Raw genomic sequence first — 57,671 nt, 5'->3', positions numbered from 1 at the left:
GGGAAGGATATCGCCGCGGGAACGTATCGAACCATGAAAGAAGTCACAGGCGCGTGCTCCTGGCAGATCACGCGCCCGGGCAGCACTGATAGCTCCGAAGGAGCTGTCACTAGCGGATTTCCCATCGTGAAACTGGTCCGGGGCCAGAGGCTGATAACGGAAGGCTGCGGAGCCTGGGCGAAACTGTAGGCTCCGCCCCAGCTCGTGGTTTTTGCAGCCTCTATCGCAGCTGCTGTCCAAGGTACACCGATAATGCGGCACAGGAATCTGCCGACAGTCGTATGCCGTGAAGCGGTCGCCGAGCGCATGGGTCAGCCCCGCGCCGCCCAGTCCGCGTTCGTTGAACGCCACACTGCCGCGGCCACGAACGTGAGCCCGACGATCTCGAGCGCGCCACCGGCCACAGCGAACCACTCGTTGCCGACGATGATGTTGATGACGTGGCCGATGGTCCAGCAGATGATGAGCGCGCCTGCCCACCACGGCACCCCGACGGCGCGGCCGGCCCGGATCACCGCGAGGCCGAGCAGTAGCGTGCCGACAAGATTGCCGATCGCGAACAGCAGGTAGAACGGCTGTCCCCACGTCCCCGCGGGCGATGCATCCAGGGCGGCGGCCGCATCCACGCCGCTCGTGGCCAGGGCGATCCTGTCGAGGTTGGCGAAGCTGATGCCGAAGTAGCTGATGTAGCCGGTGACCATGAGCGCCACCGCCCATAAGGCCAGTCGCGGACTGGCCGGACGCAGCAGTCGCAGCGCAGCGGGAAGTCCGAGCACTGCCAGTAGTGATCCGACAAGTGCGAACATGATGGCTGCTAGCAAGGCGCCGGGAGCCGCAGCGGCCAGCTCGAGGCCGCCGGCGGAGCTGCCGGTGTCGCTGAGGCCGGTCGAGGTTGATACGCCGGCGTAGAGCGCATTGCAGACTAGCTGACAGACGAAGGCGACCGGTAGGGCGATCGCGGCGCTGCGGCGGCGGAACCCGGCGGTGGGATCCAGAACTATATCCGGGTCGGAAGCCGAAGCATTCATGGCCCGACTTTACGGCACTGTACCAGCAGCAGGAAGGGGCGGTACTAGAGGAGCCATGACCGCGGAGTTGATCGGTGCTGCTACTGGTGACCAGGCAACGAAGCCACCGACAACGGCACGAGCGTCCCGTCAGCTGGACTCAGGCAAGCGTCCAAGGGAAGCGGTCACTCATGCGGGCGGCAAGCGCTTTTTCCCAGCCATCTCTTCGGGCCCGGGTAGCGCCTTGGTGGTGCGCCACGTGTCCAAGGCAATGACCACGGCCAGAATGATGAGTGACAAAGAGACGGAAGCGACGACATCCGTCAGCCAGTGGTAGCCGAGGTAAAGCCTGCTGATGGCTTGGGTAACAATTCCTGCGACGGCGGCGCTGAAGCCGGCAATGACCGCACCTATCCTGCGGCGGCGCGAAAACACAAGGAATGCCCCCACAAGAAGGAAGTCGGAGGCGCCGAGTACGTGGCCCGACGGAAAAGAGTAGGTGCTGTCAGCGCCGAGCACCATGAGATCCATGGGCGGTCGTGGCCGCTCGACCAAACGAGTAATGACTTGGGCGAGGAGCACGCCGGTTAGCATTGCCCCGGCAAGCAAGAGAGGCCGCCAGAGCTTTCGCGCCCGGATTATCCAGATCCCGGTCACGGCCGCCACGATGATGGGCATCACTATGGGGCCAAAAATGGTGGCGAGGACAGCCATGACCGTTGTCGCCGCCGGTGAGCGTTGGCTCACGAACCACGAGCTGACCGTGGCATCCACCGTGGCCAGATCTATTTTTTGCTTTACTTCGGCGAGGATGAGGAAGAAGGATCCGGCGCCGACCAGCGCGAGGACAACCGCGATGACGTAGAGGACCTTCTGACTCCGCGGTGCAACGTATCGTTCCGGGATGGTGAGCTTATCGTGAAGCACTCCGGAGGTATCTCCAGGTTCTCCGGGGGCGTTCGACGGCGGTCTGTCCGGTGAGGGCATAACAAAGGATATCCGTTGCAGCGGCCGACGGACGGACTCGCTGGGATCCGGTCACAGCCTTAGAGGTAATCCCCAACGTGGTCCCGTGCGATTTCCAACAGGGTTGTGTGGAAGGCGACCTCGGCCGGGGCGTAGACCTTGTCCTGGCGTTGGGCGAGGAGCACCCGGCGCAGTGGGGCGGCAGCGCCGAGGCTCAGCACCCGGACGTCCGGGTGCTGTAGTGCAACGGCGGTTTTGGGCACCATGGCGACACCCATCCCCACGCTGACCATGGCCTGCGCTTCCTGATAGTCGTTTGCCAGGAATCCGATGGTCGGCTCGAAGCCGGCTTCATTGGCCGAGCGCCGGAGCACTTCCACCACAGGATGGGCATCCGCACGAACGATCCAGGATTCCTTTTTCAGATCCTCCATCTTTACTTCGTCGAGGTCGGCGAGATGGTGTCCTTTGGCCACGAGGATGACTGTGCTTTCCTGGAAGACTTCGGTTGTCCGGATGGCGTCGTCATGGAAGCGATTCCAAGGGTAGTCCCAGAGCAAACAAAGGCCGGTCTCCCCGGATTCGAGGTCTGACACCAGTTCCTCAAAGCGTGCGCTTCGGACTGAGAGGCTGATGGCCGGGTAGCGCTTCTTGAAGGCCCGGATCACCAGCGGCAAGAACGATCCTGCCAGGGTGGGAAACGTGCCCACCGTCAGGGAACCTCGGCGGAGGCCGGCGATCTGGTCGAGGTCGTTACGGGCCGCGCGCATTTGCCCCACCATCTTGCGGGCGTGCCCGGCGAGCACCTGGCCCGCTTCTGTTGGCACCACGCCACGCGAACGGCGGGTAAGAAGCGGTTGGCCTACTTCCTGTTCGAGCTTCCGCAATTGTTGGGAAACCGCGGACGGCGTGTACAGCATCAGATCGGCCGCAGCAGTGATGGATCCTTGCTCCACCACCTCAACCAGCAGAGCCAACCGCCGAATGTCGAATAATTCCTGGCCGTGATCATTAAGCATCAGTTAACTCTCCTCTGATTTTGGTTCATTCTATGCAATGCAGCGTGATTTGCCCCAGCTGTTGCCCAGCAAAACAGCCAAAACGCAGAAGAAAGACAGCCTTCCAACGTTCGATTCACAGTGAATGAAGCATCTCTACATGCCCCATCAAATATCCAACATTGTCTTCATTTGTGATCCGGATCATTCTTCTAATAGGCCCCTGAAACCCAGAGCGGCATGAGGAGATGGACGGATTGCCATGAAGATTGAAGCGGAGTGGATGCGTGGAGGAACCAGCAAGTGCTGGGTCTTCGAAGGTGAACACCTGGACGAAACCCATAAGGACCTGGACTCTTTGCTGCCCCGGCTTTTCGGAAGCCCGGACCACCGCCAGATTGACGGCGTGGGAGGGTCAACCTCCACCACCAGCAAAGCCATGATTCTGCGCCGTCCCGCCGACCCGGCTGTCGACGTCGAGTTCACCTTCGCCCAGGTCGGTATCGAGGAAGCGGCCGTGGACTGGGGGAGTAACTGCGGAAACTGCTCCGCGGTTGTTGGACTCTACGCGATCGAGAAGGGCTGGGTCACGCCCAGCGGCGACAACACCCGGATCGTCACGCGCAACACCAACACCGGCCAGATCATCATCCAGCGCGTTGCCACCCCGGCGGGCGCTTTGCCGATCGTCCCGGATGCGGAGATGCCCGGCGTCGTATTTCCCGGCTACCGGGTTGGCCTGGGCTTCAAGGATCCAGCCGGAAAGACGACCGGGAAGTTGCTGCCCACCGGTGAACCAACGGACACGATAAGTGCCGGTGGCACGCGCTGGACAGTTTCAATGGTCGACGCCGGAGCTCCCGTTGTGATCGTCAAGGCTGAGGAGTTGGGCCTGGACACCGCCCGCTTCGAAAGTTGGCAGGCCGGAGTGAAGCTGCAGCTGGACACCTTGGACCAGATCCGGCGGCAGGCCGCCGTCCGCATGGGCCTGGCCTCAACAGTTAAGGACGCTGCCCGCGCTATCCCCAAGCTTGCAATCGTCGGAGCCCCCGGCACAGGGGACAACGGCGCGGGGGACACCGGCATAGGGGATGCCGGCGATGTCAACGTCATGATGCTCTCCATGGGCAAGCCCCACCCCGCCCTGGCAATTACCGGAAGCATCGCCTTGACGCTTGCAGCAAGCACCCCAGGAACTGTCCTCAACAGCATCACGGGCAGCGAACCGCGTTCCATCCTGCGGCTTCGGACTCCTGCGGGCGTGATCGAGACCTGGAGCGAAGAGCGCGACGGGTCCCTGTTGGTCGGGGTGGACCGTACGGCACGCACCATCGCCACCACCACCCTGCATCTCCCGGAACTCCTCGGCAGCGCCGTCGAGCCTTCCTTCGTATCAGCCGCCCATTGACATTGGCTGCCCAGACAGCCCACTCAACGAGGAGTAAAGATCATGACTAAGACCGATTACCAAGCCGCCCCCACATCAGTGGATGATGTCCAGGACGCTGGTTCCAAACGTCCCAACCGCAGCCGCCGTATCCTGCTGGTAACAGCAGCCGTGATTGCTGTCCTGGGTCTGGCCGCTCTGATGTTCGGGGGCGCCATTTTCAACCCGGCGGCCACCTCGGGAACGGAGCCGACCTTGACCGCTACGCAGATCATTCCCTTGGTGATCCTCGTGGTCATGTTCGTTGTCGCTACCAAGTGGCCCCTGAACATCGGTGTGATGGGGCTGGTTGCCTCGTTCGGCGTCGGGTATTTCATGCTGGGCATGACCGATAAGGAGATCCTGGCTGACTTCCCGGCCAGCATCGTCCTGACGATCATCGGCGTGACGTACTTCTTCAGCATGGCAAACCGCAATGGAACCATCGACATCATCGTGCAGAACTGTGTGCGCCTTGTCAGGGGCAAGACGATGTTGCTGCCGTGGGTTTTCTTCCTCATCGCCGCCGCGCTGACCTCGCTTGGCACGTTCTCGCCTGCCGCCGTCGCACTTCTTGCACCTGCTGCAATGGGGTTCGCCTACGAATCGCGTATCCACCCTGTCCTCATGGGTGCCTTTGTCATCAACGGCGCACATGCAGGCGGGTTCTCGCCGCTCTCGGTTGCCGGCGTCCTGGTCCACAACATCGCCCACGATAACGGCTTCCCTATTTCCCAGGGCGGACTCTTTGCGGCGAGCTTCGCCATCAACCTGCTTCTCTCGGCGCTCTCCCTGGCTTTGTTCGCGGTCCTGGGCAAACTGAAGGATGGCACAGGGGTCCAGAACCTGGACCTGGAAACTCCCCGCACCACGCGGCCTCATGGCCAGCAGATCCTGACGCTCGTGCTGATCGCTGTCATGCTCGTCTGCACTTTGGGCTTCCGGATGCCGATTGGCTTTGTTGCTCTTTCCGCCGGCCTGCTGCTGGCGCTGGTCAACATCAAGGAACACCGGACGTTCATCGGCGGCGTTTCCTGGTCCACTGTCCTGCTGGTGGCCGGCATGATCACCTACGTCTCCTTGCTGCAGCATGTGGGCGTTATCGACACCCTTGCAGAGATGGCTCTGGCTCTTGGGGCACCGCTGCTGATCGCCTTGGTTCTCTGCTACGTGATCGGCGTCGGCTCGGCATTTGCCTCGTCCACCGCGCTGCTGACCGCGTTCATCCCGCTCGCCGGGCCGCTGCTGGCCTCAAGCACCTTGAGTGCGTCAGGAACGGTCGCTGCTCTTGCAATCGCAGCAACTGTGGTGGATGTTTCGCCCTTCTCCACCGACGGCGCACTGATCGTTGCCAACGCCCAGGAATCTGACCGTCAGCGTGTCTACAAGCAGCTGATGATCTACGCCGGTGGAGTGGTCCTGGTGGCGCCCGCCATGGCTTGGGCCCTCCTGGTTCCGACGGGCATCCTCTAAACCGCAACTTTTCACATGACTGCCGGCAATTCCAAGCTGGCACGCGGAGGGACCCATCCTGCATACCAACGCAACAGGTAACCCGAAAGACGGGCGCAGGGCTGGATCATCTCAACGCACCAGAGGCGGGGCCACCTATCAGGTGGCTCCGCCTCTGTCGTGCCGGCAAAGCGTACGACGGCGGTGCTGCCGCCGCCGCGTATGGGAGGGTCCGCTCTTTCGTGTAGCACAACGGTGCTCAATGCACGACGTTGAGTACACGATTGCATGAATACAGCGATCACTGTACTTTAGCGATATGGAAACCCTCACCCACGCTCCGGTGCTGGCCCGCTTCGGCTATGCAATCTCGGGCGCCACCAGGGCACGCGTACTCCTGGCCCTTGCTGATGCGCCTGCATTCCCGTCGGAACTTGCAGATTCCCTGGGTGTTTCCCGCCAGAGCATGTCCAACCACCTGACCTGCTTGCGTGGTTGCGGCCTGGTGGTCGGGGTTCCCGACGGGCGCAGGACCCGCTATGAACTGGCCGACCCACGCCTGGGCCACGCCATCAAGGACCTGATCGGTGTGGTCTTGGCTGTGGACCCCAACTGCTGTGCTCCCGATGGGACATGTGTGGCATGAGTACCGCCGTGCGGGAAGCAGCAGAACGCAGAACCGTCCTGACGCGTCGGATCAGACTCCTCGCTGCCGCCACCATCACCTACAACGTGATCGAGGCGGCAGTGGCACTATGGGCCGGCGGTGCAGTGGATTCCTCGGCTTTGATTGGTTTTGGGCTGGATTCGGTGATCGAGGTGGCCTCCGCAGTGGCATTGTCCTGGCAGTTCTCCGCCAAGGACCCGGAACGCCGCGAGCACTTAACCCTGCGGATTATCGCGATTTCCTTCTTCGCCCTCGCGGCCTTCGTCACGTTCGACGCCATCCGGTCCCTCACCGGTGGGGGAGAGGCCCAGCACTCGACGCCGGGCATCGTGATAGCAGCCCTCAGCCTGGCGATCATGCCCGTTTTGTCATGGGCCCAGCGCCGAGCCGGTCGTGAACTCGGTTCCAAGACGGCAGTAGCTGACTCCAAGCAGACATTGTTGTGCACTTATCTCTCTGCTGTGCTGCTCATTGGCCTGGTCCTGAACAGCAGGCTGGGTTGGTGGTGGGCTGATGCCGGCGCAGCGTTGGTGATTGCCGCCGTCGCCGTCCGCGAAGGAATCAACGCATGGCGTGGCGACGTGTGTTGTGCCGTGCCCGCCGCTGCCGTTAGTAATGAATCCGCCGAAGGCTCCAGCTGCTGCGCGGAATGCCGGACCCCGACGGATTCAGCCAAGATGGTCGTGGAATAACCAGCCCGGGCGTACGCTGGCCGCATGGAGTCCGAGGTCAGGACCGTCGCTTTGCGCACAGGGATCAACGTGCCCTGTTTTGTGCAGGGTCACCTCGCTGAAGGGAACGACGACGGCGGCGCGCCCTTGGTCCTGTTGCATGCGTGGGGTGAATCCTGGCGGAGTTTTGAGCGACTGATTGCCTCGCTTCCGCCTCTTACTCTGGTGGCGCCGGATTTACGCGGCCATGGTGGGGCTGACAAGCCTGAAGACGGGTACTCTCTGACAGAAGTCGCGGAAGATGTTCTCGCCATGTTGGATGCCTTGGGTATAGAGAGGGCTCATGTGTTGGGTTCATCCAGTGGCGGATACGTGGCGCAGCAACTCGCTGCGACCCATCCTGAACTCGTGCAGTCACTGATTCTGGTGGGATCCCCGCTGAGCCTGCACGGGAAGCCATTGTTTGCGAACGAGGTGGATGCGCTCACTGATCCGATTTCGGAGGACTGGGTCCGGGAATCTCTGTCCTGGTACCGGTTGCTGCATGCAGTGCCCGCTGCGTACATCGAGGACAGGGTGCAGGACGGGTTGGCCATGCCGGCAGCCGTTTGGAAGGCTTCCTTGCGTGGCTACTACGACGCTGTCCCGCCAACCGAAGCCGGAATCATCTCAGCCCCTACGCTCATCCTGTGGGGCGCACATGACCACATCGTCCCGCGGCACCATGAAGAGACCCTAGTCCGCCGCATCCCGGGAGCTCAGCTGAAGATCTACGAGAAGACGGGTCACCTGGTGTTGTGGGAGTGCCCGGAACGGGTAGCTGAGGATGTTGGGGCTTTTCTGGCTGGCGTTGCGGGGTAGGGCGGCTGCTCGATTCACTTGACGTGCCGAGGCTGACGCGGAGCGACTCTCAACCGACGGCGGCTGTTGGTGCGGAGGTTTTGCTGGCGGTGGTGTCGCCGATTTTGCTGCCGGTCACGGTGACGGTGATGGTTTTGCCGACGTCACCGGTGACCGGGATGTAGATGGCCGTCGTGCCGCCAACCACCGAGACGCCGTTGGCTTTCCATTGGTAGGTCAGGGTGACCGGGGATGGTCCCCAGATTCCTGGTACCGCGGTGAGTGTTGATCCGACTTTCGCGGTTCCGGTGATGGTCGGTACCGGAGCTGGCGTCAGCGCCGGCAAGGCGAGGACCGCGGCTGTTGGTGCGGAGGTTTTGCTGGCGGTGGTGTAGCCGATTTTGCTGCCGGTCACGGTGACGGTGATGGTTTTGCCGACGTCACCGGTGACCGGGACGTACGTGGCGGTCGTGCCGCCAACCACCGAGACGCCGTTGGCTTTCCATTGGTAGGTCAGGGTGACCGGGGATGGTCCCCAGGTTCCTGGTACCGCGGTGAGTGTTGATCCGACTTTCGCGGTTCCGGTGATGGTTGGTACCGGAGCTGGCGTCAGCGCTGGCAACGCGAGGACCGCGGCTGTTGACGCGGAGGTTTTGCTGGCGGTGGTGTAGCCGATTTTGCTGCCGGTCACGGTGACGGTGATGGTTTTGCCGACGTCACCGGTGACCGGGACGTACGTGGCCGCTGTGCCGCCAACCACCGAGACGCCGTTGGCTTTCCATTGGTAGGTCAGGGTGACCGGGGATGGTCCCCACACGCCCGGGACTGCGGTGAGTGTTGATCCGACTTTCGCGGTTCCCGTGATGGTCGGCACGGGAGCCGGCGCCAATGACGGGAGGGCAAGGACCGCGGCTGTTGGTGCGGAGGTTTTGCTGGCGGTGGTGTAGCCGATTTTGCTGCCGGTCACGGTGACGGTGATGGTTTTGCCGACGTCACCGGTGACCGGGATGTAGGTGGCCGTCGTGCCGCCAACCACCGAGACGCCGTTGGCTTTCCATTGGTAGGTCAGGGTGACCGGGGATGGTCCCCAGGTTCCTGGTACCGCGGTGAGTGTTGATCCGACTTTCGCGGTTCCGGTGATGGTTGGTACCGGAGCTGGCGTCAGCGCTGGCAACGCGAGGACCGCGGCTGTTGACGCGGAGGTTTTGCTGGCGGTGGTGTAGCCGATTTTGCTGCCGGTCACGGTGACGGTGATGGTTTTGCCGACGTCACCGGTGACCGGGACGTACGTGACCGCTGTGCCGCCAACCACCGAGACGCCGTTGGCTTTCCATTGGTAGGTCAGGGTGACCGGGGATGGTCCCCACACGCCCGGGACTGCGGTGAGGGTTGATCCGACTTTCGCGGTTCCAGTGATGGTTGGCACGGGAGTCGGACTCAGCACTTGGGCTGGGAAGGCAAGGTTGAGCGTTGTCGTGTTGCCGCTGACCATGGCCACCTGCTTCGCCGTAGCTTCGGTTGTCACGTTCCCAGAATAAAGGTCTCCCAGTTCTGGCTTCCCGGTGCTGACCTTGACCAGATATTGGCCTGTGCTAAGTCCCGGAATTGAGTACTTGCCAGTGGAGTCCGTATATGAACTGCGTGTGACGAGCGAGCCGTTGGTTGTGTAGGCGTATACAGGAACGTTGGCCACAGGCTTTCCTGTTCTGTCGAGAACAGATCCGCCGAGGGTGCTGCCGGAGGTCAGGGCCGCGTTGACGTTCAGGACTGGATTTCCAGCCTGGACTGTCAGCGTGGAGGCCTGTCCTACGCCCGCCGACTCGGGCTTGTTCTGGTAGAACTGGGCTTCCTCGGTGGAGTAACCACTGGAACGGTTGAACGCGACCTTGTAGGATCCGGCGGCAAGGCCAACGACACTGAAGTTGCCAGCCTGATCGGAATAGCCTTGCTTGACGGCTTTGCCAGTCCCATCCAGAACTGTGACTGGTGAATAGCCTTGCCTGGATCCGGAGACCTTGCCGGCGATTGAACCGCCGAGTTGGGCGGTGAAATTGACTGATGTTTTCTCCAGCCCTGCCGTCAGGGCCAACGATGATGCCAATTCAAATGAGGCTCCGCCATACCACTGGTCAGTTGCTCCACTGACGGAACCCTCAAGTTTGACCTTGTAGGAGCCTGTGGGCAGACCGATGATCCTGTAGCTGCCGTCGGCGTTGGCCCTGGTCGACGCCAAGGACGAGCCAGAGTTGGTTGCAGAGTATGCGTGGACGTACGCGTTGGCGGGAGTGATTCCGGCGGCTGCTGAGATCTTGCCGCTGATACTTGCACCCTTAGCCAAGGTAGCGTTGACGCCGCTCAGGTCCTGGCTGTTGGTCAGGGTGAGGGCGGTGGCCGTGGCGAAGGAAGCCGCATTGGCGTGCCACTGGTCAAGGGCCCCAGTTTGGTTGGCCGCGAATTTCAGTTTGTAGCTGCCCGCAGGAAGCCCAATGATTTTGTAGCTGCCGTCCGAGGCAACCCAGTCGGACTCCACAATGGAGTTGACGGAATCGCTCTTGTAGAGCTCAACTCTCGTGTTTTGAACTGCTATGCCAGCCGGTGCGGTGATCTTCCCGCTGATGGTGGCGCCCTTGATGTAGGCGGCGTTGATGGCGGTGAGGTCCTGCCCTGCGGTGACGGTCACGGCCGTGCCGGTGGCGAAGGTAGTTCCATTTTTGTACCAGAGATCAAGGGCCCCCGTGTCGTATCCACCGAAGTTCAATTTGTAGCTGCCGGCCGGGAGACCGATGAGTTTGTAGCTGCCATCTGATGCGATGGATGCGTATTGCACGTACCAGCTGGGGTCGTTGGCTTTGTACGCGTAAACGTAAGCACGCTCCAGACTGACACCGGCCGGTGCGGTGAGTTTGCCGCTGATCGTCGCACCCTTGACGAGAGTGGCGTTGATGCCACTGAGGTCTTGGCCCGTGGTCAGAGTGACTGCGGTGCCGGTGGCGAAGGAAGTAGCATTTGCGTGCCACTGGTCCAAAGCCCCGGTGTTGTATCCACCGAAATTCACTTTGTAACTGCCGGCGGGAAGCCCGATGAGCTTGTAGCTGCCGTCGGAACCGACGGAAGTGCTCGCGACAGAAGAATAGGCGTTATCGGATTTGTAGACGGCGACGCTTGCACCGCCCAGGCTGACTCCGGCCGGTGCCGTAATTTTGCCGCTGATCGTCGCGCCCTTAACAAGCGTGGCATCGAGACCGATCAAGTCCTGACTGGTAGTCAGGGTGATGGGCGTAGCGGTGGCGAAGGACGACGCGTTGCTGTGCCATAAGTCCAGCGCTCCGGAGTTGGAGCCGGAGAATTTCAGTTTGTAGCTGCCAGGCGGAAGCCCGATGATCTTGTAGCTCCCATTGGAACTGAGGATGGAACTCGCCACGTAGTAGGAGTCGCTGTCCGCCTTGTAGGCGTAGGCCCTAATGGTGGAAAGGCTGACGCCAGCAGGTGCGGTGACTTTGCCGCTGACCGTCGCGCCCTTGATCAGTGTGGCGTTGATGCCGGTCAGGTCCTGCCCGGTGGTCACGGCGAGAGCAGTAGCAGTTTCAAAGGAAGCGGCATTGCTGTGCCACTGATCCAATGCCCCCGTCTCGTTTCCGGTGAACTTCACTTTGTAGCTGCCAGCCGTGAGCCCGCTGAACCTGTAGCTTCCGTCGGACCCGATGTTGGCCGAGTCCAGGCTGTAGTCCTTGGAGTCTGTCCTGTATAGCTCGGCCCGGGTGTTGGTTAGATTGACGCCGGCGGGCGCCGTGACCTTACCGCTGATGGTCGCACCCTTGACCAAGGTGGCGTTGATGCCTGCAAGATCCTGTCCGGTGGTCAGGGTGACCACCGTGGCCGTGCCGAAAGAAGCTGCATTACTGTGCCATTGGTCCAGGGCTCCGGTGTTGTATCCACTGAAGTTCAGTTTGTAGCTGCCGGCCGGGAGGCCAGTGATCTTGTAGCTTCCGTCGGAAGCAACGGTTGCATACGTCACGGGTGATCCCGGGTCATCGGACTTGTACGCGTCGACGCGCGCGTTCGCAAGGTCGACGCCGGCAGGCGCGGTGACTTTTCCGCTGATAGTCGCGCTCTTCACGAGTGTGGCGTTGATGCCTGCCAGGTCCTGGCCGGTGGTTACCGTGACTAGGTTGGCCGTTTCGAAGGATGCGGCGTTGCTGTACCACTGGGTCAAGGTCCTTGAGTCATTACCGCCGAAATTCACCTTGTAGCTGCCAGCCGCAAGCCCTGCGAACTTGTAGCTACCGTCGGAACCAACGTAGGTGGAATCCACGTACGAATATTTGTTATCGGGACTGTAAATGGAAACCTGCAGGTATCCGAGGCTGATTCCGGTTGGTGGCGTGACCTTGCCGCTGATCGTCGCGCCCTTGACCAGAGTGGCGTTGATGCCGGTCAGGTCCTGGCCGGTGGCGAGTGTAACGGCTGTGGCGGTTTCAAAGGTGGCCGCGCCGCTGTGCCACTGCTCGAGGGCGCCGGCGCCACCGCCGTCGAACTTCACTTTGTAGCTACCGGCGGGAAGCCCGGTGATCTTGTAGCTGCCATCGGAGGCAGGGTATGCGGAGCCCATGGCGGGGTAGGAGGAGTCGGATTTGTAAATCACCACCCGGGTGTTCCGGACGTCTATGCCAGCGGGCGCAGCGATCTTTCCGCTCACGGTGGCGCCCTTGACGAGGGTGGGATTGATGCCGGTGAGGTCCTGACCCGTGACGAGAGCGATGACAGTAGCGGTGTCGAATGAGGTGGCTCTTAGGTGCCACTGATCGAGTGTTCCTGTGCCATAGCCTGAGAATTTCAGCTTGTAACTGCCAGCCGCCAGGCCAGTGAATTTGTAGGTGCCGTCCGCGTTGGCGTAGGCAGAGGCTACCGGAGAATACGAATCGCTTGTCTTGTACAGCTCTGCCCGCGTGTTGGTCAGGTCTACTCCCGCTGGTGCTGCGATCTTGCCGCTGATGGTGGCGCCCTTGACCAAAGTGGCGTTAATCCCCGTGAGGTCCTGGCCTGTGGTGAGAGCAATTGCGGTGGCCGTCTCGAAGGTTGCTGCCTTGCTGTGCCACTGGTCCAGGGCGCCAGTGTTATATCCACTGAACTTCAGCTTGTAACTGCCGGCAGTGAGCCCAATAATCTTGTAGCTGCCATCAGAACTTACAGAAACCGACCCAACGGGGGAGCTGGAGTAGCTGGCGCTGTAAGCGTAGACGTATGTGTTGTAGCCCAGGGTCACGCCAACCGGCGCTGTGATTTTGCCGCTGATGGTGGCGCCCTTGACGAGGGTGGCGTTGACGCCGGTTAGATCCTGGCCTGTCGTGAGCGTAATTGGGGTGGCGGTGTCGAAGGTCGTCGCGCCGCTGTGCCATTGGTCCAGGGCACCGTGGTTGTATCCAGTGAAGTCCAGTTTGTAGGTCCCCGCCGTAAGACCAATTATTTTGTAGTTGCCATCCGAATCAACCCAAGCGGAAACAACGGTCGAGTCCGCGTCGTCGGCCCTATATAGATCCACATAGGTACTGTTCAGGGCAACGCCAGCGGGTGCTGTGATTTTGCCGCTGATAGTGGCGCCCTTGACGAGGGTGGCGTTGATGCCGATGACGTCCTGGCCGGTGGCGGCCGTGATGACGGTGGCAGTGTCGAAGGACGCGGTGTTGCTGTGCCACTGCTCCAGGGCCCCTGTGTTGTATCCCCCGAACTTCACTTTGTAAGTGCCTGCCGGAAGCCCGATGATTTTGTAGCTGCCATCGGAGCCAGGAGAGGCGGAGGCGACATAGGAGTCCGGGTCGGTGGTCTTGTAGACGTAGACGCTCGTATTTTCCAGGGTGACACCGGCCGGTGCAGTGATCTTGCCACTGATGGTGGCGCCCTTGACCAGGGTGGCATTGATGCCAGTGAGATCCTGGCCGGAGGTTATGACGACGGCGGTCGCGGTAGCGAAGGACTCGGCGTTGCTGTGCCATTGATCCAGCGCACCTGTGTCGCTTCCGGCAAACTTCAGTTTGTAACTGCCAGGTTGAAGACCAATGAACTTATAGCTACCGTCCGAATTGATGTATGCGGTGCCCAGGTAGGAATTGACCGAGTCTGATTTGTAAAGTTCAACGATTGCGCCGCTGACGTCTATGCCAGCAGGAGCGGTGACTTTCCCCGCGATTGTGGCGCCCTTGACCAGGGTGGCATTGATGCCAGTGAGGTCTTGTCCGGTGCTGAGGGACACCGCCGTAGCGGTTTCGAAGGACACGGCGTTGCTATGCCATTGATCCAACGCCCCGGTGTTGTATCCGGTGAACTTTAGTTTGTAGGTGCCAGCTGGAAGGCCGATGACCTTGTAGTTGCCGTCAGAACCAACGTTCGCTGACTCCGCGTACGAATTGGCCCCGCTGGTTGGGTACGCCTCAACCCTCGCGTTACTTATGTCGACGCCGGCTGGTGCGGTGATCTTGCCGCTGATGGTGGCGCCTTTGATGAGCGTAGCGTCGACCCCAAGGAGGTTCTGACCACTGTTAAGCGTGACTGCGGTGGCAGTATCGAACGTTGAAGCGTTGCTGTACCAGGCATCCAGGGCACCCGTACCGCCTGCCAGGAATTTCAGCTTGTAGCTGTCGGCGGGAAGACCGGCGATGTTGTAGCTGCCATCGGAAGCGACCCAAACAGAATCGACGTAGAAGTCGGAGGAATTGGTTTCATATACCTCCACTCTCACGTTGCTGAGAATGGTGCCAGTGGGTGCAGTGATCTTGCCGCTGATGCTGGCAAGTGAAGTTTCGGCAGCGGTTGCTTGGAGGCCGCCTAAGAAAAACATCCCGGCTGCCGCAGCAAGTAAGACGGAAATCCAGACACGCAGATTTGTGGCAAAGTGCAGCACAGGCCCCCCCAATATGCACAAGCGGCTCCCAGAGGTGAACGAAGTCTCTGAGCCCCAACGCTTGTAAATTTAGGCTTAGTGTAGCGACGAAGACCACGATTCTGCTAAGAAGTCAAATAATGACAAGAGGCTTGGGAAATCTTTGGCAGGGATGTGGAGCTGCTCCATTCTGGAGTTTGAACACGCATGATTCGGCGTTGCCAATCACCGTTTGGCTTTCGGGGTTGCGGAATTAGTGGGTTCCTTCTTGAGGAACTGTGCAGTTTGCTTGACAGAAAAGGAAATGTTGGGGACGACTGTGAGCAGAAAACCGAGACGCCCGTTGACCTCCCTTGCAACGTCGCGGTTTCCCGGGCTATGCATCCTACTGACGGCCGTTTCCATTCTGGCGTTTCAGCCTGGCGGGCTCTTCAGATTCGTCTGGATCAAAATCACGATAATGATTCTCGCCGTTCTTTTCGGCGTCCTTTCGCCATCGGGCGCCCGGGTCCCACGCTTGCTGGGGGTCCTCGTGTTCTCCCTTGCGCTGTGGGTGCTCCTCGCCATGTCGCTGTCGGGCAACCCTTGGCCCAGTCTCGTCGGACGCTGGCCACGGTATGAGGGCCTTCTGACACTCGGGTTGTACTTAGCCATTTTCGTAGTTGGTGCCAAACTGCTGGGCGGGAGCGGGTCTCTTCCTCGATGGAGGGTCCTTCGCCTTTCGCTGGCGGCCGTGTCCCTTCCCCTACTTGTGGTCTCTGTCCTGGAATCCATTGGTCTGCGCCCTTTAGGCGGCGGTTTGGATGACCGCCCGGGTGCAACCCTGGGCAACGCGACGGATCAGGGCCTCGTTGGATTGATCATTGCGGGGGTTCTATCTTCACAGTCTTCCGCTGAAGAGGGTTGGCAAATGTGGCTGCGGCGCGCAGGGCTGGCCGCCGGCGCCTCGGTTGCCATCCTCTCCGGATCACGAGCAGCTCTTTTCGGGCTGGCGATGGTTTCGTTGTATGTCGCCATCCTGTGGATGCGAAGCCGAAACTGGTCCGGATTTAGGACTGTGTTGGGGGCCGGAGCGGTTACTGCCGGGTTTGCCGTTGCTGTATTCATCGTCCCAGCCACGAGGGAACGGCTGCTCTCAGCCGGAACCGTGGACGGGCGCCTGCTCCTGTGGGATAGAAGCCTGGCCTTGATAGCCGACCATCCGCTATTCGGGGTTGGCCCCAGTAGCTTCGTCGACGCTTTGCCGGCTTACCTGAATGATGACTGGGCCCGAAGAGTTGGCGATACCTTCCCGACCGACTCTCCGCACAACTGGATCCTGCAGGCTTTGGCGGCGGGCGGCTTTCCCTTGCTTCTACTCGCTCTGACCTGCGCGGGCACCGCTGTGTGGTTTGTCCGAAAGCGTCTAGTGGAGACCCAGGACCCGGAACTCAAGCGGTACCTGGTGATCACGGGCGTTGCCGTATTGGCGTACTGGATTGCGCTCCTGACGCATTTCACTTCCATAGGCACCACTGCGCTGGTGGCATTGCTGTGCGGTGGCCTGGTGGGGCGGGATAGCGATCCGGTGGCATCCACCATGGTCAGACCGCAAGCCGTTGCGTCACTATCGACGTTCGGCCCCCTTCTTCAGCGCGTCGGAGGGATCATCTTTGCATGCGTCTGCCTGGCAGTGGCGATTCCGGCCACTCTTGCCGAATGGCCAATGAGCGCTGGCGCCCAAGCGGCCCGGACGGGGGACCCTGAAGGTGCGGACAAGGCCTTTCAACTTAGCCACAGCCTGAGGCCGTGGGACAGCGATACTGCACTCCTCGCGGCCCAGGCCTTTGCCGGGCCAGCAACAACGGGGGACCGGCTCTCAGCCCAACATGCAGTTGAATGGGCGCGGCTGGTGCGTGAGGCTACTCCGCATTCCCAAGAGGCCGGTCTTGCGCTTGCCGTCGGATACATCTACAACGGCGATCTGGATGACGCAAAGGAACTGCTGGACGAGTTACTGGCGGAGGCGCCGTCATCGACCAGTCTCTTTGTCCAACGTGGTGTGGCGAATTTCGGACTTGGACGCACTTCCGAGAGCATTGATGACCTTCAAAGGGCAGCGACACTCGATCCGACGCTGGACACACCTTGGCGCATTCTCTCGGCGATTTACCAGCGAACGGGTGACGCAGGAGCCGCTCAGGCCGCGATGGAACGCGCTGAGGCACTGAGCCCGTAAGGGATTAGATCTGGTTAGGCGTGTGGTCGGCCACCACTCTGAGCGAGCGCTTCCCCCAACCTGGGCGTCTTCGAGGCGGGCACGAACGGCCACATCAGCTTGGAGATCCTTACTGACAGATGGGCTCGAGCACTTGTCATTTTTTGGAAGTCTTCTGTCAAAAACTGTCGATAAACCAGATATTTGATGACTTCAGGACCGTGAGTCGATCAGATAGACCGCAGGTTAACCCTTTGTAACTACTATGAAGTAGCCGTGCAGTGGGCAGGCAGTGAATGATATCGTCGTCCCTGGATAGACATTTGGGATTTCGGAACGCTATCCCATGGGGGATCTGCATCCGCAACATCACACGAATTTCGTAATTAGTCTCAGGGGGGACAATTGAAGAAGTCTATTGCAGCGCTTGCACTTGCAGGAATAATCGCACTGGCCGGCACGTCTCCGGCCATGGCCTCGACGTACCCGGCGCCGGGCAACGAGCAGGGGACCGTTTCCGACGGAACCATAGCTGCCGGCGAATCCATCACTTTTGCCGGCGCTGGCTACGTCGCCGGCGAAACCATCAATGTTACCTTCCAAAGGACCGGCGGCAAGAAGGATTCGGACGGCGAGCGGCCCGCTCCGTCCAGCTTCAGTGTTAATGCTGACGGGACCGGGGCTTTCTCCACCTCCATTACCTTCACGGATAGTGGTAGGTACACCATCAGCGCCGTCGGCGCCACGTCAGGCAACACGCGCTGGGCAGCCGTCACTGTTAATGCCGGCAAGGGCGGAGGCAACAACGGCGGCGGCAAGGGAAGTTCCGGATTCACTGGTGCTTCCAGCGTTACCGCCGTTGGCGCAAACGGCCAGGCCAACACCGCTGCGGATTCCAGCCTGGTCCTGTGGTCGCTGGTTGGCGGAGGTGCCCTGGCCGCCAGCGCAGCATCCGCAGCGCTGATTCGCCGTGCCAAGGGTAAGGCTTAGGCTTCAGTAAGTACTACGTCTATAAAGGAAGCAGGTGTTTCCCGGGAAACCGGGAAGCACCTGCCCTTACGTTCACCACGAAGTTGCAGCGGCTTCTGAATCAAAGAGGGTAGACCCCCTGTAAGCCATTTACTAATATGCGTATATCAAATTTCGTAATTCCCGTGAGGGTTTATAGAGTTTGCTCATGACTACACGGGGGAATATTGTGCGCAAGGCTGTAATTCCGGCTGCTGGACTGGGTACGCGTTTTTTGCCTGCCACCAAGGCAATGCCCAAAGAGATGCTGCCGGTTGTGGACGCACCGGCTATCCAGTACGTGGTCGAGGAAGCTGTAAATGCCGGCCTCACTGACATCCTCATGATCACGGGCCAAAGCAAGCGGGCCCTGGAAGATCACTTTGACCGGACACCGGCGCTGGAACGGTCACTGGAGCTGAAGGGCGATCAAGCACGCCTGGACGCGGTCCAGCACGCCTCGGCACTGGGCCCCATCCACTACGTGCGCCAGGGAGAGCCCAAGGGGCTTGGGCATGCAGTCCTCTGCGGCCGCCAGCATGTGGGAGACGAGCCTTTTGCTGTTCTGCTGGGCGATGACCTCATTGATGAGCGCGACGAACTCCTGACCACCATGATGGATGTTCAAGCGAAAACCGGTGGGTCGGTCATCGCTTTGATCGAGGTGGAGCCATCACAGATCAGCGCTTATGGCTGTGCCGACATCTCCTCTATTGATGGCGAAGGCTATGTCCGCATCAATAGCTTGGTTGAGAAGCCCAAAGTGGAAGATGCGCCGTCCAACCTGGCGATTATTGGACGCTATGTCCTGCACCCGTCTGTGTTTGACGTTCTGGAAAACACCGAACCTGGCCGTGGGGGCGAAATCCAACTCACGGACGCGCTCCAGACACTCGCCGTAGGGGAGGGCGACGGCGCAGGTGTCTACGGAGTGGTCTTCCGCGGCCGACGTTACGATACAGGAGATAAGCTCAGTTACCTGAAAGCCGTGATCACACTGGCCTCCGAGCGCCCTGAATTCGGCGAGGATTTGAAGTCCTGGATGAAGGATTTCATCGGTTAGGAATTGCCTTGGGAACTAGGCGAACTTTAGCTGCCTTCTCCCGGCAATCAACCGCGCTACTGCGATGCCAATGACAGTCCCAAGTGTGTTCATGACAACATCAACTACGCTTGAAAAGCGGGCTGTAATGAACAGTAATTGCCCAAGCTCCATACACGTAGAGACCAAGATTCCGAGCCCAGTGATGACCCACCAACCTCGTGTTGGGAAGGCCATAGCTGCAAAAAATCCGAGCGGAATGAACATGGCTACGTTTGCCGAGGATTCCACTACATGATAGTCGAACCAAGGCGGTACGCCGTGCCGGTGCAGGAAATTCAGCACGGTTGCGAGTGTTCCTTGGATGGGTTGGTCCACTGGAGTAGGCCAAAAACCGATAACACCCAGGCTCCCCAAATATGCGACTAGAGCTACGCGCCAGGGGAGTGTGTTTTTCAATTGCACCTCAAGAACTTCGGATCAGTGCCCAAGCGCTGACGCTGGCGGCGGCAACTGCCAGCAGTGCCAGGAGAACGTATTGGGGAAATTCCTGTGGAAGCGTCGGTAAGTGGTATGAGGGCAAACGCAGCTCGAAATGCCACCGTCGCCTACGCCAATGCCGCCCCATAATCATATGAATACCACAGAAGCTCTTGGACTTGGAACGCGAAAACAGAAAAGGGTGGCTTGTCGACGAAATATCTTCGTCGACAAGCCACCCGAGGTTTGAAGCGTGGTGCCTTTAGGCAGCAGCCTCGGTGTTCTTTGCGCGGCGGCGGGCGACCACCACGGATGCGGTACCAGCGGCCAGCGCGCCTGCGCCCACGAGGGACCAAAGGATCAGGCTGGAGTCAGCGCCAGTGTTTGCCAGCGGCACACCGCCAGTGTTCGCCAGACCCGTTCCCGTGCCGGAGTTGCCGCCAGTGTTTGAAAGTGCCGTGCCACCCACTACGACGGTGACGGGACCAACAGTGTGGCCTGAAGTGTTGCCAGTGGCAGTCAGGGCGTATGCTCCCGGGGTGTCGATGACGATCGGTGTTGCAAAGGCGCCATTTGCGTCTGCTACAGCACCCACTGTTGAAGGAGCCAACGGAATGCGACCGGAAATGGAGAGGCTGCCGGCAGAAACGCTACCGCCGCTAGCTGCAGGCGTGCCGGTCGGCGTGACGGTGATGGTAATGCCTTCACCGGGGGTAAAACCTGTGCCACTAAAAGTAAATGCTTCACCCGGTGCCACGGATGCGTCGGAAACTGCAACGCCGGAGTTTGGTGCCGGGTAGTTGGTTGCGACGGCCGGAACTGCGCCGACAAGAGCGATGGAACCTGCGAGCGTAAGCGCTGCAAGAGATTTCTTCATGTGTGTCCCCCTGAGACCCGTTTTGGTTACCACGTGTGTGTTGGAGATTTCCGGGGCCCTGAGCGACCCTAAGGCGAAATCTCATGTGTTGCCCAACAAGAACCTACCATTTCAGTGCTAGCCACTGCAAAGAAAATCCAAACCCGTTACAAAAGATTAACGAACTTGTCTTGTCCTATTCACAAGGCTTCATTTGTGCGGTTAGGACCACATCCTTGACGGGTTGCGTGGTGGGTGTGACAACTATTTCGGGATCACTATGCTGCACGATCCGACCAAAATTGAACTCCAAGGTTGTGCTCGCTCCAGGCGCAAGTCGGATGGTAGTCATTCCAACAGACCGCTGACTATGTCGATGGGCAGCGAAGGGGATCTGTTTTCCATCTTTGACAACCGTGTCAATATCCGACTGGGCTGGACCGTAAGCTAAGACGTTGGTTTGGACGCTGCCTGCCGGAACGCCAAAAATGCCATCGCCGGTCACGTAAGGCGGCAGTGAAGTTCCTGCATCTGCCGGTGCGGTGTTTGTGCTGGTCACCCGAACGACCACTTCGCGGTATCCATCCCTCGTGCAATCCTTTACCACCTGGACACTGCGTTTGATCCAGTAGTCCATTTTTGCGCCAGTACCGTCATTGAAGTAGACCCCGAATTCCGTGGGAGAAACACTGGATCCTGAGACGGCTCCTGCGATTGTGTACTTCTCTATGGTGGCCTGTTCCTCGGACGTCGCGGACCACAGCAAGATCCGGCGTTCATCAACGCCCATGGCCACAGCATCAATCAGGCGCTTGGGGTCACTCTTTCCATCTGAGATGGCGGAAAAGATCTCCTTGGCCGCACCGGCGAAGTAGACGTCCTGAAGGTCGGGATTCTTGATTGACGCGTAGGCGTCGGAGAGTAGTGTGCGCACTACATTTTTTGAGTTCAGTTCTATCGGGAGGTTTTCGCCGATTTTTTGCACTACGGGATCCGTGATTTGCACAGGACCGGTTGCCTCAAGCAGGAAGCTTAGGGCCACGGGATCGATGGAGAGAACCCCGTCCAAACGTTCCCCCGTCTTCTTTTCCCACATGGCATGAGCGGTGCGGGCCGTTGTGGCGAAGTCCGGCGTGAGGTTTACATCCTGCATGAACTTGCCGATGCGGGCGGAGTAGATCACCTCCTGCTCGGCGTCAGTGGGTATGGGTGGGACGAAGGTCCCTAGGGCGCCGGCGTTTGTTTGGGATTCGAGTTGCAGTTTGCCCTTATTCAAGCTAAGTACAGCCAGCGCGCCAGGGATACCGCCCGTAGCTCTGGATTCGGCGCTGTTCTGCATCAGGAGCAGGTACCGTCGTGGAGTGTCATCCCCCAACATCGTGGGAGCTAGATTGGCAGCGTCCGCAGCTGATTCGAGTTGTTCGCTGAGACCAGCCAGCTCTTCACGAGCCTCCATCAAGGGGGCTGATATCTGCGGCAGGAGGCTTCCCGTCTCGATGCTGTTTAGACGTTCGGAGGATTGCCGAACGGCGTTCGCGGCGGACTGAACCTTTGGCGCGGCAGTCCTCAGTGGTTTGAGATCCATCCCTTCCGACGTCGGCGTTAGAGTCTTCCAGTCCAGTAGCTGAAACGCACGAACAAGAGGAACGGCCCCGAGACGAGCGACGTCGTCCGCGGACGTTGCCACCTCGCTTGCCGCTTGTAGGTTGGGTCCCACCCAAGGAAGCATTGAAGTTGCCTTCCATAGTGGGTCATTGGCGGCCTCGCGGGCCGACCCGGTGTGCTGGACCAGGGCCGCCACGGTGCTCGTCGCCGCTGCGGCATCATTCGCGCTTAGTTGAGACTTGAGGGTTGGAAGTAGCGCAGTGGCTGATTGTAATTCGGACCTGACTGTTGCCACCTTTGACCCCAGCCAGGCACTCACACCCACAATTGCGATCGCCATCGCAATCGTCCAGATTCCCGCCACTACAAGGCGGCGACGGAGTTTTCTCCGGTAATGGGAGGAGCTGTTACTCGTCCTTGCCACGCCCTTGCGCTGAGTCGTTTCTTCGTGAGTCATGGGTTACGGCCGTCCAAGTCCGCGGTATTGCCAACCGGCAGCGCGCCACTTGGCAGCGTCAAGCACGTTTCGACCATCCAGAATACGAGGAGCCGAAACGCTCGTGATCAGTTCATATGGGTCGAGGCTTCGATATTCGTCCCACTCTGTGAGCAGGAGCAGTGCGTCTGCTTTGGCGACGGCTTTGCTCGTCTCGGACTCATAATGCAGCTCTGGGAATCGCTTCGCAGCGTTCGAAAGTGCCTTAGGGTCCGTGACTGTGACCACTGCTCCCTGGAGTTGAAGCTGGGCTGCGATGCTTAGCGCCGGTGAATCACGGACGTCGTCGCTCGCGGGCTTAAATGCAGCTCCCAATACGGAAATACGTTTGCCAAGTAAGCTTCCCTGACACAACTCGCGCGCTAATTCAACCACCCGCGTTCGTCGCCTCATGTTGATGGCATCGACTTCCCGCAGGAATGTGAGCGCTTGGTCCGCCCCAAGTTCTCCGGCGCGAGCCATGAAGGCGCGAATATCTTTTGGCAGGCAGCCACCGCCAAAACCAATGCCGGCGTTGAGGAACTTTCGCCCTATCCTGTCGTCAATGCCTATGGCATCTGCCAAACGCGTGACGTCGGCCCCTGCGGCTTCGCATAGCTCAGCCATTGCATTAATAAAGGAAATTTTCGTTGCAAGGAACGAATTGGCTGCCGTCTTGACCAGTTCGGCCGTTGGGTGATCCATGACCAATCGTGGAGTGCCCGAAGAAAGGGGCGTTCCGTAGACGTCGTCGAGGATTGCCACGGCAGGATGATCTTCGGATCCGCCAGCGACGCCGTAGACAAAGCGATCCGGATTCAACGTATCTGAAACGGCATGGCCCTCTCGCAGGAATTCGGGGTTCCAGACCAGGTGGGCTTCAGGTTGGGCTTCCGCCAGAACTTCGGAAAGCCTTGAAGCAGTGCCGACGGGGACTGTGGACTTTCCAACGACCAGATCGCCAGGGGCCAAATGAGGAACCAGGCTGGCAATCGCCGCGTCTACGAAGGACAGGTCTGCGCCGTTCTCGCCCTTCTTCTGCGGGGTGCCAACACAAACGAAGTGGACGGTACTTCTTGTCGCTGCCGCCATGTCAGTTGCAAACGTCAAACGTCCCGTTTCTTGTACTTCTTTCAGCAGTTCCTCTAATCCAGGTTCAAAAAAAGGGGCTCGTGCTGAAGACAGCTCTGAGATCTTGTCTTTGTCGACGTCGATTCCGACGACTTCATGGCCGAGTTTGGCCATGCACGCAGCGTGGACGGCGCCCAGATAGCCGCAACCGATGACGGAGATGCGCATAGTTCTTGCCTTCCTCATTTGCGGTCAGGGAGTGTCCGTGCCGCGTTACATGTTTGTTGACGGTTAATCAGACCGCGCCAGTGCTTGCAAAAACGGCGCGAAACGTCTTGAAGAGAATCACGACGTCACCCATCAGCGACCAATTCTCAACGTAGTAAAGGTCCAAACGAATGCTTTCTTCCCAGCTCAGGTTGGATCGACCACTGACCTGCCACAATCCGCTCATACCAGGGCTGACATACAAACGCCGATATGCTGCGGCGTCATAAAGGGCGACTTCACCTTCTCGTTGCGGACGCGGACCGACCAAACTCATGCTGCCCGACAACACGTTGAGCAGCTGCGGTAGCTCGTCCAAAGAGAACTTGCGGAGAATTCTTCCAACGCGCGTAATCCGGGGATCATTCTCGACCTTGAAGAGGGGTTTGTCCGACGTGCCTTGGGCAGCCAGCAGCTTCTGTAGTTCGGCGTCCGCGTTGATTTTCATAGATCGGAACTTCAGCATCTTGAAGGTTGTCCCACGCAGGCCCACACGTTCCTGAGAGTAGAAGATCGGCCCGCTGCTAGTAGCCTTTACAAGGACTGCCAGAATCACGAAGGCCGGCGACAAAAGCAGTGTCAACGTTCCGGCGATGAGGATGTCGAATGCCCTTTTGGCAACTCTCTTTCCTCCGGTCAGCTTGGGTGTGGAAACGTGGATCAGGGGAAGTCCGGCGACAGGTTGGGTATGTATTCGAGGCCCGGCAATATCCGTCAACGCCGGCGCCAGAATCATGCCGATATCTCGCGCCGACAACTCCCAGCCGAGTCGGCGGAGGTCCTGAGGCAGTAGCGCAGCCCCGGTTGAGATAGCAACCGTGTCGACCTGCGTGGCGTCTATTACCGCAAGTATGGCTTCGACGCTGGTTTCTGTACCGGTGACCGGGACATTTAGTTCCGCATTGAATTCGGACACGCCGTCGAACCCGGGTAAGTGAGCTGCTGCCGGCACGTAGCCGGCTGCCGGCTGACTCTGGAGAGACTTTACTAGATGCGCTGCCGAATGAAGGCCGCCAATGATAAGTACACGGGACGCGCTTCTGCCCTTGGTGCGTTCAAGAGCTAAATGCTGACGAAGCAACCACCTCACGGCCAGGAGGCCGAGGACTCCAGCTGGAAAGGCTAGGCCTACAAATCCGCGGGCAGTGTCGATTCTTAGGGCGTAAGAGAAAACGGCCACGAATCCAAATAGCCATCCCGAAGCGGCGACAACACGTTTGTACTCCTCGGAGCCAGCACCAAGAATCTTGGTTTCCCGGGTGCCCCAATAGCCCAACATGATCCACCAAACGACGCCTAGCCCTGCGGCAAGAAGGACATAGTCGCCGTCGCTGACTGCTACGTCCGCAAATCCGAAACGGACGCCGTATGCCCCGAACATCGCCCAAATGACGACGCATGCATCCAGAATTTGGATCCGTGCTTCATATTTTCGCTGCCACGTCCGCCACTGCAATCGCGCAGTCCCCATACCAACCCCCTGGACGGAATGACACTCTACCGAAGTGAATAATACTGGTAATCGGGGTCGATTCATCCACGGCGACACCTTGCAAGTCACATAACGTTGGAGTGCACGAAAGGTGTGTGGTCGGTCACACAGGCGGCCCGAGGATGTAGGCGTCTTTCACCTTCGGGAAACACTAGTGTTCGATTGACATGATACAAGTAGAAAAGTTTAACGATATGCCCGAGGTGGGCGCGATTAGGGGACCGATGGCAACCATGGATAATGAGATCGGACTCCCGGATCAGCCGCTAATAGTCCACGAATGGTTCGCCTCAGTTGGCGGTTCGGAAAACGTCGCCAGCGCTATCAGGCAGACTTTTCAAGGTTCTGACTTACTGTGCCTGTGGAAGGAACCGAACGTAGAGATTTCGGGGCCAGGGCGAGTGCTGCAAACCATCTTAGCGATGCAACCCTTTCATGGGCGCAAAATCCTAAGCCTTCCTCTGATGCCACTTGTCTGGCGCTGGACTAAGGCGCGCCACCACAGCTCTCGTCTAGCGATTGTAAGTTCACACCTCTTTGCTCATCACGTGGCCGTGCCGCGAAGGATGCGAAAACTTTTGTATGTTCACACTCCCGCTCGATATATCTGGGAGCCGGAGTACGACACACGAGGCCAGAATCTGCTGGTCCGAATCGCAGCCGCCGTCCTCAAACCCATTGATCGCAGACGTGCGGCGGAGGCGCATGGCATCGCAGCAAACAGTGAGTTCGTGCGCCAGAGAATAATCAAGGCATGGGGACTTGAATCCCGAGTCATCTATCCGCCCGTTGAGGTAGAAGAAATACTTGCGGTCGATGACTGGGCGTCCGTTCTGGAGCCGAGAGACAGAGTGACCCTTGATGCTCTGCCGGACGCTTTTGTCTTGGGTGCATCGCGATTTATTCCGTACAAACGTCTGGACCTCGCCATAGTAGCTGGCCAATTGGCCGGTATGTCGGTGGTTATTGCTGGGGCCGGCCCTGAAGAGGGCCGGCTGCGTCAGCTAGCCGCGGCAGCCGAAGTTCCGGTCCACTTTGTCATCGCGCCGTCAAATAGCCTTCTTAGGGCTCTTTATCAGAAAGCGCGCGTCTACGTATTTCCTCCAATCGAGGATTTTGGAATCATGCCCGTCGAGGCGATGGCTGTTGGTACTCCAGTTGTTGCGAACAGGATCGGCGGCGCCAGCGAAAGCGTTCTGGATGGAGTAACTGGCGCTCACTTCCATCCGGACGACCAGGAGTCCCTTGCTGAGGCTATCGGCCGTTCCCTTGAACTCGACCGAGGCGCAATCGCTGAGCACGCGCTCAAGTTTTCTAGGCAACGCTTCGAATCTGAAATTCTTAGTTGGGTTGCTGACTCATACCCTACTTACTAGACATACTTGTGCTTTTCCCCATGCAGGGCGGCCCATTTACCTCACCCGATACTTGAATCTTGAAAGTGGCAAATAGAGATGAACCAGAACGATCCTCACATCTTGATACTAGGTACCGCTGATTGGAATCAACCGATTGCGACGAATCAACACTATATGGTTAGAGAGCTGTCCCAAACATTTAGGACCACCTTCGTGGAGTCGTTGGGCCTACGTAGGCCTGAGCTAAAAGTTCGTGATTTGAAGCGAATGGCAAAGCGGCTCCAAGGGGTACAAAAACGATCGAACATGTTTCGTCCGCTTGATAGAAATACAAATGTCATTTCTCCGAAAATCATACCGATACACACTTTTCCTTGGCTAAGTATTAACCGGCAATTGCTTAATTCGTATTTCAAAGCGTGGACGGAAAGTCCTGCGCGTGTCTTCTGGACCTATTCACCCCTCACCTATGGTTTTGAACAATTTTCAGAAATATCTGTCTATCACTGCGTAGATCTCTATGCAGAATTTCCGGGAATCGATTCGCGTCTGATTGACAGGGAAGAGCGTCGACTGGCGAACACTGGAATAACGGCCATTGGTAGCAGCAAGGTCGTTGTCCAACACCTTGAGAGGCAGGGATTCACGAACGTAATCTACTGGCCAAACGTTGCCGACACATCAGTCATCAGCGCGGTTGTGGATGGAGAATCTCTTAAGCGCAATGGCGCTGTTTTTGCTGGAAATTTGAGTGAAAAAAAAGTTGACTTCGAACTCCTGGATGATCTCCTGAGGAGCGGGGTGGAGCTTCACTTGGCTGGTCCAGTCGCCGAAGGCGGCGGCGAAAGTCAGTCTCTCGTTGACGCTCTCCTGAATCGCGGAGCCCACTACCATGGAGCCCTGACCCTCCAGGAATTGTCGAAATTGATGGCTCGTTGCAAAGTTGGCCTAGTCCCGTACAAGTTGACACCTTATACAAAGGGCGTGAGCCCCCTCAAGACCTATGAATATCTTGCTGCTGGGCTGGCGGTTGTGTCGACGCCCATTCCCGGGGTGGCACCGGATGCACCTCATGTGAGTGTTTCCGAAAGTCACAGGCACTTTGTTGATCTTGTCCGTGGGCAACTCGATTTACCCGCGGTTGATCGGGTGGTCGCCGCTAGGAGGAGTCTGGCGGAGCAGAACTCATGGGTAGGTCGGGGCCAGGAAGCACGAGCCTTGGTCGAGCGATTGCTTAGCGAGACTTCGTGACTCGGATCGAGGTCCGATTCGTGCCCAGGTTTGACTACATTGACGCCAAAGAAGGGAATCGAACACCCAGATGAAAGTATGTCATGTAGCTCGCGACATCCGAGCATCGGGTGGGGGCGAGGTGGTAAAACAGGTTGCGCGCAAAATGGCGCAGCAGGATATCGAAGTCGTGTTGATCACGGACACGCCTTCCCTTGATTTGGGGGATGGTATCCGCACAATAGAAACCCCGTTGGGTGCCAAGCTGCTCGAATGGATTCCAAATTCGCGCAGTGGATGGCTACTTCGCCACACGTTACAGATTGCAGTGTTTACGATTATGTCGAGTCTGATCGCACTAAGATTTCGTTGGCTCGGTTTCTTGGTTTTCAATCACAACTGCGAGTCATTGGTTGGCCAGGTCCTCGTAATGCATAATGTTTTCTCGGCTGAATTCGCCGCACGGCCTCTTTCTAGGGTTCAACGGATTAAAGCGCTGGCAAACCCGGTCCGAATCATGCGTATAAGCAAGGAGATCTTGCTCTCGCGGCCATCATTCGGAAGATTGCTTGTTTCGGTTTCCGAGGGGGCCCGTCCTGACGTCGAGAGGCTGGCCGGAGGCTCTGATCGCATTTATGTGATTGAAAACGGTGTTGATGTAAGACGCTTTGGGCAGAGCAACGACCTGGAGGTTCCACTACTGGTTTCCGACTGGAAACGTGCATCTGGAATTGATCACGCAATTCTCTTTATTGGGCACGAATGGAAGCGGAAGGGTCTTGATGAGCTACTAATCGCAATCTCTGCTCTCCCGTCAAACTGTGGACTCATCGTCGTTGGTGGAACCTCCCAAAACAGGCAACTTTACGATCGAAAAATCACGGAGTTGGGCATTGAACCGAGGGTTCTTTTCGCCGGTGAGTGGGCTGATGTTCGCCCTTTTTTGGCGGGTTCCAGTATCTTCTGCCTTCCTAGTCATGCAGAGACAATGCCTCTTGTTGCTCTCGAAGCGCTGGCGGCTGGCCTCCCAATAGTCCTGACACCCGAATGCCCTGCGTCAGGGCTTATCGTTGAGGGCCTGAATGGTTCAGTCACGAACTGTATTCCCCTTGAGATCGCTCAAGCCATTGAGAGGACGCTTAGCCTTGGCGGGGGGGAAGCAAATTCCGAGAAGATTAGATCGACTGTTTATCAGTATGATTGGGATACGGTTGCTAAAGGCTACGTCGATCTGGTTGCAGAATTTTGCCGTTCTGCACGGGGGCCCGCTAGCAGGAGCTCCACCCAGCAGTTAGAGGCCAGGAACCGTCGATGAGCCGCTTCGCCCGCGGCTTCTTAGTCCTTGCTGTAGGAAGTCTGCTCGGCAAAGTTGTTGCACTCTTACGTGAAGTGGTCTTCGCAGGCGCTTTTGGAACAGGTGCGATCGCTTCTGGATTTCGAGTCGCGCAAACGGCAACAATCGTGCCGGCCAATCTTGTTTCTGGGGATCTTCTTTCGGCTGCATTCGCACCAAGCTATGCACGAGAGATCAAGGTTAACGCAGCCAGAGCGCAGTCAATGCTACGCGGCTATATTCTGTGGATCGCGGTCATTCTGATCGGAGTGGCCTTCGCTGTTTACTTCGCGAGGACTCCACTCGTAGAACTCATAGTCCCAGGGGTTGACGCGGCGACTACGGAGCAGGCAACGATGCTGCTGGGCCTCCTGTGTTGGGTTATTCCTCTGTACGGATTGTCAGCGGTGCAGGCGTACGCGCTTGGGGCGCACGGCAACTATTTTCCAACTTCTAGCCGTCAAATGATTCAAAGCTTTGGATTATTGTTGGGAACCATTCTTGCGGTGTTTACAAGCTGGGTGCCATGGCTCGCGATCGGGCTGCTTATGGCCTGGGTGGTAAACGCGGGGATATGTTGGGTGCTGCTTCTTCGGGGACGACTTGTAGGACTACCTGATGCTTGTGACCTCAGGGAAGGCTGGCGATTCGTTGTCGACGGGGCAAAGGGAATTGCACCGCTTTTCATGCTTCCAGTAGCGTTACAACTGTCCATCGTGCTGGAACGAGTCTTTGCCTCCTTCGGTGATCCTGGGCTTGTTGCCGCTGTTGACTATGCCCGAACCGTTTCTGAATCAGTTATGTCCGTCGTGGCCGTCCCTCTCGGCATCCTCGGCCTTACGCAGCTCTCCGCACTGGGCCGCCGAGACTACCGACGCCAAGTTTCACGCATGAATGATGCCATAATGGTGTTGATGCTCCCCGTATCCGCAATTCTTGCCGTGAGTTCGGGTTCGATAATTCACCTGCTCTATAGGCGTGGTGAATTCGGGCCGGAGGCTGAGCTGCTTACGACCAATGTACTCTTGGGGTTATCTTTAGGGTTGGCCTTCCAAGTCTTGGGATACTCTCTTTCAAGAGCCCTCACCGCGGTGGGACGCAACCGCGCTGTGCTGCTTTGTACACTGTTGGCCATTGTTAGCCAGGTCCTTGTGCAGTGGTTAGGCGTCTCGCTGGTTGGCCCGATTGCCATAGGCTTGGGTCCATCCGCTTATGGGTTCGTCTTGACGCTAGGGACCGCATTTGCGTTAGGGCTCGAGCGGCGAGTTGCACGGCAATTGCTCGCCACTTCGCCGGCCATCGCAGTAACGGTTCTGTTGGCCCTTGCTAATCTTGAAGTTCTTTGGGACTTGGCATACGTAGGTCTTGGATGGGTTGCAAACCTCCTGCTGGTCCCGTCGCTCAGAGCCTCACTAAGGAATATTGTGAGATCAGCTTTCCTTTCCGTCCTCTTGAGGAGATCCAAAGAATGACCGGTTTTTGCCGTGGATCTCGGCGTCAAAGCATCGATGAATACCGAAATGATAGGTAAGTAGAGCAATGCCAGACAACATCTATTCGCCAATTCGTGTCTCCGTGTTTAGGCATTCGGTATTCAAGCCATCTGAGCAATTTATCCCGATGCAAGCCCAAGCGCTCAAGGTTTCGAAAGTCTTGATCACTTCCCGAGATCCAATTGTGGCACCAATACCAAATTTGAATACGGCGACGATTTCTGATCAAGGCAAATTAGCCGTAGTTAGACACACATTATTTGGTGACCATCGGCCGCTCAGACGAATCCTGCAGGAGTACGACATAAATATCGTGCATGCACACTTTGGAGTGGAAGGAATGTACTCGCAGGGAGCAGCGCGCTCCCTTGGCATCCCGCATGTCACGACATTGCACGGCTTTGACGTTACTACGTCCAGGTCTGCCTTATTCAGCTCGAAGCGGCCCGCATGGGTTTATTATTCGATTTTTCGAGGAAAATTTTTGAGGTCCGCGGACCTCCTTATTTGTGTGTCGCGACATATTCAGCGCCTTGCAATCGAGCTTGGTGCCAACCCCGAGAACACCACAGTCATCGGTACGGGGGTGGACACTCGAAAGATCCAGGTCAGTGAGATACCCGACGCTCCTGTTATTCTGCACGTTGCCCGCTTGGTAGAAAAGAAGGGAACGGCTGACTTGGTTAGTGCGTTCGCCCTGGTCCTTAAAAAGATTCCAGAAGCGAGGCTAAGAATTATAGGGTCCGGACCGCTGGAAGAAAAGCTTAAGGCACAGGTGGCCCAGCTGGCGCTGACAGATTCCGTTGATTTTCTGGGTGTTCAGCCGCACGATCGCGTTTTGGCCGAACTACAAGGTGCTCGTCTACTCTGCCTTCCTAGCATCACCGCAGCGTCAGGGGACCAGGAAGGGTTGGGGCAGGTAATCTTGGAAGCCGGGGCCACAGGAAGGCCCGTCATCGCGACGGAACACGGCGGAATCCTGGATGCGGTCGTGAACGGTGAAACGGGCTTGTTGGTTCGGGAACGGGATGTTGCGGGCTTGGCTGAATTATTGATTGCAGTCTTAGACGATAAGGAACTTGCCGCCAGGCTAGGCCTATCGGCTCGAGGCCGTGTCGAGCGCGAGTTTGATGTACAGTCTCAGGCTCAAAAAGTTGATGCTGTCTATCGTCGTGCCATGAGCTAGTCTGCGCGCCTTGAGTCCTATCGTGCAGGAGGCCGTAGGAAAGGAGCCCCAGTGGCGCTCCGAATCCCAGTTGTTCACGGTCTTGTTGTTGGGTAACTTCATTCCCGTTTGAGCCAAGGCGTAACGCACCAACGTTGGTGTCGCCTCGTGGGTACACTTGACCTAGCGTTTGAAACTTGCCGCTGGCTCAGAGGTGGCGACTCGCAGCGAAAAATACAGGGGGACCATAATTTGGATCTGCACGAATACGCACGCATATTGCGTCGCAACTGGATCTTGGTTGTCGCTATTTCGATGGCAGGCCTTCTAGCCGGCGGAGCAGCCTCAATTTTGGTGAAGCCAACATACACCGCGGATACGCAGCTCTTCGTAGCAATTCAGAATTCAGGTTCCGTGCAGGAACTGCAGCAGGGGAACACTTTCAGCCAAGCTCGTGTTCAGTCTTACGTCAAGACAGTAAAGACACCCGCTGTCCTTCAGCCTGCAATCGATAGCCTGGGGCTCAACCTAACGGCGAGCGAACTTGCTAAGAACGTTTCGGCTGGATCCGATCTGAATACGGTTCTTATCAATATTTCCGTATCTGATACTTCTCCGGTGCAAGCGGCCGCCGTCGCCCAAGCCGTTGCAGATAGCCTAATTCATGTCATAGACGGTCTTGAAAGGCCGAAAAACGGTGGGGCATCGGCAGTGAGCCTTTCAATTGTGACACCTGCGGTTGCACCCAAAACGCCCTCCGCCCCCAATACGCGCCTAAACTTAATCCTTGGCCTGATTATCGGTGCCGCGAGCGGCGTTGGAATTGCACTGCTTCGAACGACTTTGGATTCTCGGGTTAGAGGTGAGAGCGATCTTCGGCAGGTTACAGATTCTCCGTTGCTTGGCGGAATTAGTTTCGACGCTGGCGCCGTCCAGCGCCCCTTGCTGACCCAGGCCTCACATCAAAGTCCCAGAGCCGAGTCTTTCAGGCAAATACGCACGAACCTTCAGTTTGCCAATGTGGCTGGCAAAGCAAAGACGGTTTTGGTCACATCATCGGTGCCTGGGGAAGGCAAAAGCACAACGGCTACGAATTTGGCCATCGCCCTGGCTCAGGCCGGACAATCTGTTTGCCTGGTGGATGCAGATCTACGACGTCCGACGGTCTCCAAGTACTTAGGCCTTGACCGCAACGCGGGACTAACGACGGCGCTCGTAGGAATAGCAGACATCAATGACCTGCTTCAGCATTGGGGAGACGATCAGCTTTACGTCCTGACTTCGGGACAAATTCCACCGAACCCTAGCGAGCTTCTCGGCTCCGATGCGATGAAACGACTTGTAAAGAGGCTAGAAGATGCCTTCGACGCGGTAGTTATTGACGCCCCGCCCCTACTCCCCGTCACTGATGCGGCGGTCCTAGCGCAGCATGTGGGAGGCGTAGTAGTAGTGATCGGCACCCAGAAGCTCCGGCGACATGAGCTTCAAAAATCACTTAACGCCCTGGAGATGGTCGGTGCCAACATTCTTGGGATTGTGTTGAACCGTCTGCCGCTAAAGGGTCCCGATGCTTACTCGTACACGTACTACGTGCAAGAGGAAGAGGGATCGCGTAAGGTGCGGGCGTCCAAGTCGAGCAAGCAAGGTAACCTGACCGTAAAGAGTGGCGATCCTGCTGACTTCGACTATGCGCGGCCGGCAGGGTCTCTCTCGGGCCGAAGGCGGTAGTTTTCGTCGCTTTCGACGTTTGGCTTCCCCTCAGTTTCTCGGCTCTGTGGTTTGCGGTGAAACGATTCCGTGTCTTGAAAGCTGAAGGGCTCATAGCCCTGCCGTGATGGATGTTCTCTACACATTAATCAAGAATCGGGAGCTACGAGCCTTGATCGAGCCTACTTTTCCGTGCCTGATGCTGCCATCGCTCTCTTCAACTTCCCGGACTTCCGCGTGGCCGACATTGAAGTCCTCGCTTTCGGTCAGCGCCAGTCCACGTCGAAGCCACTGCCGAAGCCGGCCGCCTGTCCAGGGGCGTGATCAGCACCCGAGTGCATTCCGGCCGGCCTGGTCGAAGTGTTCTGGTCCAAACGGAGATTCTTCTGCGATGAGTACCTATGCCCGGACATTCGCCGAGGAGACTACCGAGGTTCCCGCAGGGCATGGTCCACCCGCCGACTCCGCTACGCCCTGATGGCCCGCCGTCATCGATTCCGAACGGGCAGCCGCTGGGGCCGCATCCTCGTTCGGTGTCTCGTGGTGGCAGGTGCAGCGGGCCTTCGACTCCGCTGCGCTGACGCTGCTCGATGTTGATGCCCTGGCACCGCGGATGCTCGGCATCGATGAACACCGCAACAGGACTGTGCGGTTCTTCCGCCACCCTACGACCGATGATGCCTGGAAACCCTACGAACGCTGGATGACTACCATCGTGGATCTAGACACCCGGACAAGCGCTCGGGATTGGGACGGCCGTGACAGCGTGGGTGTCGGGGACTGGTTGTTGGCCCAGACACTCCAATGGCGCGTGGACCTGCAGGTTCTCGCTATCGACCCATCAGCCGCCTTCCGCAAGGCCCTGCTAATGTGGCTCCCAGGGGACCGCCGTCTTGGTCGATGCATTCCATCTGGTCAAGCTAGGCAACGACATGCTCACCGAAGTCCGGCAACGCGTAATCCAGCAGGTAGGGGGTGGTCTGCGAGGCGGGACACCGCTTGGCTCTGACCCCAGGCTATTCCGTCTGACTCTTACTTTCATAAGACACGGAGGCTTTCGGCACCACGGACGACGGTGGAACAAGGGGACTTCACTTTCTAGGCAATCTCGATGTGTCCGCAGGTACATACCGACGTCAGAGCTTCCCTGCCTAGGAGAGTCCAAGGATGCTCTTGTAACTGGCTACCATAGATTCGCGAGTGTATATCGCCGGCAACGTGACCCTTTCGGCGGCGACGGCATCGGCTATTGCTCGGGAAAGGGTTCTCGGGTCGGCGACGTTTGTGAATCTCAGGCAGGGAACAAGATCGGTGTCCCAATCTGAATCTTTGGGGACGATGACTGGCAGGCCGCAGGCAATGGCCTCAAGGACAGCCAGCGGTAGTCCTTCGCGTTGCGCGTCCCGTACAGGGAAGACGAAGGCGTCAGCAGCGCGAAGGGCGTCATGGACTCCATCCTTATCCAATTGGCCAGTGAATACCACTCGATCACTAACACCCGCATAGAGCGCATATTCCCGGAGGGCACCAGACTCGGGGCCATCACCAACGACCAGCAGCTTAGTGTCGGCGCTGCTCGCAGCGAGAGCCTCGATGGCGCGGTCTACGCCCTTCTGACGGACCAACCTCGATACGCAAACTACGACGTCATCCGCGGCGGCCAACCCAAACCGTTTACGAGCCGAGCCATCCGACGCTAGGGTCGGTTCGGTCAACACGCCATTGGCAATGACGGCGAACTCGGTCTTCGCCCTTGCACGCGAATATCTAGGGTGGTTGAGCTTCTCGCCGACTACTCCACTTACGGGCACCACAGCGTCAACAAGCTTGTACGTGCCCCGATCGATGGCGTCCCAGTAGGACATACGGAGTGCCTTCAAGGCCCAGAGCCTAGGCTTGCCAGATAGCACAGCCTGAAGCTCGGAGAACGCTGTTCCATGAGCCTGAAAGACGTACCGCGGAGACCTGTTCAGCCGGACCATGCTGCTCGCCCCTGCGCTAACGCTTAGCACGGCATCATAGTCCCGAGCTTGGCGCCAAAACGCAGTCTTGACCCACCACTTCGAGGAATATCGTCCTGGTCTTGTACCTGGGAGCGTCTTGACCTGGATGCCGTCAGATTCAAATTGCGCGCTCCGGCCGGGAACGGTCGTGGTTAGTACGTGAATTTCCGAGCTTCGTGACAGTTCCTTAGCCAGATCCCAGGCCAAGCCCTCCATCCCACCGGCATTTATGTGCGCAGGGATCGATCGCGTGACGAACAGAAGTTTCATGCTTCCCTTAGGAGTGGCCATTTTGACTCGATTCCAATCGTATTGCTGGCGTGCGTGTGCCAGCTAGGCTGTGGCCAATTCCTGCATAAACTTGGCAGGGATTCCCCCGTAGAGTTTGTGAGCTTCGCAGTCTTTGGTCACCACGGAGCCGGCAGCTATCACGCATCCGGCTCCGATGGTGACGCCCGCCAGTACCGTCACGCCGCTTCCCAACCATGCTCCATCGCCTATCGTGATCGGTGCGAGCGTGGAGGTTCCGGCGCGAACCGTCGGGTCATCCATCTCGTGTGAACTCGTGATGAGCCTGACGCCGATTCCTATCCCGACGTTGTCGCCGATAGTGACTGGCGCGCGATTATCAATTATGCATTGGTAATTTATCGTCGAACGCTTGCCTAAAGTGAGTGACTTGGTCCGAATGACAACCCCGGGCGCCACCTTGCCTCGTAGGTTCATCTCCACGCCGGCAGCTCTCAACAGTAGCGTTCGAAGCCGGAACGGTATTAGGTGGGAAGCGCCAATGGAATTTATCAGGGCCATGGTTACAGACATGGCCCAATCATAAGCGGCCCACAAGAACGGCTAGGTTCGCTAACCCAAGCGAGCGTAATACTCGCCTTTTGCTCTGAATTCTGTCACAGGCCGACGGGGGTGCAAACAGGCATACGCTTAGGCCGATTGAGCCGTGCACGGTCTAAGATTGGTCAGCGAAATAGGCCTTCCCATGTGCGTAACCTCGGGGACGGCTCTTGCCGCGGGCCCCTGTTAGCCCGTCAGGCCCCCTGCCCGGACCGAGCCCTATTATCCGACTCGGCGCAATCTATGCTGAGGGCGCGTTTGGGCCGCAAGCCGCGAACGGAGCGTCCGTCGTTGACGACATAAGCCGAACCCGCTTGATTTCAGCTACTTGGGGGTCATACAGCAAGAAACCTGTCAGCAGGCCGAGCACAGTGGCGGTCCTGATATCGCCGTAAAACGTGGTGGCATCCGCCATCCCGTGAATCCAGGTCCACAAGAACGCCGCCAGGCTCCATCCCCATGCTGACGACACCGGAACTGGTGGGGAGCCCATTCGGCGGAGATGTCCGAATATGAGCGCAATTATGAGGGCCACCAACACGGCCGCCCCGCCGATTCCATAATCGGACCATGTCGCGATAAGGATGTTATGTGGGGGGAACGTACGCCCGAGTGCGCCGCCGCTGTAGGCGAAGAAATTCTCACCCCACCCACCGAATCCGAGCCCTAATACGGGGTGCTCCATAAAAAGTTCGCTTGCGACGTCCCAGATAACGGCCCGCGTTCCTAAGGACAGGGCGGAGTCCTCGGCAAACTTCGCCGGGAGAATGGCATCAATAAGGGACTGGACGGCCAGGAAAACTGGAAATGCTACCAACGCCGTCGGGAGAATCCATGCTCGGCCCCTCCTGCGCGCCAACAGTGGCGTGACCCAGGCGATAAGTGGCATTGTCGCCAGCAGTACTAGCCCAGTTTTTGAACCGGCGAAGGATATGGAACTAGCGGCGATGGCCGCCGTCACGAGAAACCATTTCGATTGGTATCTCTTGTATGCGACGACGAAGGCGCAGGCCGCAACACCGAGGAACATCGATGCCGTGTTTGCATTCAGCCAGAGTCCGCCCGCTTTTTCTGGGTCGAAGACGTTGTCTGGCGAGCCAGCGAAGAAGTTGTTTAGCTTTTCAGTTCCAATAAGTAGCTTCGCCACTTGGGTCTGCAGGAAGGCACCCTCCAGATCGGGGCGCAGGCGGAATAAGACGACTAAGGCTGCTTCCGCAATGACACTAACCGACAGCCATCGAAAGGCCAATGTAAGCCCCGCTGGGCTTTCTTTTAAAACGTAAGCCGCGTGCAGGGCAATAATAAGCAAGGAGATAACTTGCATCGCCGCGATCATCGAGATGTTTATCAGTGGGGACCATAGCGCCGCGACCAAGGCTAGGATAGCCAGCGTTGCCAAGAGCTTGCCGTAAATGGATGGAAATTTTGGTTTCTCGCGGATCATTGCCACAATGCCACAGGAAGCAACCCAGACTTGGAATACGGATGCTGATTCGATCAACCCAGGCACGATCAATTGGGGAACCGCGAGAATGGTCATGATTGCAAGCCTGAACCGCAAAGGCATTAGGAACATGGCCAAACCACCGACAACTGCGAGGATAGCGCCGGCGCTGAAGAGCATGACCGTGTTCAGGGATTGAGCGCTAACCTCTTGCAGCATCAGCAGCCTTTCCCTCAGATCTGGCAGATGTCAGGCATGCCCGTCGGCAAACAGCCGAATGGCTATCCCGGCCGTTAGCGACCCCGTAAGCGCCGCTGGGGGACCAAATGCTCCCATGACGACTATCAGCCAGAGTCGGGACGTAGTCCCCAATCAGAGCGGGGACTGCGCAGCGTCTGGATCCTGTTGCACGGGTTCGTCTGCCCCTCGGTAATTTCCCCATGACCCCATGATAGGTGCTATGAATGAGCCGTTGAGTTTTCGGACGTAACCTAAACAGCCCCCACAGGATTGAAAACGATAGGACACATGCATCAACTAATCCCTCTGGCGCTTGGTACGAAAAATATCCGAAGATAAGAAGCGGAAAAGTTAACACCCGGGTTCGGGCGAAGTTGACGCACCGAGCAGGCCTGTGGCCAAAAATTTGCATCTATTTCGCCATGAGAGGTGTGGAAGGATTCGCAATCGGCACAGGCCGGGACGCCTTTGCCATGTCTGCAACCACGATCGATTGCCCGTCCGGGGATGTACCCAGACCGAGATTGGGGAGGGTGAACATGACGGTATCGCTCTCGCGGAGGTCCTTTAACTGGAACGCTAAGCTTCCGATCGTGGCGGCGTAGAAGTCTCTGTCAACGCTCACGAACGGTGAAATGGCTCCTACAATGTTGTTGATTGTCACCGGTTCAGCAGAGTCTCCTTGGAGATCGTCTTGCCGATGACCGCTCTGAGGCAGAGCTGCAGATTCTTGACGCTGATGTAGTCAGTCCGGGAAGACCTGAGCCCACGAACGATGGCCGACGCCTCAGTCCATTCAAGCTTTGCTTGCCGGCATTGACGTTCTTCTGGTCTGCAGGAATATGGACCAGCATCGGCGTATCCGTGCGTTGGTCAGTCGCTGCCGTGTCCCCGGGATTCAGGTCTCGGTTCGGGTTTTTGTCCTTGCCCATGACCAGGATATTCATCGCCCGGTCGCAGTCGTCGGCGGTCGGGTGGACTCATTGGGGAATGCGGATTCGATCTTGGCGGTCCCAGCTCTGAATGTCTGGGCCAGATTGAAAATCTAGGCGCCGCCAAGAAGCCCCGCGACGTGGTCGCTCGGTCGCATTCGTTTCTTAGTCAGCGGGGAGGGTCATGTATTCCTTGGATTGGCCGGCAACTGCTAGCGAGGGCTCTTTTCCACGACAGACCACAGTCGATGCCAGTCCACAACTCCAGTAATCCGCGTCACGATCCTGCTTGAGTCCGCACTGTGTATCTGAACTACAAGTAGGCAAGAGGGATCTGCGCCCATGGGATCTCGCTGCCATCGATTCCCTAGGACTCAGATGCCCGACTCAAAACCCCTGCTCACAATCGTCCTCGGGGAACCAGGCCCCCTGGACCGTGAGTCCGCAATGTACCGGCGGCTTCTGGCGGCGCGCTTACGCTACGAATCGCAATTCACCAGCCTTCATGTTGAGGAAACGCTCACAACGGAAGTTATCGCCAGGCTCTGCGGGATCATCGAGAGCAAGTACGTCGTGTTCATGGAGACATCGCACCAGCTTGCAGCGTCCTACATGACGACGATGCTCGAATACCTCCGCACACGGAGTGTCTACCTCGCGGAACCGGTCGTCTACAACGGCGCCATCGCCAGCAACGTGGCATCAACCAAGATCGACGACGCCTATCGTTACGTCCGGGACACCGACGTTTTCGGCGTTGCTTTCAACACTCGCAGGCTGGCTGACGCGTTGGAAGCAATTGGCGACGTCGACCGCTCGGCACTGTATCTCAGTTACCGTCTGTACTGGTCCATCGGAACGGTAAAGCCTCTCGCTACAGGCTTCTCAGTTGCATCCGACACCAAATCCGCCATTGGCCTGCAAATAGCTAAGGATGTCACGCGGCTGGTCCCACTGATTCCAACGGCTTCGAAGGAGGTCCGCCTTCACCTCGTGCGATATGTTGCGCTGTTCCTTCGCGGCATGCGTGCTGGGAAGGTGACACAGGTGGCCTTGGCCAATCTCCGTGACGTGGTTCGTTCGTACCGTCTCGTGGAACTGCTCCGCTTCGTCGAACCTTTGCAGCCGGTGGAGGCATCCTGGATTCGCTGGCTCTCTGACCCGGAATCCGACACCCACCTCTACAAGCAGCTGAGCAACAGTGACTCATATTTGTCTTTCAGAGAAGGCCAGCCCACGGAAGGGACGCAGCCGCCCCTCTACGAGTTGCAGTTCGGCGGGGACACTGTAGTCATCGAGAAGTCGTATCGCCCGCGAGATCTACGCCCTGGCTATTCACGGGCTGCCAGTTACGACTTCTACAGCCGGCCCATCACTCCCGGCTCAACCTTGATCTTCTTTGATAGGCCCCTACAGGCAGACGACAATGCTGAGCACCTGTACGAATATTTCACGGCGAACCATGCGGAGTACACAGAGGCGTACTTTGCGTTGAACCCAAAGTCGCCGGACTGGGAAAGGCTGCAAGCAAAGGGCTTCAAACTGATCCCGATCTTCACTACCGAGTTCTACGAGAAGTTCCTCATCTCGGACCTGGTGGTTTCGTCCCAGATCTACAACATCAGATACCGGGGCAAGTCCTTCGCGAACTCCCGCTTTGTTTATCTACAACACGGCATCCAGTTGAACGATATGACCGATTGGATCCTTTCCAAATACTTCGACTTGTTCGTTGCCACCGGCCAACTCGAAGCCGACTATCTGCGCAAGCTTGCTCCCGTCGAAACCTTGAACTCAGGTCTGCCCCGTTTCGAGGCCCTGACCAGAACGCCACATGAGCCACAGCACCTGCTCTTCATGCCAACGTGGCGTTTCAACCTGCACCAAGTGTCCACCGAACAATTCGCCCAATCGGAGTACTTCCGTGCAATCGACGCCGTTCTGGCGGACCCGAAGCTACTGGCATTCCTCGAAGAAACCGGCCGGACTCTCCACGTAAAACTCCATCCAAACGTGGAAAAGAGAGCCGGGCAATTCAGGTTCTCCAAGAACGTTGTCAGGACTGATTTGAGCTATCGGGAAGCCATCGCCTCGGCTGAGATGGTCTTCACGGACTATAGCTCGGCCGTGCTTGACGCTGCCTATATTGGTACGCCTATCGCCTATTACCACTGGGACGCAGCGGACTTCTTTCATGAGCAACCCTACGAAGGCCGAGTGGACTACCGCGATGATGGCTTGGGCCCGGTCTTTGAGGAGCATGCAGAGCTGATCAAGCACATCGTCCATCAGGACTACCTCGGACCCCACGAACTATTCAGTGCCCGACGCGAACGCTTCTTCCAGGGAGTGGACCCCCAAAGAATCAATGCCAAAATCGTTGAGAGGATGCTGAGTCTCTAATGAGAAAGATCCGAGCCATAAAACGCACCATCACTGGCATCGCCGTAGATGCTGCCTACTCCCAGGCTGGCACCGGTTTCGCCCGCAAACTGATGGCATCCCCAGTCAACGCACCAGCACGGCGATTTATCAAGGCAAAAGGCTTGGAGGGCAGCATCCGCAGGTTGGCGTCCGAAAACCTGCCGCAAGGAACGTACTTTGCCAAACTGACTATTGCAAAGTGGCAAGTGCATAAGGGCAAGGGATTCAGGCTGCTCCAGGACGGCGAAGTGATCTATGGGAACAAGATAGAACCCCCGGCTCGCGGCTTCCCGCTTGAATATCGCAACATCATCGTCACGTCGAGGGATCCCAAGCGGTTTACCCTGGACATCGACGCACCTTATGAGCTGAAGATCGGCCGCGGTGCTTTCACTACTCCGCAGCAGTTGAAATACGATCACCAGTATGGCGTGGAGCAGCACGGGGATACCTACTATTCGCTACGGGGCAACACCACCAATCCCAAGAAGCTCTTCATAACTTTCCCGGGATTCGGGCCATCAACTTCGCGGATCTCGTACGCCGTCAGTTACCTCAAAGCGATTACCAATGCAGACCTGAAGGACACCCTTATGGTGTGCTTTCAGGACCGGTACCTTGCCGCAGGCTCGTACATGATGGTGGACAACGCGGGTAGGCCTCTGTACGGCCGGGTGTGGCAGGCCATCGAGGATCTACGGACCCGCTTTGGTATCGACCCAGCACAGATGCTGTTCTTCGGAGCTTCGAAAGGCGGCAGCATAGCCATCCACTATGCAAAGGATTTCCCGGCCGCCCAGCTCCTGCTAGCTGTGCCGCAAATGAATTTGCCCTATTACTTCAACAAACCGTTCTTTCGAGACAACCTCTTCCGGAACCGTGCACTCCACGACGTGCAGCAGCCCGAGGACAGCCTGCGCGAATACTTCGCTGAGGGTCGAAGAATCGACTACTTTTACACGAACTCCGATGAACTCAGCAACCACTCACTCATCGAGCTTGTTGGAGACGTTCCGAACCTTACGAAGTACCGCGTCGCTGGTGTCCACTCTGACGTGGCACGGGCCGCGTTGCCCGCCATGCTAGGCATTATCCGTGGGTTTCTGAGCGGTCCGCAGCACCGGGAGATGGGTGTCGATGAAGTACGTTCTTTCCCCCAAGAGAACGGCATTCAAGTGCAGATTCGGGTTGATGCTGTCGGCTCCAAGATTGCCCGCGCCAACTGGTTCATTGAAGGTTGGCTAGGTCAGACCAGATTCCTGCAGTCGATGTCCGAACATTCCTACGACTTCCTGAAGTTCACTTCGGAAAAGCAACAGCTCCATCCGGCTTACGATCCGATCCAGCATCTTTCAGCGGTTATTGCGATCGAAGCCAACGGAACCCAGTGGACTGGCACTCTGCCCGGTTCGTTGATGCCGGATTCGAACCAGGAAGTGCAGCACTCCATGAGTGCATCTGCTCTAAGTCTCCATGCAAAGCATCCAGAGACATATGTGCTCCTGGACGGTGAGCAGTTCGCCCGTTTTCGGTATCGCAGCTACGGCGCAGACATCAAGGGGGACACGATGGAGGTCCACTTCGTGGGCGATGCCGAAAGCGATGTGTCCAGCGATTCCCTTGACCGTGGCGAGCATAGGGCTTCACATGTTGCCGTCGTCGAGCCTCTGGACGGCTGGGCGATGGCGGACCTGCTCGCCCTGAGGTTCGTGATCGCTGCGAAGTCAGAACGTCTGTTGATCGTGGTCCACGATGCCGGTTCGGCTGATGAGGCGGTGGATACCTTTGGAGCAGTGGACTGGAAGGCCTCAAGTGTCATTGCCGTAGTGGATGAGGCGCCCTCTACGCATGAGGTGCCGGTAAATGTCAGATAGCGTCTCTGTGGCTGGCTCCGGAAGACCGGGGCAAACCCAGATCATTCGTTCCTACACAGATGTCTCCGCCGTCCGGGACAACGTGGTCCACCTCAACCGAACACCCGAGTCGGAATTTAACGATTCCTTCGTGGAGTTTGCGGGGACTGGAAATGTGCTCTATGTGGAGGACGGAGCCAAGCTGCGCAATTCTCGGCTTCGGTTCTTGGGCAATAACGCTGTGATTCATATCCGCACGTCGCCACTCTATTTACGGTTAGTTACCACTGTTTTCGATGAGTCAGTGTTTTATTTGGGTCCAGAAGCATCGTTTACTTCCGAAGCGCGTTTCCTGCCAACAGAACGCAAACACATCATCATCGGCAGCGATGCAATGTTTTCTTCGCGCGTGGTATTCCGCACGGCGGATCCGCATCTGATCTATTCGGCAAGTAATCACCAGCGAATCAATCCCAGCGCATCCGTCTGGGTAGGGGACCACGTGTGGCTGGGTGAAGACACCCTGCTGCTCAAAGGCGCAAGGGTGGGTTCGGGCAGTATCCTCGCGGCCCGGGCGTTGATCACCAAAAGCATCCCGTCCAACTCAACGGCCGCCGGTGTCCCGGCCCGCATCGTCGGCAAAGGGATCTTCTGGACGCGTCCTTCGGTGCATGCCTACACGTCTGAGCAGACCGACCGGAGCTTGGTGAACGCAAAGGACGATTTTATCTACACACGCGATCAGCATGTCCTGGATGTGCCCCAACTGGAGGCCGCCTTGGATGGGGCCTCTTCAGGTTTGGAACGTGCTGAGTGGTGCCATGAGTTGGATCTAACTGAGCGGAAGAACCGGTTCTACATCTGATCTGCATCCAACGACCAAGGGTCAAGGTGAGCAGCATTTACGCGTCACCTTGACCCTTGAAGCAGCTGAGGAGCCTAGCTTCCCAGCCCCTTCGCCGTTACATAAGCGGCAAGCTGGTCCTGTCCAATGGCCGCAGCAATCTCCGAGATGGCCGCATTGTCTGCCACGACGATGGACTGCCCGTCGGCCGAGGTTCCCACACCCAAGTTGGGCAGGGTGAACATGATGGTGTCCTTCTCGCGGAGGTCCTTGAACTGCAGTGCGAGTCCACCAATGGTGGCGGCGTCAAAGTCCTTATCCACGCTGATGTACGGCGAGATCGCATCCACCATGTTGTTGACCTTGACGGGGTTGGTGAGGGTGTCCCGGGAGATCGTTTTGCTGATGACCGCCTTCAGGAAAAGCTGCTGGTTCTTCACACGCGAGTAGTCAGAGTCGGGGAAGGACTTGCGCTCACGGACGAAGGCCAGCGCCTTCTCGCCGTCGAGCAGGTTCTTACCCGCCTGGAACGTCACTTTGCCCTTGAGCACGCTGGGCGTGAATCCCTGCTTGATGTTCACTTCCACGCCACCCAACGCGTCTGTGAGTCCCTTGAATCCCTCGAAGTCCACCATCGCTACGTGGTCGATGCGTTGCTGGAAGAGCGACTCCACAGTTTGCACTGTCAGGGCAACCCCGCCTTGGGCCATGGCGGCGTTGATCTTCGCCTCGCCATGCCCGGGAATGTTCACCCACGTGTCACGCATGATGGAAACGGCGAAGACGTTTTTCCGGTCTGCGGGGACGTGGACCCAGATCAGAGTATCGGTGCGTTGGTCGGTGGGCGCGGTGTCATCCGTGTCTACAGAACGGTCGGCGTTCTTGTCCTTGCCCATCACCAGGATGTTCATGGCACCCGTGACGTTCTTGGTGGGTCGGGTTGCCTCGTCCGGGAAGGCATTCTCGATCTTCGTGGTCCCGGAGTTGAACGTCTGGGCCAGGTTAAAGATGTAGGCACCACAGACCAAGCCAATGATCACCACTGCTGCCGCGAAGCCGAGAAGGACGTTTCGAGCCGTCTTTTTGGAGCTCTTTTGACGTCGCGGACGGGAGTCCGTCGCAACGGCTTCGGTATCAATAGGGTGCGTCATGTATTCCTAGAGTTGGCAGCAGCAGAGTCGATTCTAACAAATGGACAAACACCCAAGGTCCGGGGCTAGCCTTTGGCGTCCCGGGAAGACTGTGCTGTGTAGACCCGTTGCGAATAGAAAGCGTCGTTTTCCGCACCCCATTGGTTGGTGACATTGACGGTGTAGTAGCGGCCCGCAGCAAGGGTTGTTTTGCCCACATTTACGAGGATCATTTCCAGTTCCGGGTTCATGCCGCTCTGGACTCCGTACGCAGTATTTGTGCTCGTCGGCTTCACGGTTTTCTCGAGGCGTTGCCCCGCTTTTGTGGTCCACTTCACTTGGGCGTTGCCACCTGAAAGATTGAAGCCTGTTATCCGCACTTGCCCGGTGGATGCGTCAAAAGTCGCGTCGGTAATAATCGGCGTTGCAATTCCAGACTCCACCTGGGCCTTGAGGGGGACGCCCGTACCAACGCAGGTGTAATACGAATCCCACATGAAGGAAATGATCTTCTGCGCGTTGGAAAGCTGCTGCAGCTGGCGGTCTATCCTCGCTTTGGAACTCTGGCCGCGGAGACTGTCACCGCAAGGATTCGAAGCTGTGGCCGGAGCCATGCCCTCCAAATTCGCCCAGAGCACCGCGCCCGTTCCTGAAATGCCCGCAGCAGCTGCCAGGAAATAGTCCCGTATGGGTGCCACGTACTTGCTGCTCCACGAGCCCTTGCCCACGATGCTCTCCGCATAGCGGTCCACCGCCGAGTTCGCCTCGTTCGACTGAAACGCTCCACCCTTGCCGGTGCCCATGCCATCTTGGATGGCGATGTTCAGAACCAGCCCACTGGCCGTCTGGGCGATTCTTCGGATCCCCTTGCGAGCCTCGGTAAGGCTGATGCTGAAAGCGCTGACCCGCGCGTCAAGGTAGGGACTTACGATTGCCCCACGAGTGGGAAGGATCCGATGGATGGCCTGATTCTGCATCCGGTACAGATCCAGAATGGGATCGAAGGTGTGGCCATCGGTGACGGGCATTTCTGTGCTGTGATAGAAGCCAGCCAGGCCCTTCACGTTATTCGTCGCAGCCTGATATTGAAGGAAGCGCTCCGTGAAGAGCGTCAAAGTTCCCTGATAGGAAACGTCGGGGAGGTACGCCGTATCCGTTCTCTTCACCGGCAGGGGCAAGCCGGCATAGAACTTCATGCCAAGTTTCGTGGCCGCCAGGGCCAGGGACGCTGCTGGATCCATGCCGCCGGCAGCGCCACCCCCTGCAACCACGACGTCGTACTTCCCGTTCGTGGACGTACAGCCGGTGCCTTGGGCAGGAAGCACCAGGACAAGGAATGCCTTGCCTTGGCTGGTGATCCTGCGGTCCTGGGGGCACTTCACGGCTTGGCTGCTCCATACGCTTCCGTCGGAGTAGGTGAAATAGCGGTTGACCTCCAGGTTTCCTGCAGCAGCCTTGGCGCAATTCACTCCATCGATGACGCACTCCTTGGGAAGCGTTGCCAAGGTAGCTGGCGCGAGGATCGTTCCAAACGTGATGACAGTGTCAGCGCCTGCTGTTTTGATTTCACTGAGCTTCTGGGTGTTCCTGGAACTGCTGGGGGACGCGAAAACGAAGTAACCACCAATTGGGTAGCTTGCCGCTTTCGGCGCTCGGGCAGCCGGCGATTGCTTCGGGGCTGCAGAGGGCTGTTGATCCTGGGCCGGCCGTTGATCCTGGGCTGGCTGCTCCGCCACCGTGCCGGGGCTCGGCGCAACCAACGCGGTTCCTCCAACTCCGGCAGTGAGCACAAGTGCCGCGAGGAGGACTTTGATGCGTGGACGGCTTCCGCGAATGAGCGTCATGAATTCCTTGGGGTCGGCATCAGCAGACGATCCTACGGAATCAAATGACTGTTATCCATACGCTAGACTAAACCGGGCTGCCCTCCTGCTGTTGGTGGCCGCGCCTACCCTCATTCGGGTGGACGCGCTGGAACGGACGCTGCTGGCGTTCTGTACGACATATCAACGGGGGGAAAGTTGGGCACCGGAATCAGACGTGTTCAAGCCGCACTAGTGGTCATCTTGCTGGCTATTCTCGGGTTTTTTAGTACCCAGCCGGCCATGGCCACCACGGTAACCAACCCCGGCACGGACGCGGAACAGCCGGCGGACCCATCGCCGACACCCGAACCCACTTTTCCGGTCATCATCCCGCCGGTGATTGAGCCGACCTCGCCTCCGGCCACACTGGAACCAGTTCCTACGGCCCCTGCCCAGCCATCCGAAGAGCCAGCTCCCGCGCCCGTGGTGCCTCCCGTCGTCGTGCCCGTCGCTCCGCCCGCGGAAGTGCCCACTGTGACTCCTCCTGCTACGTCGCCAGCTCCTGCTGTCCCCACCGAAGTGGCAGTTGAGAACTTCTTTGTGGAGCCTGAAGTCCCCGCAGAGACCGAAACGGCCACGGCTGAAGCAACGCCCACGCCCACACCGACTCCTACCAAAACCGCCGCCCCGCCAGTTGTCAGCGCAGACATCACCGGCCCCTTGAAGGTGGCCCTGGCTCCCGTCGCGGAGAACAACCCCCTTGTCCAAGGCCTGACGGTCCTGGTGTTGCTGCTGCTGGGCCTTGCGTACTTCCGTGCCTTGCGCTCAAAGGGGATCCGCGGACCCCGCCTCAACGGCAAGTAGTCCATGGATACCTCCCTGCCCAGGGACGCGGCTGCCGAAAATCCTGCATTCCCGTTGCGTCTAATGCTGCTCACCCACTCATATTGGCCGGAGCACAGCCCGCCGCAGCGCCGTTGGCTGTCCCTGACCCGGGAATTCCGGAAGGCGGGCTGGGACGTCGACGTCGTCGCTCCCGTTGCGCACTATCCCAACGGCAAGCGGGACCTGCCCCGGCGAAAGGCCGGATTCGCTTTCGCCCACCAGGAAGGCCCGCACGGAGAAACCATCAGGCGCGTGCCGTACCTTCGGCATCTTGGCACCTCGCCACTGGCACGCTTCGTTGACCAACTCTTCTCCGCTGTCATGTCCGTTCCGATAGGCTTGGGCGGCAAGAAACCCGACGCGATCCTCGCCACCGCTCCGAGCCTCCCAACGCTGGCAACCGGATACGTACTTTCCCGGCTACGCAGGGTGCCTTTCATCGTCGAGATGCGGGACGCATGGCCGGACCTGGCCCGCGACGCACGAATCGTGCAAGGCAGCGTCAAAAGCCTTGTGGAGCGTGTGGTCGAGTTCGTCCAGCAGCGAGCGGACCTGGTGGTCACCGTTACCGACGGTTTCGCAGAGACGCTGCGGGACCGCGGCATCAAGAACGTGATTACCGTGAGCAACGGCCTTGATCTGGACTCCATGCCTTTCCTTGAGCCACCTGCCCTGGAACGGGACGTCTTCCACGCCGTGTACCTCGGAAATCATGGCAAAAGCCAGCGCCTGGACATCCTCATCAGGGCAAGCGCGCTGCTGGGCGAGGGATTCCACCTGACATTGGTGGGTCACGGCACCAGCCGCCCGCAATTGGTGAGATTGGCCCGCGAGCTCAATGCGCCCGTGACCTTCTTCCCGTCATTGCAGGGTCAGGCCGTCATGGACAAATACCGTGAGGCGGATACGTGCATTGTCTCCCTCCGGGATGACTGGAAATCGTTCGAGACCACTGTCCCGTCCAAGACCTACGAGGTTCTGGCCATTGGCAGGCACGTCACGGCAGTGGTGCGGGGTGAAGCCGAACGCATCATCATTGAGGCCGGGGGAGGCGACGTCGTCCCGGCGAACGCAGAAGCGGTGGCGCAGCTGTGGCGGGAGCTTTCCGAGGACCGAAGCCGGCTTGCCTCAGGCACCAGCGGACGCGACTGGGTCAGGGACAACGCCGACTATGCGCAGTTGGCCCTGCGATACATGGACTCAATATCCTCGTTGGTGAATCCGGAGCCCGCGGACGCTCGGGGGACTGCGTGAGCCAACTCTTCAAGAACGTTGCCCTGACTGCAGGAACCGTGTCGGAGCACCTCACTGAGTCACCCTTTGTTTTGTTCCTCCAGGTCCTTCGCCGGCTGCCGTCCAGGATCGTCAGGCCGCTTGCTCGTTTCCTGGCCAGGCTTGCGCCCCATTCTGCCCGTCCCTTCTTCCTGCTGGCCAGCCATGCGGCGGGGGACACCGCCGGGCTCACCCGTCGCTTTGAACATGCCGTCCGTGCCGGTCTTGATGGCGACCGTGCCCGCAAGGCCGCGGAAGTAGCCGTCGCTGCCGGACAGCCAGCGTGGGCGGACGTGTTCCTGCCCCTCGCCGCAGGGGCGACCCGGGCTCCGGCGACCCTCGCCAGACGCAAGTGGTACGACGGCGACATGAGCGGCGCCGTCGTCGTCCTCGCTGGCGAGCGGGGCGGCATGGCGAAACAGCGGCAGCGGCTTGAATCCGAAGTCCGCGTCTTCCAAGGGTGGCGTCCAACGCTGACGCCATCTGCAGTGAAACCACAACCACGCAGGGTCCTGCACCTGCTGACGAACTCCGCGCCGCATACCGGCAGCGGCTACGCCCGGCGCAGCCACTCGATCCTGACCGCCCAGCAGGACGCTGGTTGGGAAGCGCAGGCCGTAACGCGCCTGGGCTACCCCGTGCAGATCGGCGCGTTGGCGGCCCGGCAGCATGACGTTGTTGACGGCGTGCGCTACGAACGTCTCCTGCCAGCGCGCATGAAGCCGTCCATGGATGGTCGCCTACAGCAGCAGGCCGAAGGCATTTTGTCCCTCGCCCGTGACTTCCGGCCGTCGGTGCTCCATACCACCACCCACTTCGTCAACGGCCTGGTAGCCCGGGAAGTCGCAAACGCCTTGGACGTCCCGTGGGCATATGAAGTTCGAGGACAACTGGCTGACACGTGGGCGTCAACGCGTGGCGAGGAAGCCCGCCGGAGCGAACGGTACAAGCTCTTTACCGAACGGGAAGCCGACGTCATGCAGAGCGCTGACCTTGTGGTGACGCTCGGCGAGTCCATGAAAGACAACATCGTGGCCATGGGCGTCCCGGACAGCAAAATCCTGATCTGCCCCAACGCCGTGGGCGGCGCGTACTTGTCTGAACCGCTCGACCAGGGCGAGGCGCGGTTGGCTTTGGGACTGGACCCGAACGGGCCTTATATCGGGACAGTAAGCAGCCTTGTCGACTATGAAGGCCTTGACGATCTGGTCACAGCATTTGCGCTGCTTGCGCCACGACTGCCACAGTTGAAGCTGGTTTTGGTCGGAGACGGCACTGCCGCACCCGCTCTTCAGGACCAAGTCCGGCGCCTGGGACTTTCGGAACGGACCATCTTCACTGGGCGCGTCCCTGCGGAGCAGGCTCGCCTCTACCACTTGGCGTTGGACATCTTTGTGGTTCCACGCAAGGACCTGGCTGTTACCCGGGCCGTGACCCCGCTCAAACCTGTGGAGGCCCTGGCCTCCGGCCGGCCTGTGGTGGCCAGCAACCTGGACGCCTTACGGGAGATAGTGCACGACGGCGTAAACGGCAGGGTGGCGAACGCTGAAGATCCCGGGGGACTGGCTGAGGTGTTGTACGAATTGCTTGATGATGAAGGTTTACGGAAGCGGCTCGGCGCCGCTGGCAGGCAGGAAGTATTGGCTACGAGGACGTGGCAGGCAAATGCCCAGGCATACATCCGGGCTTATGAAAATTTGGGCGTCTAACAACGTAAGGAGGGTCAGCTGATGTCGGCGAAGAAAGCACTACTGCCCGAGCCAGCACTGGTACAACCACTGGCTGTGGACATGCGCCGCCTGACGCGCGTTGGTGCGCGCCCGGGCTTTCTGGACTATCTGGTTCAGCTCTGGGACTTCCGTGAGTTCATTTTTTATGACGCCCGCGCCAGGGTGCAGAGTGGCACCCGACGGGACCGCTTGGGTAGTGCATGGTTGCTGCTCAACCCGATCTTCAACGGGCTCACTTACTACGTTATTTTCGGCATTCTGCTCCAGACCAGCGGCGGCATTGAGAATTACGTTGGTTACCTGGTGATTGGAATCTTCATCTTCCAGGGCACATCCGGCGCCATTACGAGCGGCGCCAGGTCCATCCACAGCAATAAGTCAGTGGTCCAGGCGTTCAACTTCCCGCGGGCGACCTTGCCGATCGGCATGAACATCCGGGAAATGATGTCCAACGTGCCGCTGATCCTCGCGATGCTCTTGATCATCACCCTGATCCCACCGGTCGAGAAGATCACCTGGCTGTGGCTACTCATCATTCCGGCACTGTTGCTTCAGTCAGTCTTCAATCTTGGCGTGGGACTGATTCTGGCCCGCATCATTTCGCGCGTCCACGATGCCACGCACCTGCTGCCGTTCTTCATGCGCGCCTGGATGTATGGCTCCGCAATCTTCTACTCCTACGAGAAGTTTGTGACACACCCGGACCTGCTTGCCGTTCTGAAGATGAACCCGCTGTTCAACGTCATCGACATCCTTCGCGATTGCATCCTTTACGCAGAATCACCCACCTGGCAGTCCTGGGCCACCCTGGCCGTTTGGGCCTTGGGCGCCCTTCTTGTGGGCATGGTCTTCTTCTGGCAAGGGGAGGAGTCTTATGGTCGCGGCTGAGCAGGTCCTGGATGTTGAAGGCCACCCCTGCGTGGTGGTCGATCGTGCAGCGATGGAATACCGTGTGGTCACAACCGACTCTGAAGCCGTCGCGCAAGAACGCCGGGACACGAGTTTCCTGAGCCGCCTGGGCCGCCGGCCGAACACCGTGACGGTACGTGCGCTTTACGAACTGTCCCTGGTGGTGGAACGTGGCGAGTCGGTGGGAATCATCGGCCGCAACGGCTCCGGCAAGAGCACGCTGATGAAGCTCATCAGCGGCCAGATGCGCCCCACCTCCGGAGCGATTTTCGCTTCCAGTACCCCGATCATGCTCGGTGTAAATGCTGCCCTGATGCCTGACTTGTCCGGCCATCAGAACGTCGTGCTCGGTTGCCTTGCCATGGGCATGAGCCGGCAGGAAGTCGAGGCCAAGTTCCACAGCATCGTTGAACTGTGTGGGCTGGAGGATTCCATTTACCTGCCCATGAAGTCATATTCGTCGGGCATGGCCTCCAGGCTCCGTTTCGCCATCGCCGCAAGCATCGACCCCGAGATTCTCCTGGTGGACGAAGCACTGAACACTGGTGACGCCCAGTTCGGTGATCGAAGCAAGCGCCGCATGGACCAACTCCGCGAACAGGCTGGCTGTGTCTTCCTGGTCAGCCACTCCCTGGACACCATCACCAAGATGTGCAGCCGGGTCCTCTGGTTGGACAAGGGACACCTGATCATGGATGGCGACCCCGAAGAAACTGTTCGTGCCTACCAGGACTTCACCGGCAACTTGGCCAAGGGAAACAACCTCAGCGCTGCACGAATCCGGGACGAAGCCCGTGCCAATCTGCAGATGACTGAAGTCCTTGCACGCAGCAAGATGCGCAGGAGCCGCGTCTAATGCGCTACGTATCCGATGTGCGGACGGCAGCCTGGCATTTTCGCCAAGGCGGGCTTTCCCAGCTGAAAAAGTGGTATCGGCGGCACAGGACCGCTGGAGCGAGCCCTGTTCGCAGCGCCCGGGGCACCATGCTCCGAACCAAGGACGGACGCTCTTTAGCCTTCGGAGCGTTTGAATATCCGGCTGTCCCTCCTCGCCGCAGCGATCTGACTGTCGCTGTCATCCTCGATGATTTTTCTGCTCGTTCGTTTTCTTATGAGTGGAACGTGCTTTTCCTCGAGAAGGACAATTGGCTTCAACAGCTGCAAGAGCAGAGCGTTGACTTCTTGTTTGTCGAGTCCGCCTGGAACGGCAACTCCGGCTCCTGGCAGTACCAGCTCACCGGCAGCAACGGGCCGCGACAAGAGTTTTTGGATCTGGTGCGGTGGTGCCGCGAGCACGGTGTCCCTACCGTCTTCTGGAACAAGGAAGACCCTCCGCATTTTGAGGATTTTCTTCCTGCGGCTCGCGAATTCGACGCCGTCTTCACGTCGGATGAGAACAAGCTTCCGGATTATCGTGCGGCCCTCGGCCACGATCGGATCGGGGTCCTTCCGTTTGCAGCCCAGCCTGCAATCCATAATCCGGTAAGGCCCGCGAACGGCAGGCATTCCCGGGATGTTGCCTTTGCGGGGATGTACTTTGCGCACAAGTATCCAGAACGCAGGGAACAACTTCAGGTTCTTTTGGACGGCGCAATCACTGGTTCCGCCACGTCCAAGAATGGTCTTGAGATCTTCTCCCGCCAGTTGGGTGGAGATCCCGAATATCAGTTCCCAGCACCCTATGACGCGCATGTAGTAGGTTCGCTCAGCTATGACCAGATGCTTACTGCGTACAAGGCGTACAAGGTCTTCCTGAACGTCAACTCCGTGGTGGATTCGCCGAGCATGTGTGCGCGCCGGATCTTTGAGATCACAGCCTCCGGAACACCCGTAGTAACGACGCCCAGTCCTGCACTGCCACGTTTTTTCCCTGACAACGAAATCCACAGTGTTGCCAGTGCGGAACAGGCTGCGGACGTCATCAAAGCACTGATACGCAGCCCCGAACTCAATGATCGCGCCGTGCACTTGGCCCAGCGGCGTATCTGGGCTGAGCACACATACGCGCACAGGGCTGAGGAAGTTGTTCGGCTGGTGCTGCCCACCCGTCAAACGCCCGTTCAGCCGGAAACCGTCAGTGCCCTCGTTTCCACCATTCGCCCACACCAACTGGAGCACATCTTCAAGACAATTGGCTCCCAGAGGGGAGTGGACGTTGAGCTCGTGTTGCTGACGCACGGATTCAAACCAAGTGCTGCCACCATCAGCAGGCTTAGCAAGCAGTACAACGTGACTCGATTGACGTTGCTTGAAGAACCTGAATCGCTGAGTCTGGGAGCCTGCCTGAACAGGTGTGTTGCCGAGTCCAGTGGTGCGGTGCTCACCAAGATGGATGACGACGACTATTACGGTCCTGACTACTTACGGGACCAGGTCAACGCACTCCAGTACTCGGGGGCGGACGTCGTGGGCAAGCTCGCTCACTTTATGTTCATTTCAAGCAGGAATGCTGCTCTGTACCGTTTTGGACACATGGAGCACAGGTTCAGCCACCTGGTCATGGGACCGACCATTATGGCGAAACGCTCCGTCTTTGAAGAGCATCCATTCGAGGACAGAAGCCGCGGCGAAGACACTGCCTTCCTGAACGCAGTGACCCAAGCCGGGGGAAAGATCTATTCCTCTGACCGATACAACTACTACCAACTCAGAAGCGGATCGGGACACACCTGGAACGCCTCCGACGACGAGCTCCTCGCCTCAGGAGAAGTCCGGTTCTGGGGCAATCCCACCGAACACGTCACGCTTTAGCCCAGACTCAAGATTTGAAAATAAAAGGGGAACATTTTGAACACCATTAAACGAGTAGCAGTCATCGGCCTTGGATACATAGGCCTCCCAACCGCAGCCATCCTTGCAACGAATGGCATCGAGGTTATCGGCGTGGACGTTAACCAGCGCACGGTGGATGCCGTGAACGCAGGCCAGGTTCCGTTCGTCGAACCCGACCTCGGAGTCCACGTCTCCGGTGCCGTGAGCCAGGGCCACCTGAGCGCGAGTACTTCCACTCCGCAGGCTGACGCCTACATCGTTGCCGTCCCCACGCCGTTCAGGGAAGACCGCTCCGCCGACTTGAGCTACATCGAAGCTGCGGCCCGGGCGATCGCACCGCAGCTGCAGGGCGGCGAACTCCTGATCCTTGAGTCCACGTCCCCTCCCGGCGCCACCGAGCACATGGCCCAGTACATCTTGAACCTCCGGCCGGACCTCAGCCTTGATGGTTCCGACTCAAAGCCTGCCATCCTCGTGGCCCACTGCCCTGAGCGTGTCCTCCCGGGACGCGTCATGATCGAACTTGTCACCAACGACAGGATTGTTGGCGGTATGACTGCCGAGGCCGCCGAGAAGGCGAAGGACCTCTATGCAGTGTTCTGCCAGGGTGAAATCCTGACCACGGACGCCGTTACGGCCGAGATGGCCAAGCTGGTGGAGAACTCCTACCGCGATGTCAACATTGCTTTCGCCAACGAGCTTTCCGTCATCAGTGACAAGCTGGGAATTGACGTCTGGGAACTGATCCGCCTGGCCAACCACCACCCCCGCGTTAACATCCTGCAGCCGGGCCCCGGCGTGGGTGGCCACTGCATCGCTGTGGACCCGTGGTTCATCGTGGCAGCAGCCCCTGAGGAATCCCGCCTGATCCGTACTGCACGTGAAGTCAACGATGCAAAGCCGGAGTGGGTTTTCCAGAAGGTCGTCTCCGCTTTGGAGAACCTGCCCACCACGGCAGAGGTCTCAGTCCTCGGACTCGCGTTCAAGGCCAACATCGACGACCTCCGCGAATCACCCGCCATTGAGATCGCAGCACACCTTGCCGAGGCACTGCAGGACCGCCGTATCAACGTTGCTGAACCGCACGTGGAAGAACTCCCGAAGCAACTGGTTAACCGCAGCAACGTTGAGCTCGTTTCGATCGAAGATTCCATCCAGCGCTCGGATGTAGTCGTCGTTCTGGTTGATCACGACGACGTCAAGGCCGTCGCCCCCGAGCTGCTGTCCGGCAAGATTGTCATTGACACGCGCGGCGCGCTGAACCTTGAAACCCAGCCAGCGGCGATCGCTGTCTAGGTTTCCAGACCGGTTCGAGTGCTCGTACAGCTGAGCGAGCAAAGACATGAGAGTTGAGAATGACCCGCGCAAGAAATATTGATCCCAAGGTTCATGCGATCACAGGCTATCCCTCGATTGGCGCATTCCTGAGTGCCCGCGAAATCAAGGGGGGTTACCATGTGATTGATCATGGGGGGCTTCCTATTGACGTCCTGGTCCAAAATCGCGGGCACAAGACGACGGCCGTTTTTCTGCATGGCGCCGTACGTCCCGAGTACCGGCTACCCATGATTGCCGGTCTTGGCGTTTCCCGGGAAGTGGATGTCAACCGGATTTTTATTTCTGATCCCAGCTTGATCATCAGCCCTACTATGAACCTTGGCTGGTATGCGGGTAACTCAAAGCAACGACTTCAGCAGATTCTCGAAGACATCATTGCCAAGATCGTTTGGTCCTTTGGTAGCGAAAAACTGGTCTTTTTCGGTACATCGGGCGGAGGGTTTGCTTCTCTTTACTATTCGGCGCAATTCCCGGGCTCACTCGCGATCGTTGCAAATCCGCAAACTGACATTGCCAAATATGAGCCTGTCCCGGTTGCCAACTACGCCGAGACCTGTTTTGGGGTCAGCGGTAGTGACGCAATGGAAAGACTTCCGCACAGCGTCACGACGGATCTCGTGAAGGTTTACAGCAAACCCCTGGAGAACACCGTTGCCTACATGCAGAACAGCACCGATAAATTCCATATCGAACGGCATAGGAACCCATTTGTAGAGAATTTGCACTACAGCAATGCTGTTTTTGAACTCATGGGTGATGACTGGGGCGAAGGACACGCTGCTCCGCCTAAGGCACTCATAACAGAAGTTCTGAACGTGGCCGCGAGTGATGACTGGGCGGCAGGGCTGAAGGGACTTGGCTTTGCCCCGCCGAGTTTCGATGGCATGGATGCAGCAATGCGGCGAGGACGTCGGGTTCGCGAGTAGCCCCTCCGAACTATGCCTATGACGTCCGGTGTCCCGTTCGAATACCTCTGCGGTATTCGAACGGGACAGCCCCAGCCGGACGGAGCACGATGCAAAGAAAACTAAATACTTCCCAGAGAACTTCGATGCACGAAACGACTTCACGGAGCATTGCAGAATGTTAAGACTCAAAAATGACTCACCGCTGTCCAGATTCCTTCGAACACCGAGAGGTATTCTTGGATTGGCCATCGGCGCCCTAATCTTCGCTGGGGGCTTCATCTCCTATTTGGAATCCCGGAACTTGGGAATATTCCTCGTTGTCATCGGATTGGCAGCGGCCGTCCCGGTTCTCTTCGAGGGCACTTACACCCTTCGCCGTTCGCTGGCGACCGTGCGACAGAATACGCAAAAGACCACAGAGCAAACCCGTGCTATTCCGAATATTGCCAAATCGGCTGATTCGATCGACAAGAGTGTTCGCTTAAATGAAACGGATGTGGCCAAGCTCGTATCTGTTGGAAACCACACTAAACACGTTGCCAACGCCGAGTTGTTCCCCCATTTGGAGAAGATTCGGGACTGGGTGGGAATGACCCGTCACGTACAGAGCCGGAACATTTCGGTTGCAGCGGCAAGTGGAATATTTGAGTCAA

Annotated in this window: 42 protein-coding genes (2 of these 42 only partly in view); 27 read left to right on the top strand and 15 right to left on the bottom strand. The window is 58.3% G+C overall.

Annotated features, from left to right (window positions below; translation table 11 throughout):
- Positions 1–189 carry the 3' portion of a hypothetical protein gene (locus LDN82_RS17190; protein WP_224165164.1) on the top strand. 681 nt of this gene lie to the left of the window's left edge, so only the last 189 of its 870 coding nucleotides appear in the window; the start codon falls outside the window, past its left edge; it ends in the stop codon at positions 187–189.
- A 122-nt stretch (positions 190–311) separates the two neighbouring features.
- Here the strand turns inward: LDN82_RS17190 and LDN82_RS17185 are convergent, their stop codons facing one another.
- The 3 genes from LDN82_RS17185 to LDN82_RS17175 all read right to left on the bottom strand — a co-directional run bounded on the left by LDN82_RS17185 (position 312) and on the right by LDN82_RS17175 (position 2,992).
- Positions 312–1,028 (bottom strand): hypothetical protein, encoded by a 717-nt coding sequence (locus LDN82_RS17185; RefSeq protein ID WP_224165163.1) that lies wholly within the window; start codon positions 1,026–1,028, stop codon positions 312–314.
- 168 nt (positions 1,029–1,196) lie between these two features.
- Complete coding sequence (locus tag LDN82_RS17180) at positions 1,197–1,934, bottom strand: phosphatase PAP2 family protein (protein WP_224165162.1); 738 nt, start codon at positions 1,932–1,934, stop codon at positions 1,197–1,199.
- Positions 1,935–2,053: 119 nt separating this feature from the next.
- The gene (locus tag LDN82_RS17175; protein WP_223946737.1) at positions 2,054–2,992 is read right to left on the bottom strand and encodes a LysR family transcriptional regulator; all 939 of its coding nucleotides are present in this window, start codon (positions 2,990–2,992) and stop codon (positions 2,054–2,056) included.
- A 241-nt stretch (positions 2,993–3,233) separates the two neighbouring features.
- Here LDN82_RS17175 and LDN82_RS17170 point away from each other — a divergent pair, with 241 nt between their 5' ends.
- The 5 genes from LDN82_RS17170 to LDN82_RS17150 all read left to right on the top strand — a co-directional run bounded on the left by LDN82_RS17170 (position 3,234) and on the right by LDN82_RS17150 (position 8,048).
- On the top strand, positions 3,234–4,379 hold the full coding sequence (locus LDN82_RS17170) for a PrpF domain-containing protein (protein ID WP_224165161.1): 1,146 nt from the start codon (positions 3,234–3,236) through the stop codon (positions 4,377–4,379).
- A 42-nt stretch (positions 4,380–4,421) separates the two neighbouring features.
- Entirely contained in the window at positions 4,422–5,870 is a 1,449-nt protein-coding gene (locus LDN82_RS17165) for an SLC13 family permease (protein WP_224165160.1), read from the top strand.
- Between the two features lie 298 nt (positions 5,871–6,168).
- The gene (locus tag LDN82_RS17160) at positions 6,169–6,495 is read left to right on the top strand and encodes a winged helix-turn-helix domain-containing protein (protein WP_224165159.1); all 327 of its coding nucleotides are present in this window, start codon (positions 6,169–6,171) and stop codon (positions 6,493–6,495) included.
- Positions 6,492–7,208, top strand: a complete 717-nt coding sequence (locus LDN82_RS17155; RefSeq protein ID WP_224165158.1) for a cation transporter — start codon at positions 6,492–6,494, stop codon at positions 7,206–7,208. Before LDN82_RS17160 ends, LDN82_RS17155 begins: the two co-directional genes overlap by 4 nt.
- A gap of 24 nt (positions 7,209–7,232) precedes the next feature.
- Positions 7,233–8,048 carry an alpha/beta hydrolase gene (locus LDN82_RS17150; protein WP_224165157.1) on the top strand — a complete coding sequence of 272 codons (816 nt, stop codon included), beginning with the start codon at positions 7,233–7,235 and terminating at the stop codon, positions 8,046–8,048.
- A gap of 49 nt (positions 8,049–8,097) precedes the next feature.
- Here the strand turns inward: LDN82_RS17150 and LDN82_RS17145 are convergent, their stop codons facing one another.
- Positions 8,098–14,859 carry a carboxypeptidase regulatory-like domain-containing protein gene (locus LDN82_RS17145; RefSeq protein ID WP_224165156.1) on the bottom strand — a complete coding sequence of 2,254 codons (6,762 nt, stop codon included), beginning with the start codon at positions 14,857–14,859 and terminating at the stop codon, positions 8,098–8,100.
- A 502-nt stretch (positions 14,860–15,361) separates the two neighbouring features.
- On the opposite strand from LDN82_RS17145, the gene LDN82_RS17140 reads away from it, so the two are divergent.
- From LDN82_RS17140 to galU, 3 genes are all read left to right on the top strand, one after another.
- The gene (locus LDN82_RS17140) at positions 15,362–17,119 is read left to right on the top strand and encodes an O-antigen ligase family protein (protein WP_224165155.1); all 1,758 of its coding nucleotides are present in this window, start codon (positions 15,362–15,364) and stop codon (positions 17,117–17,119) included.
- Positions 17,120–17,503: 384 nt separating this feature from the next.
- The gene (locus LDN82_RS17135; RefSeq protein WP_224165154.1) at positions 17,504–18,088 is read left to right on the top strand and encodes a hypothetical protein; all 585 of its coding nucleotides are present in this window, start codon (positions 17,504–17,506) and stop codon (positions 18,086–18,088) included.
- A gap of 187 nt (positions 18,089–18,275) precedes the next feature.
- Positions 18,276–19,169: a UTP--glucose-1-phosphate uridylyltransferase GalU gene (gene galU / locus LDN82_RS17130; protein ID WP_224165153.1), complete on the top strand. Its 894-nt coding sequence runs from the start codon at positions 18,276–18,278 to the stop codon at positions 19,167–19,169.
- Between the two features lie 15 nt (positions 19,170–19,184).
- Here galU and LDN82_RS17125 read toward each other — a convergent pair whose 3' ends face one another.
- From LDN82_RS17125 to LDN82_RS17105, 5 genes are all read right to left on the bottom strand, one after another.
- Positions 19,185–19,613 carry a VanZ family protein gene (locus tag LDN82_RS17125; RefSeq protein ID WP_224165152.1) on the bottom strand — a complete coding sequence of 143 codons (429 nt, stop codon included), beginning with the start codon at positions 19,611–19,613 and terminating at the stop codon, positions 19,185–19,187.
- 277 nt (positions 19,614–19,890) lie between these two features.
- Complete coding sequence (locus LDN82_RS17120) at positions 19,891–20,505, bottom strand: LPXTG cell wall anchor domain-containing protein (RefSeq protein WP_224165151.1); 615 nt, start codon at positions 20,503–20,505, stop codon at positions 19,891–19,893.
- A gap of 175 nt (positions 20,506–20,680) precedes the next feature.
- Positions 20,681–22,069, bottom strand: coding sequence for a DUF4012 domain-containing protein (locus LDN82_RS17115; RefSeq protein WP_224165150.1), 1,389 nt, complete (start codon positions 22,067–22,069; stop codon positions 20,681–20,683).
- A gap of 480 nt (positions 22,070–22,549) precedes the next feature.
- The gene (locus LDN82_RS17110) at positions 22,550–23,863 is read right to left on the bottom strand and encodes a UDP-glucose/GDP-mannose dehydrogenase family protein (RefSeq protein WP_224165149.1); all 1,314 of its coding nucleotides are present in this window, start codon (positions 23,861–23,863) and stop codon (positions 22,550–22,552) included.
- Between the two features lie 67 nt (positions 23,864–23,930).
- Complete coding sequence (locus LDN82_RS17105) at positions 23,931–25,439, bottom strand: sugar transferase (RefSeq protein ID WP_224165148.1); 1,509 nt, start codon at positions 25,437–25,439, stop codon at positions 23,931–23,933.
- Positions 25,440–25,561: 122 nt separating this feature from the next.
- On the opposite strand from LDN82_RS17105, the gene LDN82_RS17100 reads away from it, so the two are divergent.
- From LDN82_RS17100 to LDN82_RS17075, 6 genes are all read left to right on the top strand, one after another.
- Positions 25,562–26,770, top strand: coding sequence for a glycosyltransferase (locus LDN82_RS17100; protein WP_224165147.1), 1,209 nt, complete (start codon positions 25,562–25,564; stop codon positions 26,768–26,770).
- A gap of 78 nt (positions 26,771–26,848) precedes the next feature.
- Complete coding sequence (locus LDN82_RS17095; protein ID WP_224165146.1) at positions 26,849–28,003, top strand: glycosyltransferase; 1,155 nt, start codon at positions 26,849–26,851, stop codon at positions 28,001–28,003.
- Positions 28,004–28,148: 145 nt separating this feature from the next.
- Complete coding sequence (locus LDN82_RS17090; RefSeq protein WP_263422267.1) at positions 28,149–29,297, top strand: glycosyltransferase family 4 protein; 1,149 nt, start codon at positions 28,149–28,151, stop codon at positions 29,295–29,297.
- Positions 29,294–30,787 (top strand): lipid II flippase MurJ, encoded by a 1,494-nt coding sequence (locus LDN82_RS17085; RefSeq protein WP_224165144.1) that lies wholly within the window; start codon positions 29,294–29,296, stop codon positions 30,785–30,787. Before LDN82_RS17090 ends, LDN82_RS17085 begins: the two co-directional genes overlap by 4 nt.
- 67 nt (positions 30,788–30,854) lie before the next feature.
- Positions 30,855–31,994, top strand: coding sequence for a glycosyltransferase (locus LDN82_RS17080; RefSeq protein ID WP_224165143.1), 1,140 nt, complete (start codon positions 30,855–30,857; stop codon positions 31,992–31,994).
- Positions 31,995–32,225: 231 nt separating this feature from the next.
- Positions 32,226–33,701, top strand: a complete 1,476-nt coding sequence (locus LDN82_RS17075) for a polysaccharide biosynthesis tyrosine autokinase (RefSeq protein WP_224165142.1) — start codon at positions 32,226–32,228, stop codon at positions 33,699–33,701.
- 1,130 nt (positions 33,702–34,831) lie between these two features.
- Here the strand turns inward: LDN82_RS17075 and LDN82_RS17070 are convergent.
- From LDN82_RS17070 to LDN82_RS17055, 4 genes are all read right to left on the bottom strand, one after another.
- Positions 34,832–35,899, bottom strand: a complete 1,068-nt coding sequence (locus LDN82_RS17070) for a glycosyltransferase family 4 protein (RefSeq protein WP_224167561.1) — start codon at positions 35,897–35,899, stop codon at positions 34,832–34,834.
- Positions 35,900–36,016: 117 nt separating this feature from the next.
- Complete coding sequence (locus LDN82_RS17065) at positions 36,017–36,505, bottom strand: acyltransferase (protein WP_224165141.1); 489 nt, start codon at positions 36,503–36,505, stop codon at positions 36,017–36,019.
- 268 nt (positions 36,506–36,773) lie between these two features.
- Positions 36,774–38,195, bottom strand: coding sequence for an O-antigen ligase family protein (locus tag LDN82_RS17060; protein ID WP_224165140.1), 1,422 nt, complete (start codon positions 38,193–38,195; stop codon positions 36,774–36,776).
- A 433-nt stretch (positions 38,196–38,628) separates the two neighbouring features.
- Complete coding sequence (locus LDN82_RS17055) at positions 38,629–38,841, bottom strand: hypothetical protein (protein ID WP_224165139.1); 213 nt, start codon at positions 38,839–38,841, stop codon at positions 38,629–38,631.
- A 685-nt stretch (positions 38,842–39,526) separates the two neighbouring features.
- Between LDN82_RS17055 and LDN82_RS17050 the strand changes: the two genes are divergently transcribed.
- From LDN82_RS17050 to LDN82_RS17040, 3 genes are read left to right on the top strand one after another with little or no spacing between them, the layout of a single operon-like run.
- Positions 39,527–41,551, top strand: coding sequence for a CDP-glycerol glycerophosphotransferase family protein (locus tag LDN82_RS17050; protein ID WP_224165138.1), 2,025 nt, complete (start codon positions 39,527–39,529; stop codon positions 41,549–41,551).
- Positions 41,551–43,446: a hypothetical protein gene (locus LDN82_RS17045; protein WP_224165137.1), complete on the top strand. Its 1,896-nt coding sequence runs from the start codon at positions 41,551–41,553 to the stop codon at positions 43,444–43,446. The genes LDN82_RS17050 and LDN82_RS17045 overlap by 1 nt, the downstream gene beginning before the upstream one ends.
- The gene (locus tag LDN82_RS17040; protein ID WP_224165136.1) at positions 43,436–44,290 is read left to right on the top strand and encodes an acyltransferase; all 855 of its coding nucleotides are present in this window, start codon (positions 43,436–43,438) and stop codon (positions 44,288–44,290) included. The genes LDN82_RS17045 and LDN82_RS17040 overlap by 11 nt, the downstream gene beginning before the upstream one ends.
- 74 nt (positions 44,291–44,364) lie before the next feature.
- Here LDN82_RS17040 and LDN82_RS17035 read toward each other — a convergent pair whose 3' ends face one another.
- The gene (locus LDN82_RS17035) at positions 44,365–45,420 is read right to left on the bottom strand and encodes an LCP family protein (protein WP_224165135.1); all 1,056 of its coding nucleotides are present in this window, start codon (positions 45,418–45,420) and stop codon (positions 44,365–44,367) included.
- A gap of 65 nt (positions 45,421–45,485) precedes the next feature.
- Positions 45,486–47,243, bottom strand: a complete 1,758-nt coding sequence (locus LDN82_RS17030) for a DUF4434 domain-containing protein (RefSeq protein ID WP_224165134.1) — start codon at positions 47,241–47,243, stop codon at positions 45,486–45,488.
- A 261-nt stretch (positions 47,244–47,504) separates the two neighbouring features.
- Here LDN82_RS17030 and LDN82_RS17025 point away from each other — a divergent pair, with 261 nt between their 5' ends.
- From LDN82_RS17025 to LDN82_RS16985, 9 genes are all read left to right on the top strand, one after another.
- Complete coding sequence (locus LDN82_RS17025; protein ID WP_224165133.1) at positions 47,505–48,068, top strand: hypothetical protein; 564 nt, start codon at positions 47,505–47,507, stop codon at positions 48,066–48,068.
- 3 nt (positions 48,069–48,071) lie between these two features.
- Positions 48,072–49,343 carry a glycosyltransferase family 4 protein gene (locus LDN82_RS17020; RefSeq protein WP_224165132.1) on the top strand — a complete coding sequence of 424 codons (1,272 nt, stop codon included), beginning with the start codon at positions 48,072–48,074 and terminating at the stop codon, positions 49,341–49,343.
- Positions 49,340–51,070 carry a glycosyltransferase family 4 protein gene (locus LDN82_RS17015; protein ID WP_224165131.1) on the top strand — a complete coding sequence of 577 codons (1,731 nt, stop codon included), beginning with the start codon at positions 49,340–49,342 and terminating at the stop codon, positions 51,068–51,070. The genes LDN82_RS17020 and LDN82_RS17015 overlap by 4 nt, the downstream gene beginning before the upstream one ends.
- 21 nt (positions 51,071–51,091) lie before the next feature.
- Positions 51,092–51,979, top strand: a complete 888-nt coding sequence (locus LDN82_RS17010; protein WP_223934247.1) for an ABC transporter permease — start codon at positions 51,092–51,094, stop codon at positions 51,977–51,979.
- The gene (locus tag LDN82_RS17005; protein ID WP_224165130.1) at positions 51,966–52,856 is read left to right on the top strand and encodes an ABC transporter ATP-binding protein; all 891 of its coding nucleotides are present in this window, start codon (positions 51,966–51,968) and stop codon (positions 52,854–52,856) included. Before LDN82_RS17010 ends, LDN82_RS17005 begins: the two co-directional genes overlap by 14 nt.
- 266 nt (positions 52,857–53,122) lie before the next feature.
- Positions 53,123–54,751, top strand: coding sequence for a glycosyltransferase (locus LDN82_RS17000; protein WP_346347095.1), 1,629 nt, complete (start codon positions 53,123–53,125; stop codon positions 54,749–54,751).
- Between the two features lie 36 nt (positions 54,752–54,787).
- A complete protein-coding gene (wecC, locus tag LDN82_RS16995) occupies positions 54,788–56,068 on the top strand; it encodes a UDP-N-acetyl-D-mannosamine dehydrogenase (RefSeq protein ID WP_224165128.1) in 1,281 nt (426 codons plus the stop codon).
- A 59-nt stretch (positions 56,069–56,127) separates the two neighbouring features.
- Positions 56,128–57,036, top strand: coding sequence for a hypothetical protein (locus LDN82_RS16990; protein ID WP_224165127.1), 909 nt, complete (start codon positions 56,128–56,130; stop codon positions 57,034–57,036).
- Between the two features lie 28 nt (positions 57,037–57,064).
- Positions 57,065–57,671 carry the 5' portion of a hypothetical protein gene (locus LDN82_RS16985; RefSeq protein WP_224165126.1) on the top strand. The gene runs 479 nt beyond the window's last position, so the window shows 607 of its 1,086 coding nt (coding positions 1–607); it begins with the start codon at positions 57,065–57,067; the stop codon falls past the right edge of the window.

Source organism: Arthrobacter sp. StoSoilA2, from assembly GCF_019977195.1.
GTDB lineage: Bacteria > Actinomycetota > Actinomycetes > Actinomycetales > Micrococcaceae > Arthrobacter.
This window is presented reverse-complemented; position numbering and strand designations above follow the sequence as displayed.

Coding starts and splice junctions, on each gene's coding strand:
- LDN82_RS17115 (WP_224165150.1), bottom strand. CDS start 22,069: ATGGATCTCAAACCACTGAGGACTGCCGCGCCAAAGGTTCAGTCCGCC.
- LDN82_RS17140 (WP_224165155.1), top strand. CDS start 15,362: ATGATTCTCGCCGTTCTTTTCGGCGTCCTTTCGCCATCGGGCGCCCGG.
- LDN82_RS17070 (WP_224167561.1), bottom strand. CDS start 35,899: ATGGAGGGCTTGGCCTGGGATCTGGCTAAGGAACTGTCACGAAGCTCG.
- LDN82_RS17095 (WP_224165146.1), top strand. CDS start 26,849: ATGAACCAGAACGATCCTCACATCTTGATACTAGGTACCGCTGATTGG.
- LDN82_RS17020 (WP_224165132.1), top strand. CDS start 48,072: ATGGATACCTCCCTGCCCAGGGACGCGGCTGCCGAAAATCCTGCATTC.
- LDN82_RS17185 (WP_224165163.1), bottom strand. CDS start 1,028: ATGAATGCTTCGGCTTCCGACCCGGATATAGTTCTGGATCCCACCGCC.
- LDN82_RS17175 (WP_223946737.1), bottom strand. CDS start 2,992: ATGCTTAATGATCACGGCCAGGAATTATTCGACATTCGGCGGTTGGCT.
- LDN82_RS17085 (WP_224165144.1), top strand. CDS start 29,294: ATGAGCCGCTTCGCCCGCGGCTTCTTAGTCCTTGCTGTAGGAAGTCTG.
- LDN82_RS17050 (WP_224165138.1), top strand. CDS start 39,527: ATGCCCGACTCAAAACCCCTGCTCACAATCGTCCTCGGGGAACCAGGC.
- LDN82_RS17120 (WP_224165151.1), bottom strand. CDS start 20,505: ATGAAGAAATCTCTTGCAGCGCTTACGCTCGCAGGTTCCATCGCTCTT.
- galU (WP_224165153.1), top strand. CDS start 18,276: ATGACTACACGGGGGAATATTGTGCGCAAGGCTGTAATTCCGGCTGCT.
- LDN82_RS17005 (WP_224165130.1), top strand. CDS start 51,966: ATGGTCGCGGCTGAGCAGGTCCTGGATGTTGAAGGCCACCCCTGCGTG.
- LDN82_RS17160 (WP_224165159.1), top strand. CDS start 6,169: ATGGAAACCCTCACCCACGCTCCGGTGCTGGCCCGCTTCGGCTATGCA.
- LDN82_RS17090 (WP_263422267.1), top strand. CDS start 28,149: ATGGCGCAGCAGGATATCGAAGTCGTGTTGATCACGGACACGCCTTCC.
- LDN82_RS17035 (WP_224165135.1), bottom strand. CDS start 45,420: ATGACGCACCCTATTGATACCGAAGCCGTTGCGACGGACTCCCGTCCG.
- LDN82_RS17065 (WP_224165141.1), bottom strand. CDS start 36,505: ATGTCTGTAACCATGGCCCTGATAAATTCCATTGGCGCTTCCCACCTA.
- LDN82_RS17045 (WP_224165137.1), top strand. CDS start 41,551: ATGAGAAAGATCCGAGCCATAAAACGCACCATCACTGGCATCGCCGTA.
- LDN82_RS17165 (WP_224165160.1), top strand. CDS start 4,422: ATGACTAAGACCGATTACCAAGCCGCCCCCACATCAGTGGATGATGTC.
- LDN82_RS17170 (WP_224165161.1), top strand. CDS start 3,234: ATGAAGATTGAAGCGGAGTGGATGCGTGGAGGAACCAGCAAGTGCTGG.
- LDN82_RS17040 (WP_224165136.1), top strand. CDS start 43,436: ATGTCAGATAGCGTCTCTGTGGCTGGCTCCGGAAGACCGGGGCAAACC.
- LDN82_RS17080 (WP_224165143.1), top strand. CDS start 30,855: ATGCCAGACAACATCTATTCGCCAATTCGTGTCTCCGTGTTTAGGCAT.
- LDN82_RS16990 (WP_224165127.1), top strand. CDS start 56,128: ATGACCCGCGCAAGAAATATTGATCCCAAGGTTCATGCGATCACAGGC.
- LDN82_RS17060 (WP_224165140.1), bottom strand. CDS start 38,195: ATGCTGCAAGAGGTTAGCGCTCAATCCCTGAACACGGTCATGCTCTTC.
- LDN82_RS17025 (WP_224165133.1), top strand. CDS start 47,505: ATGGCCACCACGGTAACCAACCCCGGCACGGACGCGGAACAGCCGGCG.
- LDN82_RS17155 (WP_224165158.1), top strand. CDS start 6,492: ATGAGTACCGCCGTGCGGGAAGCAGCAGAACGCAGAACCGTCCTGACG.
- LDN82_RS17145 (WP_224165156.1), bottom strand. CDS start 14,859: ATGTTTTTCTTAGGCGGCCTCCAAGCAACCGCTGCCGAAACTTCACTT.
- LDN82_RS17010 (WP_223934247.1), top strand. CDS start 51,092: ATGTCGGCGAAGAAAGCACTACTGCCCGAGCCAGCACTGGTACAACCA.
- LDN82_RS17100 (WP_224165147.1), top strand. CDS start 25,562: ATGATACAAGTAGAAAAGTTTAACGATATGCCCGAGGTGGGCGCGATT.
- LDN82_RS17030 (WP_224165134.1), bottom strand. CDS start 47,243: ATGACGCTCATTCGCGGAAGCCGTCCACGCATCAAAGTCCTCCTCGCG.
- LDN82_RS17150 (WP_224165157.1), top strand. CDS start 7,233: ATGGAGTCCGAGGTCAGGACCGTCGCTTTGCGCACAGGGATCAACGTG.
- LDN82_RS17105 (WP_224165148.1), bottom strand. CDS start 25,439: ATGAATCGACCCCGATTACCAGTATTATTCACTTCGGTAGAGTGTCAT.
- LDN82_RS17110 (WP_224165149.1), bottom strand. CDS start 23,863: ATGCGCATCTCCGTCATCGGTTGCGGCTATCTGGGCGCCGTCCACGCT.